Genomic DNA, 57,671 nt, shown 5'->3' with positions numbered 1-57,671 from the left:
GCAGCATGGAGACTGGATCATGAACAAGATGAAATTGGATTGATCCCTTGTGCCGACGGAGGTACAAGTCTTGATGACTGGGCTGTTGGCGGTTCACTCTTTGAAAATGCAGTATCACAAGCCAGACTTGCCCAGCGAACAAGTGAAATTAAAGGAATTTTATGGCATCAGGGCGAAAACGACTGTTCTCCTGAAAAGGCGGCGCAATATCAGGAAAAATTTGCTGTCATTATGGATACTTTGCGCCAGGAACTCAAGATTCCCGAGGTTCCTCTTATTATTGGAGGTTTGGGAGACTTTTTACCCAACGGAATATTTGGTCAGTATTTCACTCATTATTCTTTGGTCAACAGAGAGCTAGAAGACTTTGCCCAGTCTCATAAAAACTGTTATTTTGTTACAGCAAAAGGACTCACTGCCAATCCTGACAGCATTCACTTCAATGCGCAATCACAAAGAGTACTGGGAATAAGGTATTATCATGCTTATCGTGATCTTAAGGATATTTTCAACCCAATCGTTGATGAAGAAAATAGATTGGATTCAATCTATAACCGTACTTATACCAAGACAGAAAAAATTAAACGGTTGGAACATGATTTTGCGATCGGAAATATTGAAAGTAAAGATTATTTGAACAAACTAACTGCATTGAGTCAAGAGTAAAAGAAGGCTTCAAATTGACTTTTATTCAAAATACAATCATCAGCAAATTAAGAGTAAACGGTATTCACCGTCATTTTCTACAGGTGCTCTGTGAACACAAGGTAAAGCTTCCTGATCAGGATGATCTACTGCGATTCTCCAAAGATGACCAACCCCTAAATTGACAGGCTTTGCATTGGGTTTAGGCTGATAATGAAGATCAAAGAAATACTCTTTCAGGAAATCTTCAAATTCGCCTTCAGTGCCGCCATGTAATTTTCTGAGCTGTTCGCGGATTTCAGGAATTAAAATTTTTTGTTCCACCTGATCATTGGATATAATATCACTTGCCGTCCCATGGTAAGTGCATAAAAAAGTGTCCGTCCCGACAGGTGAGCGGTCTACATGATATGAGTATACATCTGTTGAAATGAAACCAAGCTCTTCATCCCGTTCATAGCATTTAAGTAAATTAAGAGAGGGTGATGCACCAAGATGTTCTAACAACCGCATATCATTCAAAATAATTTCCCTTGCCATATTGCCTTCTTCAGAAAGCTTCAATGCTAAAAGATCTTCAGGGAAAACTTCGGTAATATTGTCTTCCAGCTGAAGTTTCAAGACAATTTCCTTAAAATCTCCGGCCAGGTTTCTCTGCCAGCAAACTGCATTCATAGCTCCATGAAAATTGGTTTCTATTAACTCAGAAAAAGAAGAAACTACTTCAACTTGACTGTTGTCAGAAAATGTATTGTTCATATTTTGAAATAAAGAGTTTTAGCGGCTCAATTCTTTGCAAAAATACAGAATAGCTGATCAAAAAAACACTATTATAAAGATATCCGGATATAAAACTGTACAAAAAAAACAGTGCCCTCTATCAGAGAACACTATTTATATATAAGGTTATTAATTTTCAGTTTTGTTTTTACTTCTTCAGGAGTTTTTCTGTTACTGTAGAAGATTTTGTTTTTAGTTTAATATAATATACTCCTAGTTGAAGAGAAGATAATACTACTTGTTCCTGCATCATATTCAAAGCTCCCTGTTTTACGAGTTGTCCTGTAGCACCAAAAATTTCGTAAGAAACCAAAGCTTCTTTACTTCTGATCGTAAGCACGTCCTGAACAGGATTCGGGAATAATTGAATTCCTGCCTGAACGGCTGTTTCTTCTACTGACATCTGGCTGCATGCTGATTTAGAATATTTTGTAATGAAAGACTGGGATTTCCCTCCCGTTACATTCACCGTCATGGTATTGACATTATCATTGGAATCTGTAAACAGCTGGTCATGGAAAAGACCTCCTAACACATAATTTCCGTCTTTATCTACAGCAATGGCTGTAAATTCGTCCTGAACCTGAAAGTTACTGTGAATTTCTCCGGTACCAATTACTGCTCCTGTATCTTTATTGAAACGTACCAGCAAAGGATCTGATAAATCCGAATTGGGACGTGTCATTGAAAAACTTCCCCAAACTTCATTCCAGCTTCCTTTTGCGTATGCCAGTTCATTTCCGTTCAGTGCAATTTTTCCTTTCATGAAACGGTACGCAGAAAAGCTTGTAAGTGCGTCCGGAACTTTTGCCCATTGTACTACTCCATCAGCATTAAGCTTCATCACAAAAGGAGTCTGCCCCTGATAGTTTTGTACAGGAAAAGAATAGTTCCCGAAAGTGGTAGGAACCGTTCCAGAAAAATAACGTCCTGAAATATAAATATCCGATGAGCCTGAAGCTTTGATCACAGAATGAATTTCATCATCCATAAATCCTGGAAGGCTATTATCGAATTCTTTTCTCCATAACTCTGCACCGGTACTTCCATTAAATGCAAGTATATAAGCATCTTTTGTAAAAGGAATATTATTGTACGAGAAGTCTTCCAGGTTACTGGTGTAATTCCCAACCATTCTTTTTCCGGCCAGGTAGTATCTGTTTAAACTTTCATCGTACAGCAGGTTTACTTTACCATCTGTTCCTCCTGCGCTTATTCCACCCGTAATAGGAAGCAATAAAGGAGTTGCCGGGGTCATATTCCCATTATCATAGTTGAATTTAACCAGATAATACTGAAACGATGTAGTAAACGTGGATGGAACCGTAATTAAACCATTTAAATGAGTTCCTGCTCTGAAACCCATAACAGCATGAATATTTTTGGATGAATCCATATACATCATCTGTACATCACAACGTCTGCTAAGATAGCTGACATCTCCCTGCAAAGCTTTACTCCAGTCCAATGTTCCGTCAGAAGTTTTATATTTAAGCAGATAACCTGCTTTATGTGCCGGCTCTACGGTCTGATCATAATATGTATACAAAGGTATTGTGTGAGTACCGTCAAAATGCATAGGAACAGCAGTAGGATCTCCGCTATATGAGTTGTTGTAAAGAGTAGCCATTACATAAAGTCCTCCATTATTATCCACTTCTATATGCCAGGCATTTTCACCATCTTCTGATCCTCCGATAACGGTAGACCATAATGTATTACCCTGGCAGTCTGTAGCAAACAAAACAAGATCACGAAGTCCATAATTAGGGACAGATACACCATTCAGATTCTGACCTCCGTTCCATACACTTGCAAGGTAGTAAGTGTTGTTATTGTTATCTACAACAATATCCCTTATAGATTCATCAAATTGGTAATTAAACCCCGGATCGGCAGAACCAGATTGTCCACCGGCCTGTTTTGCCCATTGCCATTGGTAAGTCTGGCTGAAAGATAATACCGGCAGCACAAGAAGCAATCCCCACAGTTTGTTTTTTAATCGTATCATATAAATTCATTTAATTTTCACATACTATAAAAAAACAGTGCTCTCCGAAGAGAACACTGATTTATAAGTTACTAATTTTTAATTAGTTTTCCTTGTAATGATGTGTCTCCCGTTTGTACGATAACGATATAAACACCTTGCAGCCAGCTGGAAACTTCTACATCTTCCTCTCCGGAAGCTGCTTTCACTTCTTTACGGAATTTGACATTGCCCATGGCATCAAAAACTGTAATCTGTTTTGCAAGTAATTTTTCATCGCCCGTATTATACGAGATTCTCACTCTTTCCTTCGCAGGATTCGGTATCATTTTCAGAGAAGAAACTGCAGTAGCGGTAACGCTTCTTGATGCACTTCTCATACCCATCCAGTCAGGATCTACCGCTTTGGTACTAAACTTACAAGTTTCATTATAGAATAAAACTTCGTCTGTACTCTGGAAGTTTGGATTCGGATAGAACGCCAGTGGATTAGCATTCATATCATACATTCCTCCAGCCGGAATTGTAATAATAGATGGAATATAAACTCCGTATCCATTAACACTTGTAACATTAAGGCTTATCGGCTGACCTCCTGTGTTGTAAATCGCACCATAAACGGCGTAGTGATCTCCAACCCACTTCATTCCTTTAATCTCTCCTTTAATCTTACAATCTGTTTCGTATCCGCATTCTTTACCTGGATAGTAATTCATAGTTCCGGATGTATACTGGCATCCTAAATGATCAATCTGTAGTTGGTAGGTACCTGCATTTCCAATAGCTAATGGGAAGATGAAATCATTATTCCCACTCTGAATACTGTTTCCGAACAGCATCCAATCATGATGATCAAATATTCCTTTTGGTCCTATGATATAGTTCTTCTCTCTAAGACATTCGTCATAACATCCTGTAGGGAATACCCACATCAGACTTTCAAGACTTAATGGTACTTCTACAGAATTAGATACTTTACAACCGCTTGGCGCAGTATAAGTAACCTGGAATACTCCTCCTTCATTTACTGTAATGGTCTGACCAGACATTCCGTTACTCCAGTTATAATCTCCCGCAGATGGTCCTGATGCAGTTAACTGAATTCTATAAGGCTGGCAGCTCACCAAGCTATACGTAGCAGTAACAGCTGATGGCGGGTTGCTTACCGTAAGGGTAAAGTTTTTAGAGCTTGTACATCCTGATGTACCCGGAGTTCTTACTTCCAGTGTATAGACATAAGTACCTGCCGTTAATGCTCCTGTATTTAAAGTAATCGGATAAGGAGCAGAAGTCCATGGTACTACTACCGAACCAGCTTTTTTCCATTGATATTCCAATGTATTATCGGTTACAAGACCAGTCAATACTGTAGAAGATCCTGCACAGATATTAGCTTTACCTGAAATATTTACATATGGAGCATTTTTAACAGTCACCGTTGCAGCTTTAGTACTCATGATGCTTGTTTTACAACCATCAGGCGATACCAATACCGGCCAGTAAGATCCTGACTGAGTCGGTGTGAATGTTATTGAATTTGGTGCTCCCGGTACTGGCTGAGAACCATTCATCCAGATATACTGGCTGGCAGTTCCTACCGAACCATTAAACACAAGTGTAGGAACAGATCCTGCACAAGCAACCACATTAATAGGCGAAATATTACCATCAATGAAGGCTTCTTTCACGCTAATATTAGCAACTGGTGAAGTGTATACACATCCGTTAGGGGTAGTGATTTTCAGCTGTACTGTCTTTGCACCACTTGTATTATAGGTAACTGTTGCACCTGCTCCTGAAGCCACATATGCTGTGCCATCAAAAAGCCACGTGTATGTATTAGCAGAGTTGTATCCAGCCGCAGTAAATGTAATAGGCTCACGTACACAGATCCATGCCGGAACCAGGAAGTTGGTACTAGGAACTGGAGCTAATGTAACAGTTTGCGTAGTAGTACACGATGGTTTTCCTGGCGCAGACATTGTCATGGTGAAGGTATAAGTACCTGGCGCAAGATTGTTGTAAGTAGCTGTCTGTCCTGTTTGGGTTGGCTGACCCGGACTAGTGAATGTATAGGTAATAGATGACTGATTGATCTCAAAAATAGTAGAACTATTGAAAAGAGTCACATTATATCCGCCTCCGCTACATACTGTGCTTACACTGAATTTAGGCTCGTAGTTCTTTCTTACTTCAACAGCTTTGCTATACCAGCATGATCCATATCTTAAACGTACAAAAACAATATGTGCTCCTGCAAGAGTAGTTTGATATGTTGCCGTAGGCTGTCCCTGAGGGGAAGTTAAAGTAAGTACACTGTCTGATGACCATTCGATCTGATCAGGAGTTCCGTTATACGTTAACCCTGAAGTAGAAATCGTATTACAACCGGACCATGTAGCCGTAAAGTTGATCTGAGGATCTGTATTACAAGTTCCGCTGCTTGGGCAAAGCTGGCTCACATTAATGTTTTGCGAATAAACCACACAACCATTAATATCTACAGCACGTACTCTATAGGTACCAAAAGCACCTGCACCTCCTATCGTATAAGAGTTCGTGGTAGCACCTGATATTGGCGCATTGTTTTTAAGCCATTGCCACGAAGTAATATTGGTAAGTCCTGTAGAACTGTTAGCCGTAAGCGTATACGGTGTCATTGTTGTAGGATCACATACCAGGATATTATATACCGGAGAAACTGTAATAATGGTTTCAGGATATATAGTAAAGTTAGCGCTTGCAGTAGGCTTATAGTTACATCCGTTAGTTCCTGTATAAGTTACTGTTACCGTTTGAGAAATGTTACTTCCTGAACCGTTCTGGATATATCCGTTATTCGGAAAGCTATAATTTCCAGATGGATTATAAGTAGTGGTATAAGTAGTTCCGTTAGCAAAAGTGAAAGTTACACTCGTTGCTGAAGTAATGGAACCCTGATTTACAGTGAATGTCAGATTAGAACCTAAACAAAGTCCTCCAACATTTGTGAAGCTCACCACAGGAAGTGGCAATAGAGAAACCGGAATACTGATAATTTTTGTTACTCCACATTTTACAACTCTTAAGTTCAGCGTAGTGCTGCTTGTTGAAGAAATTTCGTTGAAGTTTACAGTGATATTATTAGTACCCTGTCCTCCTACAACACTTCCGAAGTTCGCACTTCCGAATGTCCATTCCATAAAGTCAGGAACAATACCGTTCAGATTAGCCGTAAACGTTTGAGTACTACTTGGGCAGAAAGGTCCCGGATTAGGATTGATCGTAATTGTATTAAGATCCAATGGCGCTACACTGAACGAAATTGGAGCCGAAAGACATCCTGCATTACTCATAGATTTATTCTGTGCAGATACTGAATATGACGAAGCACCAGCATTAAATATAACCGTTACAGAAGATCCTGCGTTACTACCCTGGATTGTTCCGTTGGTAACACTCCAAACGGGAACCATCCCTGCATCAACAGAGCTGATGGTATATACATAAGGTTTTCCAGAACATACTTTAGTCTCTCCTGAAATAGTTCCTGTAGGTGGCTGTGGAATTGGTAATACCTTAATAATTCTTGGATTACTTTCACAACCTCCTCCTTGCTTCACAGCAACAATAGTATAAGTACCTGCTGTTGTAAAAGGATAAGTAAATGGTCCGGATACCACTCCCGATGTTACGGTAGATCCTCCTGTAGTTACTTTCCAGATAACAGGCACATTAGGAGTAGCTGTAAATGTCTGGCTTGTTCCTGCGCAGATCTCATCTACACCACCGCTTATCGTTACCGGCTGCTCTACTTCGATATCAATAGTAGCAATTCCTTCGCATGATAATAAAGTATTGAAGTAAGCTGCTTCAAGGTGATAAATTCCTGGCTGACTGGCTGAGAAAACAATTTCATTTCTCTGTTGGGTATTGACCAACTGACCTCCTGCAGGGCCTGATACATTCCAGTTAACTTTGGTTGTAGGCCATTGAGGAATAGAATAGGTATACTGCTTACCAGCACATACTTTCTCCTGTCCTTTAACTTTTGCATTCTTTAAAATCACTGGGATTTTAACAGTAGTCCATTCAGGACAAGCACATTCAGACATGTACATTACATATCCAAATCCATCTGTAGGATCTACCTGATCCCAAATTACTTCAATTTCGTTACCGTTATTGCTTACAATGTTTCCACCAATAACTTTCCATTGTCCTTTGTTACATCCATCCTCTGCATTGTATTTCTCTGTACTTCCTTCGCAAACTACAGAAGCACAGTTGATCTGCACAGGGTAAGATTTCACTACTTTGATCTCCTTCTTATACTTACTCTGGCATCCGCACTTATTGGTTACCGTAAGCTGAATGGTATAATTACCAGGATTAGTATAAACATGAGACGGTTCAAAAGCAGTGGAAGTGGAAGTACTTCCATCTCCGAATTGCCAGAAATAATTGACAATATCTGAACCTCCGTTTTGTTCGGAAAGGTTATCAAAATACACCGTTGTATTGTTACATACGGTATAATCCAGATTCAGCAATTCAAATTTAGCAATTGGTCTGTTGATTTTTTCAATACAGATGGTCTGTGTTTCCACAGTTCCGTCGTTGTAAGTGATAACAGCCTGTAAAGAACCATTACCGGCGGCACCCCACGTAACATACGCTAAGGTATTTCCGGTTCCGGAAATTGTGGCTGTTCCTCCTGAGACTGACCATTGTACGTTAGAAACGTTCGATCCCTGCACCAGATATTTAACAGGATCTATTGATTTCTCGCAGACCCTGAGACACTGGGCAGAATTGATGTAGGAACTGGCGATTCCGTTGTCAGGAACCTGACCTTCTTTTTCGCCGCGGAATTCCTGGCATCCGACCTCTTCGGTCCATGTAATTCGAGCTTGTGCTTGTAGTACCCAAGGTACCAAAAGCCAACATAGCAGGAGCCATCTGAAGACGTGCTGCCTACCAAAATAGGTGTTGTTTTTCATAGTTATTAAAAAAGTGCTATTAATTTTTTGTCAAATTAACAAAAAAAACAATATAATAATCATTTAATAGTGAAAAAATAACACAATTTTACAACTGAACACCAACAATATAGACTAATCCCTACTTATATGTTATTTCACCTGCATATTAGTTATATAAAAAAATTTACTTTTTTAAAAAGATGGAGTACTAAACCTGTTTTAAATAAATAAAATACCAAATTTTAAACATTATTAAAAACCAAAACAAGTATTAAAAAACATCAATAATGAATTTTATTAATTAGAAAACAATAATAAATTAAAAATAATAACAATGAAATTCTGGTTAAAAAAGAAAAATTGTAAGCGAAATCTTTTTCTTTTTAAAATATTTTTCATCTACTGAATCCCCCTTCCCACTACGCCTTACGTAAATTATCTCATTTCATGTAGAAATACTCTATGAGGACTCATGAACGCCAAAAAAGAGAATTACAGACAATACTAAAAATATTTTATCTTTGCTTTCTCAGGCATATCATAAACATTTTATTTGAAGATTTTCCCTATGAAAAACAATAGCTTTTTATCCTCTGCAAAAGGAATCTGCGCTGCAGCTTTTTTTGTCTTAAACACAACTGTTTACGCTCAGAAAACTGTAGATATTTCAACTCTATCAGAGAAAACACTTAATACCATTCTGGAAAAAACAGAGCTTATTATACCCAAGGTAAAGTAGCAGACTACATTCCTGAACTGGGAAAAATGGATGCCAAAGCCATTGCTTTTTCAGTAGTAGACAAAAACGGTAAGGTATTTAACACAGGTGATGTGAATAAGAAATTCACCATGCAGAGCATTTCCAAAATCATATCATTAATGGTAGCCGTAAACGAAAAGGGAGAAGCTAACATATTTGACAAAATGGGATATTTCGGTTCCGATAAACCTTTCAACCACTTTTCAAATCTGGAAACAACTGGAAAACCGCTTAATCCAATGATGAATGCCGGAGCAATTCTTACGACCTCATTAATTTCAGGAGATGGAGAAAAGCCATTCCTTAAAATACTGGACATGGTAAGATATATCACCAAAAATCAGACAATCGATTATAACAAATCCGTTTACGAATCTGAAAAAGCTACAGGACACCGTAACCGTGGTATGTTTTATATCATGAAAAACAGCGGACTGATTTCCGGAAATGAAGACCAGCTGGACAATTATTTCAAACAATGTTCTATTGAACTTACAGCAGAGGATCTTGCAAAAATAGGATACTTCTTTGCCAATCAATGCGTAAGATTTGATGGAGATTCCACTTACAAAAATGCTGATATGGCAAAACTGGTAGAATCCCAAATGCTGACTGCCGGAATGTATGAGTTCAGTGGAGAATATTCCAGAATGGTAGGTTTACCAAGCAAATCTGGTGTAGGAGGCGGAATTACCGTAAGTGTTCCTGGAAAAATGGGAATTGGTGTATTTAGTCCTTCGTTAGATCAACACGGAAATTCATTAGCAGGGTATCACATGATTTTAGACCTTGCAAAACAATACGGATTAAGTATATTTTAAATTTTATGCACTATTAATTTATCTATCATCACACTACCCTATAATTGATGTGAAGCAGTCTTTTAAAGCGTATTCATTTAAAAAAAATCTTAACGGTTAACCTATTCAAAAACAGTAAGTAGATCAGACACTTACTGTTTTTTATGAATTCCTAAAAGATAATTTAATTATTTGTTAAAATTCATATCTGTTTATTTATCAAAAAGATAGATGAAATTCATAAATAACTCAGATTAAATCACAACATATTGATTAATTTTATGTAAATTAGCCTATCCGATTTATTAGATTGATAAAGGCTATTCTAACATTTTCCAACCTTACTCGTGGTATATTATCTTTTTGTAATATACCCAAAACAAATCTCTGTTTTTTGAAATATTTTATTTTTTATTCCTATATTTGCTTAACATTTTTTTAACTATAAATATTTATATTTAAAATTAATCAGATTGTATCGTCACGTTTCTAAGAATAACAAAACAATAAATATACTTTAATAGTATTTGAACAATTAATATTTTCCTATTAATAAATCATTATCAAATAACACTTATTATTGAAGATATATTACAGTTTAATTATTTTTATTTCCTCATAACACAAAATCATCATTAACACTGGTGATATTGATGTTTTGTTATGAGATATCATTAACTATTCCTATACCGTAAATGCTATGAAAAACTTGACTAAAATCAGGCTAATGCCTTTTGAAAAACCGGACATCACCCTTACATTAACCCTTCTATTGATAAATAATAGATTGTTGAATAATTACCACAAAACGATTAAAATCGTTAATGATTTAACAAAAACCAATTTTATTATATCATAACAAAAGCAGTCGCCTTATTACCGAAAGGCAAAGCATTTTGCTATGAATCTCTTGCTATCATTCAATAATTATCATGCCATGAAAAACTTACCCATTATTGGACTGACGCCTTTTGAAAAACCAGACGTTAACCTTATATCCAAACTGTATCAGGCGGGTGCATTTCCCGTTTTGAGTTTAGGAAATGAGATAACAGCTGCACAGGAAGCGTTACATCAACTTGACCAGATAGACGTACCATCATATGGTATTTATTTTTCTAATGACAATTTCGCCTCTCTTCAAACTTCTGAAAAAGTAAGATTTGCGATCCTTCCGTTTGGAATGTCTAAACCCTTACACTTACCTGCAATATATCAGGTGAATAGTTTGCAGGAAGCCATGCAAGCTGAACAGGCGGGAGCAGAGGGAATCATTATCAAAGGAAATGAAGCAGGCGGATTAGTAGGTTACGAATCTACGTTTGTATTATTTCAGCGTGTGATCAAAGAAATCCAAAGCATTCCGGTGTGGGTACAGGGAGGAATAGGTCTCCATACCGCAGCGGCATCAAAAGCTTTGGGAGCAACAGGAATTGTACTGGATAGTCAGTTGGCTTTATTCCCTGAAAGTTCAATTCCTCAGGATCTGAAAGAAGTATGCTCAAAATTGAATGGTACAGAAACTAAGGTGATTGCTAACCACCGTGTATTGGTGAGACCCAACTCGCCCACGTTACCCGAAAACCCAACCGCTGAAGATCTGAAACAATACTTTTCAGGCTTCGATCTTAGCACCTGTTATATCCCTATGGGACAAGACATTTCATTGGCAACAGATCTGTATGAAGACTTCAAAACACTGAAAAAGCTTGTTTTCGGATTTAAAGAAGCTATGTATGGACATCTAAAGCAGGCTAAAGCATTAAAAGTTATTGATAAAAACAACTCTTTGGCTCAGGAATTGGGATTACAATACCCTATTGCTCAGGGTCCGATGACTCGTGTGAGTGATGTTCCTTCATTTGCCAATGCTGTAGCAGATGCCGGAGCTTTACCTTTTGTTGCGTTATCCTTATTAAAAGGAGAGTCTGCAAAATCTTTGGTAATGGACACTAAAAAACTGGCAGGTGAAAAAACTTGGGGTGTAGGAATCCTGGGATTTGCTCCACAGGAATTAAGAGATGAACAGACCTCATATATATTAGAAGCGAAACCTCCAGTAGTTTTGATTGCAGGAGGAAGACCCGCTCAGGCCAAAGTATTTGAAAAAGCAGGAATAAAATCATTCTTACATGTTCCTTCCTCTGCCCTTCTTGATATTTTCCTGAAAGAAGGGGCTAAAAACTTCATTTTTGAAGGACGTGAGTGTGGAGGCCATGTAGGACCTCTTTCGAGTACAGTTCTTTGGGAAAAACAAATTGAACGTATTTTAAAAGAAGACCACCCTGAAAACATCAGTGTCTTTTTTGCAGGAGGAATTCATAATGCATTTTCAACCGCATTTGTCTCTATTATGGCTGCGCCATTGGCTGCAAGAGGAGTGAAAATTGGAGTATTGATGGGTACTGCCTATCTGTATACGCATGAAGCTGTAGAAACCGGAGCTATTCAGGAGGAATTCCAGGCTCAGGCAATGCAGGCTCAGGATACTGTTTTACTGGAAACAGCTCCGGGGCATGAAACCCGTTGTTTAAATACTGCTTTTGCTACCCATTTTAATACCGAAAAAGCAAAACTTCTTGCTGCCGGAATGGATAAAAAACAGGCATGGGAACAACTTGAAAAATTAAATGTAGGCCGTTTACGTATTGCGGCTAAAGGGATAGAACGTCAGGGTGATAAATTAGTTAATATTCCTAAAGATGATCAGTTAGACCTAGGAATGTACATGATCGGGCAGGTTGCTACGATGCATAACCATGTCATCTCATTGGCAACTCTTCACCAAAATGTGGTAGACAATTACGAACATATTCAGGATGCAGCGTTACCGGAAGAACCGGTTTCTACAGAAAAACCTCTGGACATCGCTATCGTAGGAATGGAATGTATTTTCCCGGGTGCCAAAAACCTTGATGAATACTGGAGAAATATCATTCTAGGAAAAGACAGCGTTACCGAAGTACCGGATGAAAGATGGAACAAAGACCTTTATTATAAACCGGATTCTAACGAATCTGATGTATCTCATTCCAAATGGGGAGGATTTATTCCTAAAATTGATTTCGATCCGTTGGCATTTGGTATTCCGCCACAATCGCTTGCCGCTATTGAACCTACACAGCTTTTAACCCTGTTGGTTGCAAAACGCGCGATGGAAGATGCAGGATATGGTGAAAAACATATTAACAGAGAAAACACTTCTGTGATTATAGGTGCTGAAGGAGGTAATGACCTTGCCAACAGCTATAGTTTCAGAGGATATTATAAGCAGGTTTTCGGAGAACTTCATGAAGAAGTAAAAGAAGCCTTCCCACATACTACAGAAGATTCATTCCCAGGTATTCTGGCGAATGTAATCGCAGGTAGAATTACAAACCGTCTGGACCTTGGCGGTAGAAACTTTACGGTAGATGCAGCATGTGCTTCTTCACTCGCGGCTATTGACCTGGCTTGCCAGGAACTTGTATTAGGAAAATCTGATATGGTTCTTGCAGGAGGTGCAGATTTGCACAACGGAATCAATGATTATCTGATGTTCTCCAGTACACACGCTTTATCAAGAAAAGGTAGATGTGCCACATTCGACGATGAGGCAGACGGTATCGCCCTTGGAGAAGGTATTGCCATCCTTGTTTTAAAAAGATATGAAGATGCAATACGTGACGGTGATCGTATTTATTCAGTAATCAAAGGAGTTGGAGGATCCAGTGACGGTAAAGCGTTAGGATTAACGGCTCCTAGAAAAATAGGTCAGGTAAGAGCATTAGAGCGTGCTTACTCCCAGGCAGGGATCAGTCCCGCTTCCGTAGGTCTTGTAGAAGCTCACGGTACAGGAACAGTAGTGGGTGATAAAACTGAACTTAGTGCACTGACGAATTTATTCAGCCGCTCAGGAGCTTTACCTGGACAGACTCATTTAGGTTCTGTAAAAACACAGATCGGACATACCAAGTGTGCAGCAGGATTAGCAGGATTAATCAAAGCTTCCCTTGCGGTATACCACGGGGTAAAGCCACCCACCCTACATCTTCAGCAACCTAATGCTTACTATAATGCAGTAACCAGCCCATTTGCTTTCCATGCAGAAAGTGGATTGTGGGGCGAAAAGAACCGTTATGCAGGGATCAGTGCCTTCGGGTTTGGAGGAACGAACTTCCACACCGTTATTGCGAACCATCCAAAGCAGGATAATTCAATTGCAATGCAGTCATGGCCTTCAGAATTGTTTGTTTTCCGTGGAGATACGTATGGAGAAGCCAAAGGAGAATCGAGCAAGGTTAAGGCTTTATTAGAAATTAACGATGGTATTCCATTAAAAGATATCGCTTATAGTTTAAGCATCAGCTCAGAAAAGCCAATCCAGTTCAGCATTGTAGCAGATACCGCAGAAGACCTGATGATGAAGCTTGAACTGGTACTGCTAGGGATTGAGACAAAAGACACCTTTACGGTTAACAAAAAAGAAGGTAAAGTAGCATTCACATTCCCTGGACAAGGTAGCCAGAGGATCAATATGGCTCGTGACTTATTTGTGGTTTTCCCTACTATGCGTAAAATTATTGATGAGTATCCTGAACTTGAAAAAGTAGTGTTCCCATCGAAAACCTTTAATGAAGCTGATTTAAAACAACAGAAAGAAACCATTAAAGATACCCGTTTAGCACAACCGCTTTTAGGAATTGTAGACCTTGCATTGGCTAAATTCCTGGAATCATTGGGTATTATCCCTGATATGCTTGCAGGCCACAGCTATGGTGAAATTCCGGCTTTATGCTTTGCAGGAGTATTTGGAGAAGATAAACTGGTTGGCTTAAGTGTTCAGAGAGCGCAGTCTATCTTAGATTCAGTAGAGGGCGGAGATCCAGGTTCCATGCTGGCAGCAAGCGCTACTGCGGAACGTTTACAGCCTATTATTGCTAAAGTAGAAGGATGTTATCCTGTAAACTTCAACGCTCCTACTCAATGTGTGATCGCTGGAAGTACAGAAGCTATTAATAAATTACTGGAAGTTCTTAAACAGGAAGGTATTTCTGCTAAAAAACTTGAGGTTGCATGCGCATTCCACAGTCCGTTATTGGCAAAATCCAAGGATTTATATGCAGAAGTTTTAAAAGACGTTCCTTTCCAGGAAATGCAGATCCCTGTGTGGTCCAATACGACAGCAGAAGTATATCCGGCGAATCCATCAGAAATAAAAGAAAGACTTACTGATCATTTGGTACAGCCCGTAAGATTTGTAGAACAGCTTCAGGCCATGTATAACGACGGAGCAAGAATCTTCATCGAAGTAGGACCAGGAAAAGTACTTACCGGATTGACCAAATCTTGTCTGGAAAAAGATCAGCTGACCTTATATGTTGAAGACAACAGCCGTAATAAATTCAGTCATCTGCTTTGTATGCTGGCACAATATTTAGGAACTGGCCGAAGCTTTAACATTGATAAACTTTTTGACGGCAGAAGCGTTACGATCATTGATCTTAACCAGCCTGAGCTTTACAAAAAAAGCCCTGCTATCTGGCGTGTTAACGGGCAGACTGCCCACCCAACTACTGGTAATCTACCATCTAATGGTGCATTGCCAATTATAAACCCAATTCCCATGAATAACTTTACGAATAACCCACAGGCACCCGCAACGGAAGCTCAGTCTACTGCTGAACGCATGTTGCAGGAATATTTGAACAGCATGAAATTAATGATACAGGCACAGCGCGATGTGATGCTTTCCTTTATGGGACAGAATCCTCAGGCATTCCCTGCTCCTGTATACCATTCACCAGCACCCGCTGCTGCACATCAGCCTATATCTACCATTCCGGTTCAGCCTGTTCAGCAGGAAAGACCTGTAGTTGTAGCTGCTATAAAACAAGCTCCTTCAAGAGATATCAAGTCTTTATTACTACAGGTGGTAAGTGACAAAACCGGATATCCTCAGGAAATGCTGGGTATGGAAATGGACCTGGAAGCAGATTTAAGTATTGATTCTATTAAAAGAGTTGAGATCATCGGAACACTTCGTAACGAACTGGGAACTCTTGGGAACGGAAATATCAGTGAAGATACCGTGATGGAACAGCTTGCAGGAATAAAAACATTAAGCGGATTGGTTTCATGGCTTACTGAATTTTCAGGATCTGAATCAAATGCTGCGCCTGAAAAAAACGGAACAGCAACTGAACCAATAGTTTCAAAATCACAAACTCAACCGGCATTCTCTCTTGAAGATCTTCAAAATGCCATCTTGAATATCGTAAGCGAAAAAACAGGTTATCCGAAAGAAATGTTAGGGCTTGACCTTGATTTGGAAGCGGATTTAAGTATAGACTCCATCAAACGTATGGAAATCATTGGTGATCTTAAAACTAAGATCGGGTTTGGTCAAAACCTTGAACAGGCTGATGATGTGATGGAAAAACTGGCTGCCATTAAAACCCTTCGTGGTCTGGCAAGCTGGATCAGCGAAATGAATGGTGAAACCAACGAAGCAGCTCAGGAAGTGAAAGAAGAAAATACTACAGAGCCAACTCAAAATGTATTGTCACGTCTCCGTTTTGACATCACTCCTACCGATGCTTCTAAAGTACAAAATACTGAAGTACTACAGGGAAAACGTTTTGCCATTACACAAGATGACAGCCAACAAACCTCAGCAATCAAAGATGCATTGGAAAAACATGGTGCCATTGTAGAATTAGTAGATACAGAAAAAGATCTTTCCAATATCGACGGATTAATTATGCTGGATTTATTCTCAGCAGCTGATAAACCAAGCATTATCGATCACGTAGACCTGATCAAAAAACTGGATTTTGATAAAGCAAAATGGGTATACCTGATCTCAGATATTCCAGCACACCTTCAGGAAATTACAGATGCAAGCATATTACGTCATCATCAGGGCTATCCGGGACTTTTCAAAAGTTTAGCAAGAGAATTTGATAATACAACGTGTAGATTAATCAGCCTGAGCACCCCTCAGGAAGTAGATCAGATTGCTGAAATTACATTGAAAGAGATTCTTACCAACGATAAACCTGCTGAAGTTATTTATAAAAATGATCAAAGACATAAAGTAGATATCATCCCCTCTCCATTATCAACAAGCTTACATGAAGCCCACATCCAATTAGATCAGAAATCTGTTGTTTTGGTATTGGGAGGCGCACAGGGAATCACTGCCGAGTTGGTAAAACACATGTCTCAGGCTTATCCTTGTACTTATATTCTGGTAGGAAGATCAGCTGACCCAAGAAATGAACTTTCGGCGAAAGACTTTGAAGGCATGAAAACCAAAGAAGAAATCAGAGGTTTCTTAATCAAGTCTGGTCAATTCACTTCTCCTTCAGAAATAGAAAAAGAAACGACGAAGATTTTCAAAAATAATCAGATCCTGCGCACCATCCGTGATATGGAAAACCTTGGAAATACCATCATTTACCAATCACTGGATCTTTGTGACGAAGAAGGTTTAAGCAATCTGATCAGCAGTATCTATGAAAAATACAACCGTCTGGATGGAGTGATTCATGGTGCAGGTCTTTTAGAAGATAAATTATTCAAACAAAAGACAACAAGCTCTTTCGGACGTGTATTTGACACCAAAGTTAAACCACTTCGTGTACTGGCAGAACAACTTCGTTCAGACTGTCAGTTTGTAGTATTATTCTCAAGTATCGCTTCCGTATACGGTAACAAAGGGCAGACAGATTATGCTGCGGCCAACAGCGTACTGGATGATTACGCGAATGCTTTAAACAAAAGATTAAAAGGAAAAGTAATCTCTATCAACTGGGGGCCATGGAAAGGTGCCGGAATGGTTTCTTCCACCCTTGAATCAGAATACGAACGCAGAGGTATTTCTATGATTCCATTGGATGAAGGAAAAGAAATCTTCCTTAACGAGATTAAATACGGAACGGAAAGCCAGGTGCTGATCATGTCAGGAAATAATTGGTAAAACACTGTATAAACTAAGTATGAAAAAAACAGATGTTGCTGTAATTGGTCTATCCTGTGTCTTTCCCGGGGCACAGGATGCCAACACTTTTTGGCAGAATATTGTCAATAAAGTTGATTCTACCGAGCTGGCTCCGGCGGATCGGATAGATCCGGTTCATTTCAGTGATGCCACAAGCCCCGTTGACCGTTTTTACTGTCAGCGCGGAGGATTCATCCCTGATTATACTTTCGATCCTACCGCATTTGGTATTCTGCCATTGGCTGTGGAAGGAACGGAACCTGACCATTTGCTTACCCTTGATCTGGTACAGAAAGCACTGGAAGATGCAGGCGTATTTCAGAAAAATATTTCCCTTGAAAAAACAGGCATCATTATTGGTAAAGGAAACTATACAGGTCCGGGCGCTACCCGTGCCATCGAGATCGTAAGAACCGGAGAACAGATTTCTTCGTTATTACAGGAATTGCTGCCTCAGGTTTCTTCTGCAGATATTGAAAAAGTAAAACATGCTTTTCAACAACGCAAAGGACGTTTTGCAGCCGATACTGCGATGGGATTAATTCCCAATCTTGTTGCCTCTCTTGTGGCCAACCGCTTCAATTTAGGAGGTGCTGCCTTCACTGTAGATGCCGCTTGTGCTTCTGCTTTAATTGCTGTAGATCATGCTGTACAGGAACTTCAGAGAGGCCGTTCTGATATCATGATCGCAGGAGGCGTACACACAGGACAAAATGCTGCTTTCTGGAGTATTTTCGCCCAGCTGGGAGCTATGTCCCGCCAACAACAGATCAAGCCGTTCAGTATGGATGCTGACGGTTTATTGATCGGTGAAGGTTGTGGCTTTGTAGTCTTAAAAAGACTGGAAGATGCCGTTCGTGATCAGGATAAAATCTATGCCGTGATCAAAGGGGTGGGTGTAAGCAGCGATGGTACAGGTACCAGCGTAATGAGCCCATCCGTAAAAGGTCAGTTAAAGGCTTTGGAACAAGCCTGGATCAATGCTGATTTAGATAAAAATAAAGTGGGATATCTTGAAGCTCATGGTACAGGAACACCCCTTGGAGATAAAACAGAACTTCAGACCTTAGCTCAGTTCTTCGGAAAAGAAGAAGCAACTCCGGCTGCGGGTATCGGATCTGTAAAGTCCAATATCGGACATGCTATGCCAGCTGCCGGAATTGCAGGATTAATTAAAACCTGTTTAGCATTACATCACGATACTTTACCACCAACCCTATATTGCGAAAATCCGACTTCGGAGATGCAGAATACAAGGTTTGAACCTGTACAGGAAGCCAAAAACTGGTCAAAAACAGGGCTGCCAAAAGTAGCGGCAGTGAATGCTTTCGGATTCGGAGGAATCAATGCCCACGTTGTTTTGGAAGGTTATGATATGCCGAAAAAAGATAAGGTATTGATCTTGGCAAGACCTACCCATGAAGAACTGCTTTCCGCATTACAAAATAATGAAACAGCGATTGGTGAAGGAAATTTTAGGGTTGCCCTATTCGATCCTACGCCCGCAAGATTAGAAAAAGCCATTAAAATTGTTTCCAAGAATATCACATGGAAAAACAAACAGGATATCTGGTACACTTCTACCCCATTATTAAAAGATGGCGGTAAAGTAGCCTTTGTATTCCCAGGACTAGACGGACTGGCAAAAGGTGAGGTAGAAACTGTAACCCGTTATTTCGGATTAACAGCTCCTATCGAAACGGAAGGTGAAGGACTTTTAACCGATGCTTTAAACGTTTTCAACAACTGCAGTATCCTTGATAATTCACTGAAAAAGTTGGGAATTATCCCGGATATGAATGCAGGACACAGTTTAGGAGAATGGCTGGCGGGTTACTCTTCTGAATTAGCAGAAGTAAACTCTGTAAAAGCTTTAATTGATGTGCTGAATCCTGAAACTTTTGAATTAAAAGATTCCAAGTTCATCGCCATAGGAGCCGGAATTGAGGTGATAAAACCTTTTATTGCTGAAATTTCAAACCTTTATGTTTCCAATGACAACTGCCCCAATCAGGTGATTCTTTGTGGGAGCAATGCCGCTCTGGATGAATTGGTTCATTTATTAAAAGCAAAACAGATTTTCCATCAGGTACTACCATTCCAATCCGGATTCCACTCTCCTTTTATCGCTGATAAACTGGATGTAATCCTTGCCGGAATGGAAAAAGCACAGTTCCAGCAGACGAAAATTCCATTGTGGTCTGCTACCACCTTAGAACCTTATCCTGCAGATCAGGCAGCGATCAGAAAACTGAGTGCAGAGCATTTGGTTGAACCTGTTCGTTTCCGTGAACTGACCGATAAATTATACGAAGAAGGCGCAAGAGTTTTCATTCAAGTCGGAACTGGTGGTCTGATTGGATTTATTGATGATACTTTGAAGGGAAAAGCTTTCAGTACCATCGCATCCAGCGTTCCAACCCGTTCTGCATTAGCTCAGTTACAGCGTGTAGTGGCTTCTTTATTTGTAGAAGGAAAAACGATTGCTCTTGACTTTCTGGAGATTCAGAATCATTCGAAAAGACCGTCAGGAAAAGGCATTAAACTGGAATTAGGTTCGCCTATCATCCGCAATTTTAAAGAAGTAAAAGCATTGGCTCAGTCCTTTGACAAGCCAAAACAATATACTGCCTCTTCCGTTGCGACTGCAAAAAGCGGACATCCGCTGGTACAGGCATTTCAGGATAACGTTGCGGATATGATCCGTATGCAGGAAGAAGTATTGACTTTATTCCAGAACCGTCCGGAAATCACCATCCAAAGACCCGCACCTGTAGCTCATCCTGTTCAAAAAGCACCAACAAGTACAACCTTCTCAAAAGATTTGTTTGTAACCCTGGAAAGTCATCCTTACCTGATCGACCATAGCTTATTGAGACAGCCAAAAGGCTGGGCTCATGTAGCAGATATGGAACCGGTTATTCCGATGACGATGATCTTTGAACAACTTGCAGAAATTGCAGAAGCCGAAATTCCTGGAACACTGGTTCATAAAATCATGAACGTAAGCGTATTCCAATGGATGAACGTAGCTAAACCTTTCGAAAAAACCGTAAAAGGAGAATGGCGTTCACAAAATCATGCTTATCTCGATATTGAAAACTTTGCCAACGCAGAAGTAGTTTTAAAATCGGGTCCTGTTCCGACACCTGATTTCAATCTTTCCATCGGTCATCTTTTACCTATCGAAAGAACCCCTGAAGAAATCTATGACATGCACATGTTCCATGGAGATAAATACCAGGGAATTACGGAAGTTTCAGCCGTTGGAGACAAGGGAATCATCGGAAAAATAAAAGGAAACGGTGGTAAAGGTTCTTTACTGGATAATGCAGGGCAGCTATTCGGGCTTTGGCTTCAGCTTACTTTGGTAAAAGACCGTATTGCATTTCCTGTGAAAATCAGAGATATTGAATTCTTCGGTGATATGCATGATCAGGAAGGTATTTTTGAATGTACCTGTATGCTGACTGAGCTTAATGATGAATTTGCCATCGCAGATATCATCCTGAAAAGAGACGGAAAAGTATGGTGTGCCATTACAGGCTGGCAAAACAGAAGACTGGAAATTGATGCCGCTTTATGGAATGTTTCCATGTCACCGCTGCACAACAGACTTTCGGAAGAGATTGCTCCTGAAGTTTTCTTCTTTCATCAGGCCTATACAAGAGTCGCTTCATGGGATTTTATCCTGAAAAGATATTTCAACCAGACAGAAAAACAGCACCATCAACAGTTATTACCCAACAAGAAGAAAAACTGGATGGTAAGCCGTGTAGCAGTGAAAGATGCTGTAAGAAACCTTCTCCGTCAGGAAAAAAATCATGCCTGCTTCCCGATCACCTTTGAAATCCGTTCCGATGAAGTGGGGAAACCTTACCTCATCAGTGATTTTACAGAAGACATTCATATTTCATTGGCCCACAAAGGAAAAGAAGCCGTTGGAATCGCGAGATATGGAAAATCTGTAGGAATTGATATGGAACTCATGGAAGAACGCAGTTCAGGATTCTACGACATGGTATTTACTGACAAAGAATTAGCCTTATTAAAAGACAGAGATCAGGCAGAATGGACCACCCGATTCTGGGTAGCCAAAGAAGCTTACGGAAAGTTCTTAGGAACCGGACTGAAAGGAAATCCTAAAGCCTTCGAAGTCGAAATGATAAAAGACGATCACCTGTGGATCAACAACATTGAAATCAAAACTATTAAACATAAAAATTATATTATCGGATGGACACTGTAAACGCAACATTAAAAATGAACCACGAAGAACTTTTTACTTTATTAAAAGGTTTTATTACTGAAGTGATAGGTGCTGAATTTGTAGAAGAGATGGATATTACTCCTGAAAGTTCATTCACCAAAGATCTTGAAATGGACAGCATCGAGATTGTCTCTTTCTCTGAAAAGATCAAGGCGCATTTTGGCGATCAGATCGACTTTACAGGTTGGTTATCATCTATGGATCTTGACCAGCTGATTAATCTTGACCTTAGTATGATCATCAATTATATCTACGAATGCCAATAATCACTGTCAATAACAGACAAGTTCATATACAGGAACTCAACAAAGGAGCCGAACAAACCGTGGTACTCATCCACGGTATGTTCAGTAACCTGTCCATTTATTATTTTAATATTGCCCCTGTGCTGGCCAGGCATTTCAATGTAGTGATGTACGATCTGAAAAGTCATGGAATGAGTGAACGCTTTTTGGATGGGTACGATCTTGACAACATGTCATCCGATTTAATAGGTTTAATAGATCACCTTCAACTGGAAAATGTACACCTTGTAGGCTATAGCTTTGGAGGGCTTATTGCGCTGAAGACAGCTTTGGAATATCCTGACCGTGTGAATCAGCTTGTTGTCATGGAAGCTCCGGATCCTCAGGACGAAAAAGCCCGTAACATCATTGATGAATACAGCAAAGAATTTCTTGAGCATTACGTAGCCAACTTTACAGACACCACCAAAGTGCAGATGGGCAAAAGACAAATGGAAAAGAACCACCGTATGTATGAATTTCTGTTTAACCAGACCAGCATTAAAGCAGATATGATTAAGGAAAAACATTTCCTGGGTGAAACCGACTTTAGTAAGTTGACGGCTTCTACTCTATTGCTTTATGGCGCTGATTCCAACTGCAGACCTACCGGTGAGTGGCTGCAATCTAAAATCAACCAGTCTGAACTTGAATTAATTCCGGGTGATCACAATATTCCTATTCAGGAACCTCAGCTCATTGCTGAAACGATTGCTCAATTTTTATCTAAAATTTTAACACAAAACCATGGCTAAATTTGCATTTATAGTTCCACCATTGACAGGACATGTCAACCCTACCTTAAGCATCGGTGCTACCCTGCTGGAAAGAGGACATGAAGTAGCCTGGATCAGCCTTGACCCGACTTTAGAGGCTAAGCTTCCCGAGGGAGGAAAATTATTACTGATCCAATATGATCAGACCAACGAAGAAAAGAAAGACAGTGAACAATATCTTGATATCATTTCAAAAAAAGTAGTGTACGGAATCGACAGTGTTAAGTTCCTCTATGAAGAGGTTCTTATCCCGCTGAACAGACATTGTTATAACGGAATTGTTTCATTATTAAAAATAGAGCAGCCTGATTTGATTATCGGGGATCATCAGTTATTTGCAGCTCCGGTTGCCGCAAAGGCATTAGGAATTCCTTGTGCGACTTCCGTTACCGCTCCGGCAGCCATTAAAATCATGAATGAGCTTCCAAAAGTACACGAATGGGAAGTGAATCAAATCATTGATTTGCAGAAAGAACTGGGTTTCCAGGAAGAACGCTCTTTGGCAACTTCAGATCTGTTGACCCTTGTTTTAACATCGAATTATTTCTTTGGGGAAATGGATGATCTGCCTTCTCAATACCAATTTACAGGTCCGGTTCTTGCGGAAAGACGTGTTTCATGTGAATTCGACTGGGAAAAATTAAAAAGCAAAGACAACAAAAAGATTTTAGTAAGTATCGGAACTACCTTCGATCATGATCATAAAAAAGCATTTTTCCAAAAGGTTGTTGATGCCTTTAAAGATGAAGATTTGACTGTGGTAGTCGTTTCCGATCCACAACTTTTCGAGCAGTGGCCGGATAACTTTATGGTATATCAGCAGGTTCCACAACTGGATCTGTTGTCTCATCTGGATGGTGTGGTTTGCCATGGCGGTCACAATACCGTATCCGAAACATTATCACATGGGATTCCTTTGGTAGTCATTCCGATTGCTTATGATCAATCACATGTTGCAGGACGTGTGGTGCGTACCGAAGCGGGTGAGCGTCTGAATTTTAACAGATTTAAAGCCAATCATCTGAGAGAAGCGGTACAACAGATTTTAAACAATCCAAGCTACCGTGAAGCGGCTCAAAAAGTAGGTCAGTCTTTTGTGGAAGCAGGAGGTTCCGCTACAGCTGCTAACCTATTGGAACAGGCTCTGTCAAAAGCTTCAAAACCTGAAAAACCATCTAAATTTTTATTCGTGGTTCCTCCGTTTTTCGGACATGTAAGTCCTACTTTGAGTGTGGGAGCAAGTTTAATTGCCCGCGGACACGAAGTAAAATGGTTCGGGATTACGCCTTTAGACAACAAACATATTCCTGAAGGAGGTTCTTATTTCTATCCGGAAGAAGATCTTATTCCGTATCAGGAGGAAATTGCCCGTATTTTAAAAAGACAGGATGACGGACCCGCATGCTCCGGACCTGAAGTAATGAAACTGGCACTCGAAGAAACCTATGTTCCTTTCGCTAAAATGATGATGCCGGGATTAACCAGATTGACAGAAAGCTGGATGCCGGATGTGATTGTGAATGACTGCATTACTTTCGGAGGGGCTCTTTTCGCTCATAAACATAATATTCCTTGTGTCACCACAACGCCTGTTCCACCGGATGTAATGGGTGATACGGAAAAAAGTGCTCCTAAAATCTGGGAATGGCAGCAAAACCTGATCAAAGACCTTCAAAAAGAAGTAGGCATTCATGAAGAAGGTATTTACATTCATTCTCACAAACTGAATATGGTGTTTACTTCACAGGCTTTCGCTGGTTTTGAAACTGTTCCGTCTCATATGAAATTTGTAGGTCCGGTAAAAGGCCGCCCTAACGATGCACCATTTGACTGGGATAAACTGAATGCTTCTACCACTCCCAAGATCTTTGTATCATTGGGAACCCTTTTGGTAGACATCAGAAAAGCTTTCTTTGAAAAAATCATCGCTGCATTTAAAGACCACCCCGTTACAGTGATTGCTGCTACTCCACCGGAAATTTTTGAAGAATGGCCGGACAATTTTATTGTGAACAGCTTTGTTCCTCAATCTGCAGTGATGCAGCACATGGATATGGTAATTTGCCATGGTGGTTTCAATACCGTTAACGATACTTTCCGTAATGGATTACCGATGTTGATTACTCCAATTGCTTATGACCACTTTCACATTGCAAAACTGATCGAACAGGCAGGCTGCGGAATCAGCATCCGATACAAAAGACTCCGTGTAGAAGCCCTTCGTGAAACGGTTTTTGAATTATTAGAAAACCCGAAATACAGATTGGCAGCTCAGGAAGTCCGCAATACATTTACCCTTGCAGGAGGAAACGACAAAGCAGTAGAACTGTTAGAAAATTTTGTACAAGAACATTCAACATTAGCTTCTGTATAAACCCATAAATAGCTGCATATGAAAAGAAGATTGCTATTTGGTGAACGCATGTTACTGGGGGACGGAACAGAACCTTTTAACGCGGTCATTTCGTTCAGACTGAGAGGTACCTTTGCATTAAAAGATATCCAGCATGCGCTGGCTCAAATTCAAAAGAAACATCCATGGCTTAGAGCATTGATCAGCCATGATGAAAAAAATATTCCATGGTTCAATGTTCCTGATAATCCAGTTTCTATTCCTGTAAGAATCATTGCCCGACAAAGCGAAGATCAATGGCAGGAAGAATCCAGGAGAGAATGGAATACTACCTTTAATTATGAAAAATTACCCCTGATCCGGTTTGTCTGGATCAAAGGGGAAAACGTTTCTGACATGCTGTTTGCGTTCCACCATTGTCTTTGCGATGGCGGTTCTGCAATGGCTTTTTTAAAAGAGTTTTTAGTAGTACTGGACAATCCAGCTGCTGATATCGGAATTGAAAACCCTATCTTAGGAATTCAGGATGTGGTTCCGGCTAAAATTCTGAACAGCCGCAGACAGAAACTGAAAGCTAAGTTTATCGGAAGGCTTGCTGCCACAGCAATCAAATGTATTCCGGTAGGTAAAAAAGCTGTGGAAAGACAGAATGATTATTTAATCCATTGGAAATTGGATGAAACGGTGAGCAAAGAATTAATTGCTTACTGCAAATCTCAGAAAGTAACCGTCAATACCTTCTTGAGTGCGGCAGTATTACAGGCCTTTAAAAAAGTAAGAGGTGAAAAATCCTTCAACAAAGTTTCCTGTCCGGTAGACATCAGGCGTTTTGCCAGTCAGATCAAGGAAGATCATATTTTCGCTTTCGGGCTGATGATTGTGGTTTCTTCTGATGAAAAGCTAAGCTTTGAGGACAATCTCCGAACAATGCAAAAATCTGTGGAACAAAAGACCTCAAAACTGAATCCTTACATCACGATGATGGTGATGGAATCCGGACATGATGCCCTGAAGAATTTCACCAAACTTTTAAAGAACAGAAAATCATCCAACGATTGCATGTTTTCCAATCTGGGACGAATTCAGATTCCTCATCAGTATAAAGAATTCTCGGTGGATACTATTTTCAGTCCATCCGTGATTGGTCCTTTGGGGAATACAACAACGATGGTAACCTCTACTTACCGTGGTGAAATGGATTTTTCATTCATGGGGAGCGAAGGATATTTACCTTATACAGATGCTCTGGCAGTCCGTGATGAGGTGATTCAGATTATACATTCACAACTGAAACAAATCGCAGTATTATGATCAGAAGACCCTTAATGATGGTGGAAAGGATCATGTATGTAGATCCTGAAACGCCTTTAAACTGTGTATATACCGCAAAAATCAAAGGAGAGATTCCGGAAGAGAATTTTAAAACAGCTTTAATCAAAATCCAGCAGAAACATCCGATGCTGAGAGCGGTCATTGATCGCAACAGCGGACGCTATCCTCTTTTTGTGGGACAAAAGGATATTCAGCCTATTCCTCTTCGTATTGTAGAACGAAAGACAGACGAAGATTGGTTCAAAGAATCTGAAAAAGGATGGTTCCAGCTCTTTGAACATCCTAAAAAACCGTTAGCCGAAGTGGTTTGGGTAAAAGGACAGGATGCTTCCGAAATCCTTTGGGTCATGCCTCATTGCATTTCAGACGGAACAACCGGAGTGACCCTAATGCGTGAGCTTTTGAGTTTGCTGGACAATCCTCATGCCCCGCTCATTCCTTATGTTGCTTTTGAATCTGTGAATGATTTCCTGCCTTCAGATTTTAATACAGGAATCAAAAAATACAAGGCCAGCCTTTATTTACTTTTCGCCAGAATATTCTTTTCTATCCAACGAAAAAGCAAAAAAAGAAACCTTGGAAAAAATTACGCCATTCACTGGAAAATGACCACAGAAGACACCAAACTGATCACTGAAAAATGTAAAGCCAACGGAATTTCCGTACATGCTTTGCTATGCTCTTCAGTGATGCAGGCCTTCCGTGATATTCAGGGAGACCGTGCCAAAGGAAAGGTGATCAGTCCTGTAGATGTGCGTCATTTTATTCCGGAAATTAAAGAAGATCATTTGTTTGCTTTTGCCCCAACAGTAGAACTTTCTGTGAAAAAAGACAGTAAGGATGTGATGAGTAATGTCAAACAGATCAAAAAGGATCTTATCGAGAAAATCAACAAGATGGAAGCCCGTGAACTCCTGTGGATGGGTGAACATATGCACCCCATTGTAGAACGTATGATCAGTATGCTGAAATCCAGCGAAGGCGGACATGATGTAACCCTATCCAATATGGGAAAGGTGAATATTCCGAATGATTATAAAAACTTCAAACTGGAAACCGTGATCAGTCCTACCGTGGCCTTTCCATGGCTGAACTCAAACACTTTGGTAACCAGTACATACAACCAGCAAATGGACTTCACTTTCATGTCCAATGAAAATTTTCTTCCCAAAGAGGAAGCCCATCTGATAAAAGATAAAGCCATTGAGCTATTGACCACCTCTCTATGAAATTTAAAATAAAGCCTCCAAAGCCAAAACCCATCAAGAAAACCACCCTCAGACGCTTTCTCATCAAGCGTACGATGTATTATGTCCTCCCGAATGTATTTTTTAATTTCATCATTGCGTATGCCAGCTTCAAAGAGTTAGGCTACACCCATTTTTTCTCAGGAACCCAAAACCTGGCCCGTCTTACCCTGCCCATGGCTATTTTCCTTCCGGTAGTCCTTACCATTGATATCATCAAAAGGGTAACCGATGCCGCCAGCCAGGAAGCCATAGAGTTTACCGTAGACGAACAACTGAATATTAAAAAGTTAATGACCAAACTAAGCATCTTACACGGCCTAATTACAGGTTCATTGGTATTATCCCTGCTCTTTATAGGACAGTATAATTTTTCAAAGGATTATAAGCTGGATGCTACGGCAATGGCTATGGTAGTGGGTTTGTTGGCAGGAATTTTATCTGTGATTTTTGTGTATTTGCCAGTGTGGAGATTGAGGAGGTGGATGTGTAGGAGGACGCAAGCTGTGGCTGTCGACCTAAATGCATAATTTATTTTAATAAATCTCTATATTTTTAATATAAATTTCTATCTTTGATAGTATCATATGATACTATCAAAGATATGAAACCTCCTTATACTATTACAGACACCATTTTATTTTTAGTAGCTTCTATTTCCGAAAAAATAGGAGAAATTAATGCTTCACATCTGTATAAACCTGTGACTGAATTAAGGAAAAAAAACAGGATTAAAACGATTCAGTCTTCATTGGAAATTGAAGGAAATACCATTACTGAAGAGCAGATAACCGCTTTACTGGAAAATAAAAGAGTCATTGCTCCCCAAAAAGATATTCTTGAAGTACAGAATGCAATACAGGTGTATGAAGAAATCAATAAGCTGAATCCTTATCACCTGAGAGACTTAGAAAAAGCACATTCTATTCTGATGAAAGGATTGGTTGCTCATCCTGGTAAGTTAAGAACTACTAATGTGGGTATCATTAAAGGTTCGAAAGTAGAACATATAGCACCAGGAGGCACTATGGTAAAAGGATTGATGAATGACCTCTTTGCTTATCTGAAAAAAGACAAAGATCTGGTTTTAATTAAAAGCTGTGTCTTCCACTATGAGTTTGAATTTATACATCCTTTTACAGACGGTAACGGAAGAATGGGCAGACTCTGGCAGACCTTGATTCTGATGCAGCAATATCCTGTATTTGAATATCTGCCCGTAGAAGCTCTCATCAAGCAAAAACAGGCCGAATACTATAATACCTTATCAGAATCTGATAAAAAGGAAATTCTACCCCATTTGTAGAATTTATGCTCGGTATTATTCTCGAATCTCTACAGGAACTTTTACAAACTCAAAATAAAACATTGTATACAGAAGACAGAATTTTCTTATTTAAAGAGAAAGTAAAACAAAATAAGTTCAGCAGGAAAGACTATATGCAGAACTTCAGGAATATTTCTGCCCCCACTGCAAGCAGAGACCTGAAATGGGCTGTTGAACAGGGTATTTTATTAAAATCCGGAGAACAGAGGTTGACAGAATATTGTTTTAAAGAATAATGTTATACTGCCTATGATTTTTGTGTATTTGCCGGTGTGGAGATTGAGGAGGTGGACGTGTAGAAGAAGATTTATAAATTTGGAGCTAAATCAATAAAAATTTATAATAGTATCAAAAGATATATCTTACTTTTATAATTTATTTTTTCTATCCCATTATTTTTATCAGAGACAATGATTTAAGTAAATTTATTTCATGGATATTTGGAATAAAAAGAAAAGATCAGAAGTAATGGCCAAAATACGGTCAACCAATACCAAACCAGAAATATTGGTTAGGAAATTTCTTTTTAGCAAAGGCTTAAGATATAGAATAAATTATAAAAAATTACCAGGAAAGCCAGACATTGTTTTCCCTAAATATAAAACAGCTATTTTTATTAATGGTTGCTTTTGGCATGGACATGAAAATTGTAACATATCCCACATACCCAAAACCAATTCCACATTTTGGAAAAATAAGATTGAAAAAAATAAAATTAGAGACTATAATAATATACAAGATAATCTCCTACTTGGTTGGAGTGTAATTATAATATGGGAATGTGAGATTAAACCACAAAATTTAGAAAAACTTTATAATAAAGTAAAAGAAGTATTAGACTCTAAAAATAACTCTTTTTTTAAAATAAAATTGTACGATGTTAGTGAAAACGTTTTAAAAATTAAAGAAGATATTATAGAATATAAAAAAATAAAACAATAATTCTTAAATAATAAATATAATATTTTACTAAAATCTTAAAACAATCTAAAGAAGAAAATATGATTTTATAAATTTTTTTTCTTCGTATTATTGCAATTGCTATAATATTTTATAAATGAAAAAACTTACGCATATAGAGTTATTTGCTGGTTGTGGTGGAATGAATTTAGGATTAGAATCAGCAGGATTTGAACTCTATTTTGCTAATGAGGTTTCACCAATGGCTAGTGAAACCTTTGCTTATAATTTTTTAAATGAAAATTTAACAGAATTATCAGAAACAATAATAATCCTGTTCATACATTATGGGTATGTAGTGACTATGCAAAGGATAATTTAAAAAATAGATTAAGAGAAAATTCTTTCTCAGGTAATAAAAAGATAACAGATCTTAATAAAGAAGCTAGCTTAGATGGAAAACTTTTAGTTGGTGATATTGATAAGCTTCTTTCGTTTTTACTAAAAAATAGAAAATATAAAGAACTACAGAAACTAGATATTGATTTAGTATCTGGCGGACCACCATGTCAAAGTTTCAGTTTAGCAGGGAAAAGAGAAAAAAACAATTCTAAAAATTTACTTCCATTATCATTTGCTAAATTTACAGGTTTAACAAAACCTAAGGTTGTATTACTTGAAAATGTAAAAGGAATAACATCGCCATTTAATGAAGACGATGAGCAATATTTTGCTTGGTTAGAAGTCTCCAAAGCATTTTCGCTAGAAGGGTTCGTTCCGTTATGTATGATGATTAATTCTAAGTTTTTTGGTATACCCCAAAATCGTCCAAGATTCATATTACTTGCATATAGAAAAGATATTTTTGATAAACTGCTTAATAATACCACAGATAAAACAAAAAAAGAAATTTTAAATCTATCAAGAACTTTTTATGAAAGGGTTAATAATAAGGAACTTAATATAAATGATATTAAAGTAAGTGATTTTAAATATTATGATATTGAGGAAGAACCCAATCTTTTTGATGGTGAGCTATTTCCGAAAATGAACAAAACTATAGAAACTTTTACCTCAGTCAAAGATGCTATTGGTGATTTATCCAATGATAATGGAAGTAATACTTATAAATTATTATTAGAAGATTTATTTGATCAAAAAAATCTCAACAATTATCCAATTTTGAGATGCGCCACCATAATTCTATAACTCGAGCAAGATTTAGATTATATCAAATTCTAGAAAAAATTCCCGTAGATTATAAAAAAAATATTATAAATTTATTACGTGGAAAAGAAATAATAATTAATGAAAATGATATTTTTAATGCTATCAATTCTTTTTTATTTCTTATTCCATCTGCTAAGAATGAAAAAGATGTCGAACGTAAACTCGAGAACTTTGAAGACTTAAAGATATTAATGAAAAAACTAAAAACTAAAAAGCATACTCAAAAAGCTTTAAATGAGAACTTACCTGCACCTGCACAATTGACTATTCCTGATGATGTATGTCACTATGATTTTAATAATCCTAGAGTATTAACAGTACGAGAAATGGCTAGAATACAATCATTCCCTGATTGGTTTGTTTTTAAATCAAAGACAACAACTGGAGGAGATGCTAGAAAATATGAAGTACCGCAATATACTCAAGTAGGAAATGCAGTTCCTCCTTTATTAGCTTATGAGCTTGGCAAACTTATTAAAAATACTTTAAATGGCCTTAATTGATGATTTTAAAAAAGATTGTACTACTAATAAGACAGATCTTATAGTTCAAAAATATTTAATAGAAGGAGATTCATTTTTTTTAAACAGGTCCTTAAACAGCCTGAATTTGAATTTAAAAAAGATATTTCTACTTTTTTGAATGCTCATATAAGAGAGGTTATTATAGTAGGTTCAGGAAAATTAGGATTTAGTATAAAGCCAGAGAGAGATACAGTTCTTTATATGTTTAAAGATTTTGATTTTAACTATAACCGTGATAATAAGAATGAAAAATCTGATTTAGATATTGCTATAATTTCGTCTGAATTGTTTGATCGAGAATTTAAAAATTTATATCACTATACCGAAGGTTATTCATCATCTATTTGGAAAGACCGGAATAATCTGGCTAAATATGTTCTAAAAGGAAGACTAGTTACTCGATTTTTTCCTGATGATTTTAAATTATCAAAAGAGTTGAAAGATGTACAAAGTAGATATGAAAAATTATATGGTAGAATTATAAATTTTGAAATATATAAATCCTGGTTTTATTTTGAAACCTATCATGAAACAAATATAAAAAATATTCAAGTTAATTTAATTAGTCATTAATCATGAAATTAAAAGAAAGCATACCCTCAAATACTTTAAAAATTATAGAGTTATATAATAAAATCGAATCTGGACTGTTAGATACTTCTCCAAAATTTCAAAGAAAATTGGTTTGGAAAAAACAACATAAATATTCTTTCATTGAAACAATATTAATGAATTTTCCATTTCCAGAAGTATATATCGCTAGTTCAGATATAGATGTTGTAAGTTTACAAAGTAAGGAAGAAGTTGTGGATGGACAACAGAGATTAAACGCAATAATTGACTATATCAAAGGAAGAAATGATTTCCAAAATCAAAAAAAAATCCCATCTTTTGACTCATTAGACATTGATGTTAAAAAGGAATTTTTAAATTACCCTGTTTCTGTTAAAGATCTAAAAGATATTGGACCTGAAAATGTTAAAGAAATTTTTAGAAGAATAAATAGTACAGAGTATTCATTAAATTCCAATGAGATTTTGAATGCCCAATATGGGGATGGGGAGTTTGCAATATTTTGTAAACAGTTAGCTGATAAAAATTTTAATGCTGAGGAGGAAATGACCGAAATTATAATTGATAAAGAAAAAAAAGATTTTGTTACTTCCTTTTTTTCGGAAAATAATATATTTTCGGAGAATGATGTGAAAAGAATGTTTGATTCACAATATTTGATGCTTATATCATCAACTATTCTAGAAGAAAAATACTTTGGAAGAAACTTAAAAATTGATTATTACTTAGAGTCTTATAATAGTCAATTCGAAAATTATTCTAATGTTTTAGATAAAATAATAAACTCATTGAAGATTATAAAAAATCTAAAATTCCCTAAAGGCAACTATTGGTATAATAAGCCTAATTTATTTACACTAATTATAGAACTTCAAAATATTAATTTTGATGATTTAGTATTTGATAAATTAGAAAGAGAACTATTGGATTTGGAAGAAAAGGTTGATATTTATTTTAATGGTGATGAAAAAGATCTTGAATTATTATCACCTGATGAAACTAAATTCTTTGAAGTTTCAAGACAAGGCAGCCATGAATTCAATTCAAGAGAGCATAGAGCAAAAGTTGTAAAAAATATTATAACCAAATCATTAAAAACACAAGAAAAAGAGGATCCTATTAATTTAAAAGATATTAAGCAAGCAATAATTATCCCTACATTAACAGGTCTTACTAAAAGTATTATGGATGCTACGTCTATGGTGCGTGATTTTTTGAAACAAAATAATATTCATGATTATGAGACTCAAGAATTTGGCCCTCAACATAAAGTAAAAATAAATGGTGTTTTTGTAAAACAAGATAAAACAGAGATACCTACTGTCATTTCTCTTTATAGATCTAATGGTAGGGGTGACTATAGAATGTGGTTCACAGATCTTAACAATTTTGCGAAAGCAGAAGATAGGCTAGCAATTACATTTGATGATGGACAAGTGAAAATATATAATATCACAACAGATTAATCATAAAAAAGGTTCAGCACACGCTGAACCTTTTTCTATATCTTAAGTTACCCCTTCTCAATCAACTTCTCCAACCTCCCCATCATCTCATCCTTCTCCTTCAGCATCCTCTCATAAAGAGCAATCTTCTCATCATGCAACTGCACTATTTTTTCAATAGGGTGAAAATTAATTGTACCGTAATTAAATGAATTACTGAAAGCATTCTCCCCAAACGTATTAGAAATAATGTTCACAGCCTGCTCCTCATCAAAATTCTGAAATGCTTCCACCGGAATTTTCAATACTTCAGAAATTCTTTTCAGTAAAGGGTCTTCAATAATTTCTTTCTGTTCCAGCAGAGAAACTTTCTTCTGGTTCCAGTCGTCCCCAAGGTCAAGAGCTAACGCCTCCTGCTTGATGCCCAGCATTTCTCTGAATCGTTTTACATTGCGTCCCTGATGTATTGTATGTTCCATGATAAATCAACATTTATGAAGTTTTAAATATAGAAAAATATTTATAAAAATTACCCTTTAGAAACAGTATAATTACAATGGATGTTCATTCTGTTTTTCTTTAGGAACAGAGAATCTATCGTCTTTCACAATTTTCTTTTTTTCACCCTCTTTTTTTCATCAAAAAGTGATAAATACAAAACGTCTTTATATTGTTTTAATTATCTAATGAACGCCTGTCAAAAAATTCACTTCTTGTTGATTTTTTATACCCCATACTCATTATATTTGAAGTAACAACAAAACACAATAGTATGGCACTAGACAATTTAATCAGCATCAGCTTTTCAGCAAATGATTTAGAAACCATTGACAAAGCTATTCAGGACATCCAGACTGTCCTTACAGGAAAAACCATCAATCTTACTCCGGATCAGAGACAGCAATACGGGAGAATTGCAGAACAAAACAAACTCTTTGTGAATAAAGCCAAAAACTACATGGAACAATATGTTCAACATGTTCCCGGGTTTATTGATAAAGCAGAATTCGATAGAGATTATGAAGCCAGAGAACAGATAGAGCAAAGGCTGCAACTGTTGGATTCCTTAGTAGAACAACTGGCTGATACCAAAGTTTTGCTGGATCACGACAATTATCATAACGCCATCAGTTTCTACCGAAATATCAGATTTCTTTCTGAAGAAAACGTTCCCGGTACCAATGTAATTTATGAAGGAATGAAACAGTTTTTCTCATCAGGAACCACTCCGGGACAACCAGAAGTTCCTCCATCCTCTTCCACCGACAATCAGTAAGGATTAATGTAGAAAGCCAATATACTTTTTCTTAGAGCACGTGAAAGCGTGCTTTTTTTGTGGTTACAAGTCTGCTTGCTTTAGTTGGAAATCGCAAAGACGCAAGATCTTATCATAAACACGTTTTTTAAGGCGCAAGGATTTTATCTCCGATAAAATGGTATACTGCATTAATCCTTGCTGAAAATCCCACATTGAGCGAAGTCGAAATGTTCTTGCTCCTTAAAAAACATATAAAGATGAAAAACCTTTGCGCCATTGCATTCAAAACAAATACAGAAACAATTTCTCCTGCAAGTTAGAGCGAAATAAAAACACAAAGATTTTATAGATTGGAATGTATAATCAAAGGGTGCAAAAAATGGAGGCTGCATCTCTGATGAAGCGATGTGATGATGAGAATACTTCTTAGAATAGCATTTTAGTCCTTCTATCCCCTTCATTAACCCTCTCGAGGTACTTCATCAACGGTATTCAGCCCCTTTTCTACCCCTCTCTACCCCCTTGACTAAAGGTCTATCCCCCCTTACATAACCTTCTATCCCCCCTTAGACAACCCTCTCTCCCCCCTTGTGTAAGGGGGTAGAGACCCTTCATAAAGTGGGTCCAGGCCGTTCGGAAGTCCCTCCAGAGGCTTTGGAAGGGGGTAAAACTGTTTTTACTCACGATTGATGATGACTTTTAGAGAAAATTTACGTTTTCCCGTAAACAGAAGCTAAAGTTTTTTCATATCATTGTAACAAATAAAACTACAAATCCATGAAAATAGTACACTTAATGACATGATCTATTTATACTTAAAATATAAATTCAAAATCTCCGTAATTTTTTAACACCAATATTATTTTTATTCATTAGGTTTTATACTTAAAACCTAATTTAGAAATACTATAATAAGCTCTATATTATGACTACCAAAGAGTATTTAAATTCTTTTAATAAAAGTTTTGAAGAAATAACCACTCAATACGAAGAAGCTTTTAATGAAGTTGTAGAAAATGAAAAAATCGTTAGCTGGTTTGCTCCACTTGAAGAAAAGCTACATCGATTACAAAATTCCACCACTGAAAATATCATTAGAGATGTAATCCGAAAAATACAATCTGATGAGCTATTTGATATAACTGACACAGACAATTTATCCCTATATATTGCTAAGATCAATTCAATTGTAAAAGTTGCAGATCGTATTAATAATTTTAAAGAAGGAACTATACTTCCTGAGAATAAAACTTTACGATTATTTGAATTATTCAATACCATTAAGAATTGTAATACGATAGAGGATTTTAATTTAGAATTGAATACCAATCTAAAATCTTTTATTCCTCATCTTTTTTCTATAATTAAGCATTGCCAAGCACCTGATCAATATCCTATACATTACAAATTTTGGAAAAATATTTGTCAAGAGGTACTGAATATTGATAATGATTATACTTCTATATGTTCATTTTATCGAAGCTTTCCTCTCGAAGATAGAAGTCTACTTGTTACTTCATATTTTGGAACCATTGCCAAAATTATCATATTAGATCTACCAGGTAATACAGAAATAAATGCGAAAGAAGTTTCCAGTTATCTTCGGAAAAATGTAATAAATCTAGAAGGATACATCTTAATGCTAGATGAGGCAGACCGTATTATCAATTCTAATAGTCCTATTAAATACTGGCTATATGCTCCGGGAGAAAATGCATACAAATGGAGTGAGTTTTATAAGGATGGGATAATGGCCTTGGGATGGGATGATCTTGGAAATTTAGCGCAGTACCGAACCAAAAAAGATATTAACAATAAACTTGTAGAAGTATATGGTGGAAAAGCTAATAAGCCTCATGATTCTTCTGCCAATTTTGATTTTAAAAACACCATCAATATAGGAGATTGTATTATTGTCAAAAGAGGACGTAGCGTACTGCTTGGCTATGGAGAAGTACAAAGCGAATATACCTTTGATGATGAAAAGGATGATTATAAACATTGCCGCAAAATTGATTGGAAAGGAAGAGGAGAATGGAGCATTGATCAAACTTTAGCATTAAAAACATTAACACAAATAAGTAAGTCTACTTATCAATCACTATTAAAAAAAATGGATAAAAACATGACAATCAATTATAAAGAACAATATAGAGTTTGGTTGAAAAGTGGTCGAGAAAAAGAAACAGGAACATCTGGTTCTTATGTAAGAGCTATAGAGCTTGTATCACAAAAGATCAATCAGGATCTTTTTGAGAGTGACGATATAGAAAATTTATCATTTCTCTATAATGACACAAAAGCGGAACAGAAAAATCCGGAAAGCAAATATTATCATGCAGAAGCTCCTTCATATGCAATAGATGGTTATTATTCGGCTGCTATTGGGGAATATAAAAGATTTCATCAATCTTTACAAACAAAAAAAGAAGAGAACCAGCACCTAAAGCTATTAGAATACAAGAAACAAATCATCCTGCAAGGCCCTCCAGGAACTGGAAAAACCAGACAGGCAAAAGAACTGGCTGCACAGCTATTAAAAATTAAGAATGCAAAGCATTTAAAAGACCATCCTCAGTTTAAGCTGATTCAATTTCATCCTAGTTATACTTATGAAGATTTTGTAAGGGGAATTGTCGCGAAGCCAGATGAGGAAGGAAATGGTATTATCTATGAAGCTGAGAATAAAGTATTAGGAGACTTTATCAAAAAAGCATGTGATCATACTCAGCGTACAGGGGCAATTTCCAATTCGGCTTGGATGGAAGAAATGTTTGAAGATTTTAAAAACTCTATAGAAGAAGAATTGATTGCCAATGATTATAAAATACAACTTACCAATAAGCTTTATCTTACTCATGTGGGAGAAAGTTCTTTTCACATTTCAAGTGATGGATGGAAAGGCGATCGTTTAAAATTCAGTGAAATAAAAAAACTTTATAATTATCAGATCACCAGCAGAGAACAAACCAAACAGTATGATGATCTTGCGAAATCAGTTTATCATAGAACCGCTTATTATTTCCCAGTTGTAGAGAAATTAAGAACATTTTTAAAGGATAAGCCTGCCCCTGTACCAGTTAATGACGACTTATCATCTAATTCAACAGAAAATTATGTATTGGTTATTGACGAAATAAACCGAGCCAACCTATCATCTGTTCTTGGAGAACTTATCTACGCCCTTGAGTATAGAGGTAAGACTGTAGAAAGTGTGTATGAAGTAGATGGAAAAAGAGACTTAGTTCTTCCTTCCAATCTTTATATTATTGGAACTATGAATACGGCTGATCGTAGTGTGGGGCATATTGACTATGCCATAAGAAGACGTTTTGCATTCGTGAATATTCTCCCTAAAAATTTGAATGAAGATAATAGCATTCATTTTAATAGTAATGATTTTGAAAAAGTATCACAATTATTCACAACAAAAAATGTAAGCAGTGAATTTGAAATTAACGATGTTAAGTTGGGGCATAGTTACTTCATTGCTGAAAAAGAAGATCCGGAAGACCATCAGAAGAGGGATGAAACCTTTAAGATGAAGATGAACTATGAAGTGGTTCCTATCTTATTGGAGTATGTAAAAGATGGTATTTTGGTGGGAACTCATGAAAATCAAAACATTAAAGACTACATCAACGATCTGAAACTGAATAATTAATGGGAATATTAATTTCAGAACACAAAAGCTTTTTAATTAAAAGAATAGATGCCGGAGAGTCTTTCACCGATATAAAAGGGAAATTGCTCCATCTTTACGATGATTCCTTTCAATCTTTTACAACATTAGAAAGCAAAAAATTCAATCATCAATCTTTTTCTTTTTCAGTAATGAAAGAGCAAAATCTGTGTAAGATTAAAGCAGATTATTATGTAGGGGTAGATTGGCTGGGAAATACAGGAAGAACAATTTATGTAGAGCCTAAATTGAATTCATGTTTGTCTGAGTACTTTAATACCTGCTTAAATTGTGATGAAGAATCAACTGAAATTCCTGAACAGTTTGAGAATAAGGAAAAGGCAAAAACTCATGAAGTAAATTATCTAAGTATTCTTTTGGAGGTGATGGCATTGCCACAAACAGCCAGCTACTCAAAAGATGTCATTCAAATAGATTGGAATGCAAAATATATTGAAATAGATCAAAAAGATGATCGTTTAAGTCCTTTTCTTATCATACAATTTTTGCAACATTTAAGAACTATTGTACGAAAGGGTTTGAAAAAATCTTATTATAAAAAACAAGAAAACCTCAACAGTAAAATTAAGGGTAAAGTATTGGTAGGCCAGCATATTAAAAATAATGTTTTAAAAAACAGGCTTACCTCCACTTTTTGTGAATTTCAGGTGTTTGGTGAAGATCATTTAGAAAATAGATTCTTAAAAAAAGTATTGCAGTTTGCCACCAGCTATATTGAAAATAATCCATTATTATTCTATTCCAATCTAGAATCTATCAAACATATTTTAAGTTATTGCAGACCTGCATTTGAACATATCAGTTCTGATGTTGATGAGTATTATTTAAAACATATTAAAAAGAATCCTTTTTTCAACGAATATGGAGAAGCACTAAGAATTGGACAGTTTATTCTGAAACGTTTTTCGTACACCATTACAAAAACAATGCAGAAAAAAATAGAAACACCTCCTTTCTGGATTGATATGCCTAGACTGTTTGAGCTTTATTTTTATTATCAACTAATAAAAGCAAACCCTGGAGATGAGAAATATATTCACTATCAATTCAAAACCTACGGAAATCACCTGGATTTTCTGATCAGTAAACCCGGTTATGAAATGGTGATTGATACAAAATATAAGTTAAAATACACGAAAAGTTATATTCATCTGGATATTCGCCAGGTTTCAGGGTACTCCCGCTTAAAGAAGGTTATCACCGAAATGAAAAGTAAGAATAAGGATTGGAAAGAAGATAGCATTTTAGATTGTCTGATTATTTATCCTCATCTTCACCAGGCTGATGAAGATCATTGCAATAATCCTCCGTCGTTATTACATAATTTTCAATTGAAAATATAAAAAAGCAATTTGATAATAAGGAGAATCAGATTGCAGCTTATCACAAAGTATTTAAATTAGGAATAAATTTGCCTGTAAGCTAGTAAAAAAGCTTAATGATAATGAAGGTTTAAAATAATGTGAATATAATATTTAGATTCCTACGGAATGAAAAGGTTCATGCTGATAAAACATATATGGATATTTATTACTCCACACTGTAATACAAACTATCCGCTTAGACTATCCACACAGTTTGTCATTCCGCAGGAATCTCAATAAACACGCTTAATTTAGGCTAAAGCCAAAAGAAGGAATGTTTTCTTATTTAAATGAGCTAAAGCCCATTTCTATTGAATTTATGCAATTGGCTAAGATAAAAGAGAACTATCAAATCTGAACTCCTACGCCCTTCATAATACTTTAACACGCATTATACCCATTCCCCAGATAAATTTTCGTTCTTTTGCAAAAAGTTTTAATTTTAAATAATCGCATGTCGAAGTTTGATGAAATCCGGTATTTCTATGATCATGAAGTGAATGAAAGATTAGCGGATGTTGCCCGTGATCCTATGATGAAAGCATTCATGAGCTTTACTTTTCCTGATACGGATGAGCAGGTATGGCTGGAACAGTTTAAGAATGTTCATTCCATCAGTGATTTTCAGCATCAGTTTGTGGCTTATGCTGTACGTCAGATTCTTGCAAAAAGTTCCGAAGGATTAACGACTTCAGGCTTCGATAAATTGGATAAAAAGACCTCTTACCTTTTCATATCGAACCACAGGGATATTGTTTTAGATACCTCCCTGCTTAATCTTGTATTGCTGGAAAGTGGTCTTATCATGACGGCTTCTGCCATTGGTGACAACCTTGTACGCAAAAAATTTCTAAATGTTCTGGCTAAACTAAACCGCAATTTTTTGGTACAAAGAGGTTTGTCCCTGCGTGATCAGCTTACCAGTTCACAGAACATGTCTGAATATATTAAAATGCAAATTTTAGAGGAAAACCGTTCTGTATGGATTGCCCAGCGTGAAGGCCGTACCAAAAACGGAAATGATGCCACCCAGCAAGGTGTTTTGAAAATGCTTGCTATGGCAGCAGGAGATCAGTCTCTAACGGGTTATTTCAAAACATTAAAGATTGTTCCTATCTCTATTTCCTACGAATACGATCCTACTGATTCTTTAAAAATGCCTCAACTGTTGGCTCAGCATAGAGACGAGGAGTACGTAAAAGGAAAAAATGAGGATTTTACCACCATGCTCAGCGGAATATTAGGACAAAAGAAACGCATTCACCTGCATGCCGGTGATGTTATTAATACTGAACTGGAGGAAATTGCAGCTTCCATTGATAATAAAAACAAACAGCTGCAGGCCATTGCTCAGGTAATTGACCGATCCATTATAAGCAATTATAAGCTTTGGCCTACCAAGTATATCGCTTACGACTTACTTCACAATACTGATACTTACGCAGCCGAATATACGGAACAGGAAAAACAGCTATTTATCCGCAGACTTGAAATGCGTATTGACCCGTCTGATCCGGTTTCTAAAGAGTATTTCTTAGCCATGTATGCCAATCCTTTGGTGAATAAGCTGAAACTGGAGGAAGGCTTATAAGAAGAATTTACCATTGATAAAAATAACAAAGCCCACTGCTGTTGAGTAGTGGGTTTGTTGTATTATTTGGTTTGTGACATAGAATCTACCTCTATAATCGCATCTGCAAATGCTTTGGGAGCTTCTTGTGGCAAATTGTGTCCAATTCCACCTGTAATCGTATGATGTACATATTTGCCTGTATATTTGAACGCATAATTTTCAGGGGCAGGAAATGCTGCTCCGTTGGCATCTCCTTCCAGGGTAATTGTAGGGACTGTAATAGCCGGAGATTTTGCCAGTTTGGCTTCAAACACATCATATTGTTTTTCTCCTTTTACCAATCCTAAACGCCAACGGTAGTTGTGAATCACAATATCAACATGATCAGGATTATCAAATGATTGGGCAGAGCGTTCGTAGGTCTGGTCATCAAAAGCCCATTTTGGTGAAGCATTTTTCCAGATTAATTTGTTAAATGCTACAGTGTTGGCTTGATATCCTTTATACCCTCTTTCCGTTGAAAAATAATACTGATACCACCATAGAAACTCAACATTAGGCGACAGCGGTTTTTCATTAGCCTTTGGACTTCCTATTAAATATCCGCTTACCGCAACCAATCCTGAGCAGCGTTCAGGCCATAGTGCTGCCATAATATCTGCTGTTCTTGCACCCCAGTCGAAACCTCCAATAATAGCTTTATCAATTTTCAGGGCATCCATAAAAGCAATGATATCCAACGCCACAGCACTCTGTTGGCCGTTACGTTTTGTATTGGTTGACACAAAAGTAGTGGTTCCATACCCTCTTAAATAAGGCACCAAAACTCGGTAGCCTTTTTCAGCGAGTATTGCAGAGGACTGTTCAAAGCTATGGATATCATAAGGCCATCCGTGAAGAAGAATGACAGGTTTTCCGTTTTCAGGTCCTATTTCTGCATAACCGACCTCCAACAGTCCGGCTTTGATTTTCTTTGTATTCTGAAAAGCCGATCTGACAGCTGCGTTTTCCAGTTCTTTTTCGCCAGTGGTAGTATTCTGTCCTTTTAGAGACCATAATCCTATTCCCATAAAAACAAACAGGGATAAAATAGATTGTATTTTTTTACTGAAATTCAATGTGGTATTCATAATAGTGATGTTTTGTGATGGTAAAATTATGGTGAATCAGAGATAGAAATAAGGGTAAACACTTTGAACAGGTCATATTGAAGGGGGAATCCTGATTTTCCGGCGTTAAAGCAGACAGCATTTCTTCGTTAGCATTTACTATTAAAAGAGAGCATTTATGATGGATAAAAAATACCACATCTGGTAAAAAACAAGATGATAATCATTCTATTAAAAGTAAAATTGCTTATATTTAATTAGATAAAAGCAAAGAATTTTCATGCTGTAAAAGGCAGGATCATTGCAATAATCTACAAAACCACACAAATTAAGTTTTATGAATGTACAGTTAGACCCCCACTCTAAGAGTGAAAAGAATGCTGTTGACCATTTCCGTTCAGATGTTTTGAACGGACTAAAGAATACACCTAAAAAATTATCTTCAAAATATTTCTACGATAAGATCGGCGATCATCTTTTTCAGAAAATCATGGCCATGCCTACTTATTATCTGACCCGTTGTGAACTGGATATTTTCAAAAATAAAACAGATGAATTGATTGATCTGCTTATTCCCGGAGACGAATCTTTTGACCTGATTGAATTAGGTGCGGGAGACGCCATGAAATCAACCTATTTACTGGAACAGCTGATCAGGAAAGGGATTAACTTTACTTATATGCCGATTGATATCTCAGGAAATATCCTTTCCATCCTCCACAAAAAACTAAATACCCAGTTTCCGGAAATGAAAATTACCTGTCTGGAAGGGGATTATTTTGAAATGCTTCAAAAGGCAGCTTCATTATCAGACCGGAGAAAAGTGGTTTTATTTTTAGGAAGCAATATCGGGAATATGACGCCGGAAGAAGCTGAAGATTTCTGTCTGCATCTGAATAGCAATCTATCACAGAACGATCGTGTATTGGTAGGATTTGACCTTAAGAAAAATCCGCACATTATTCTGGATGCATATAATGATAAAGAAGGAATTACCGCTTCTTTTAATCTTAATCTTCTGACCCGTATCAACAATGAACTGGGTGGTAATTTTGATGTGAAACAATTTCAACATTACCAGACTTATGATCCTGTTACGGGAGCATGCAGAAGCTTTCTGATAAGCCTTATCATTCAGGATGTGACCATTGGCAATACCAAGATTTATTTTGAAGAAAATGAACTTATCGACATGGAAATTTCACAGAAATTCTCTCCTGAAAGGATCAGAGAATTGGGTGAAAAATCAGGTTTTACCATCACAGGAGAGATCAAAGATTCTAAAAAATGGTTTGTAGATTCAATTTGGCAGGTAAAATAAAAAGAGGCTATACAGCATATCTGCAAAAGTGAAAAAATACAATCATGCTTCTTTCATTGAACATCAATCCTTAAAAACTAAAAGACATGACACCAGAGATCACCACAAAAAATATGACTAAAAAGTATAAGGACATCCGCAGACGTTCTGAAGAAATCTGTGCTCCGCTGGAAATAGAAGATTATGTGGTACAGCCCATTGTAGATGTAAGTCCTCCGAAATGGCATCTTGGTCATACAACCTGGTTTTTTGAGGCTTTCATTCTTTCTCCACATTTTCCGGATTATAAGGTTTTTGATCCTCAGTATAATTTTGTTTTCAACAGTTACTATGAGACGATCGGGGCACGGGTCATCCGGACAGACCGTGGAAATCTCAGCCGCCCTTCTGTTTCGGATGTATATCAATATCGAAAATATGTAGATGAGCATATGGAAGCATTTCTTCAAAGCTCATTCCTGACCGAAGATCTTGAACCTCTTTTGGAACTGGGGCTTAATCATGAACAGCAGCACCAGGAATTATTAATCACTGACATTAAATATATTTTAGGACATAATCCGCTTTTCCCGGCTTATACAAAAGAAAAGTCAATCCAAAACAATTCCGGAAATCCAGAAATGCTTAGGTTTTCTGAAGGGGTCTATGAAATTGGATTTAAAGGAGAAGGATTTTGCTTTGATAATGAATTAGGAAGGCATAAAGTATATCTCCCTGACTTTGAGATTGCCAGTCAGCTTGTCACAAATAATGAATATTTGGAATTTATGAAAGCAGGCGGCTATGAAGATTTCAGACACTGGCATGCTGAAGGATGGGACTGGGTGAAACAGAATTCCGCAAAATCTCCATTGTACTGGCATTATATTGAAGACCAATGGATGCATTACACACTCAAAGGATTACAGGAAATAGACCCGAATGCTCCATTGTGCCACATCAATTTCTATGAAGCCTCTGCTTTTGCCTCCTGGAAAGGAATGCGTCTGCCCACTGAAGAAGAATGGGAAACGGCTTCAGATTATTTTGACTGGGGAACACGCTGGGAATGGACGAATTCTGCTTATCTGCCTTATCCTCATTTTAAGAAAGAAGCAGGCGCTGTAGGGGAATACAACGGAAAGTTTATGATCAATCAGATGGTTTTAAGAGGTGCTTCGGAAGCTACTCCTCCGGGACACAGCAGAAATACCTACCGTAATTTTTTTCAGCCCAGTTTAAAATGGCAGTTCACAGGAATCAGACTTGCTCAGTAATTTTTTACCGATGATCGCAGTAGAATCAATCTCAAAGAGTTTTAACGGAAAAAAAGCGGTAGATCAAATTTCTTTTCAGGCACTTGATCAGGAAATCCTTGTTCTTTTAGGAACCAGCGGGTGTGGGAAAACCACTACGCTTAAGATGATCAACCGTCTCATAGAAGCAGACTCCGGAAATATCTTCATAGATGGTAAAAACATCCGTGATGGGAAACCCGAGGAACTGAGGATGGGAATTGGCTTTGTCATGCAGCATTCCGGATTATTTCCCCACTATACAATTCAGCAGAATATTGCGGTAGTTCCTGAACTATTGAAATGGGACAAAAAGAAAACTGAAAGAAAAACGCATGAGCTTTTGGCTAAACTTCACCTTTCTGAAGAAGTTCTTTCCCGATTTCCCCACGAGTTAAGCGGCGGACAGCAGCAGCGTGTGGGTATTGCAAGGGCATTGATTGCAGATAATCCCGTTTTGCTAATGGATGAACCTTTCGGAGCGCTTGATACGATTACCAAGGCTGATATTCATTCGGAATTTAAATCGCTGGAAGAGCTTAAAAGTAAAACCATCATATTGGTTACCCACGATGTACAGGAAGCTTTTGAACTGGGCCATCGGATTTGTCTGATGGATCAGGGAAAAATTGTACAGAATGGTACCCCAAAAGAAATACTTTACCATCCTGCAACCGATTTTGTCCGTGATTTTTTTGCTGAAAACCGACTTTTATTGGAATATAAAGTAACAGCTCTCCATCATATCAGTCCTTTTCTCACTTCGGAAAACTCCTACTCCACCCCAGACGGCAAAGACAATACAAGTGTGTGGGATATTTTACAACAATTGAGTTCTGACCATCAAAATGCTGAAGTTTATGAGGAAGTGGTGAGAGCATTTAACCATTATAGAAAATCACAGATGGTATGACGCAGCAACAGAGTCTCTGGCAATTTATTGCTGAACAGCACGAAAAACTGACCACCCAGATCATTCAGCATCTTGGGCTTACCTTTTTGTCTCTGCTTCTGGCAATTATTGTTGGAGTACCTTTAGGAATACTGATTTCCAGAAAAAAGAAGCTTTCCAGTCCGGTGCTGGGCATCGCAGGTATTTTACAGACCATTCCGAGTATTGCATTGCTGGGATTTATGATTCCTGTTTTCGGCATTGGCCCGAAGCCAGCCATTGCAGCTTTATTGATCTACGCTCTTCTTCCTATTATCCGAAATACCTATACCGGAATTACTGGGGTAGATCCGGCAGTCATTGAGGCAGCCAAAGCCATGGGAATGAACAGAAGCCAGCTTCTTTTTAAGGTGAAACTTCCTTTGGCCATGCCGGTGATCATTGCCGGTATCAGAACCGCTGCGGTTATTAATGTAGGAGTGGCTACGCTGGCCTCTTTTGTGGCAGCGGGTGGTTTGGGAGAGTTTATCTTCGGAGGAATTTCGCTTAACAATACGAATATGATTCTGACTGGAGCTATTCCGGCAGCATTATTGGCTGTTTTTCTTGATCAGGTTATTGCCATCATCCAGAAATCGGGTTATCAATTCTTTCAAAAACTAAAATATATTCTTCCCGTTATTCTTATTATTCTGGGCATTGGATATCTTCTGACTTTTGTGTCACACCAAAAGATTAAAGCTGGTTTCACACCGGAATTTATGGGACGACAGGATGGGGATATCGGCCTTCGTTCGGTATATGGACTTAATGTAAATCCTCTTGTGGTAAGTGATGCGATTATGTATAAGGCTGCTTATGAGAAGGAGCTGGATCTGATCAGCGGATATTCTACAGACGGCAGAATAAAAGCGTATGATTTGTATGTACTGGATGATGATAAAAAAATATTTCCACCTTATTATGCAGCTCCCATTATCAAGACCAAAACGTTGAAAAAATTTCCGGAACTGGAGAAAACCTTAAACCTATTGGCCGGAAAGTTCACAGATTCTATTATGACAGACTTGAATTACAGAGCTGATCATCTTCATCAGACTCCTGAAAAGATTGCAAAGGATTTTCTCATCAGAAATAATCTGTATAAAAGTTCCAGAAAAGGAAATTCAGGAACTGTCAGAATTGGTTCAAAAATCTTTGGTGAACAATATATTCTTGCAGAAATGTATACGATGCTTATTGAGGGATATACAGATTATAAAGTGGAAACGAAAACAGGGTTAGGAGGAACAAAAATATGTTTTGATGCCTTAACAAATGATGCCATCGATTTTTATCCTGAATATACGGGAACCGGACTTCTGGTACTTTTAAAGCCTACTGAAGAGACCATAAGAAATGTTTCCAAAAGTCCTGCTACAACCTATCAGTATGTGAATTCAGAGTTTAAAAAACACTATGGCATTCAATGGCTGAAACCGTTGGGGTTTAACAATGCCTATGCCCTGATGATGCGGAAAAAGCAGGCTGAAGAACTTCATATCAAAAGTATCTCTGATCTTACCCATTATTTTGATAAATAGTTCTGTGAAACCAATCAGTTTTTTCAAAAATAGTATCTTCGTACCTTAAAAAATTTGACAAAATGAAGAAAATGCTATTTCTGGCCTCGGCTCTCCTTGTTCTCAATTCATGTGTGGTAAGAACGGCTACCAAAGTAGTATCGGGAGCTGTAAGCTTAAGCTATAAAGCAGTAAAAGGAACGGTAAACGGAATCAGCTGGGCGGTAAGCAAAGCAAAAGGAAAGATAGATGAAGACCGTGTGGATGGCACCTGGAAAGTAGTGGGAGTATACCGTGGTTCTTTTGAAGATTTTTCTAAAGATCAGAATCCGGATGGTTCTTTTACTTCAGAATGTACGGAAGGTTTTGATCAGATCGTTTTCAAGGCGAAAAAGTCCAAATTCAAGCCTGTACACTGCAGTACACAGGATGAAGACTGGGTAAAATATTCTATGGAGTTCGGGAAAAATCCATCAACAAAAGAAAAGGAAAATTATATAGAATACAATTCCAACAATTATATTTCTGTGATTGATGTGAATAATAAGACGATGGTTCTGGAAGGAAACCTGATACCTAAACTGGCATTTTCGGGAGCTAAATTATATCTCCTTGAAAAAGTAAAATAAAAATACAGAGGGGCAGGTTATTTTAAAAACTGGTTGGCAATAAAATAACCTCCTCCTACTACCAATAATGGCAGTGCTATTGAAGTCAGTATCAAAGGCCAAACAAAGATTCTGAAATAGGTATACAGACTTACGGAAGACGGATCATCAGGATTATAAATCACAGTTTCTGTCTCTCCTACTGACCAGGCTGAAGGATTGGTACCTTCCGGCAGTTCATAAGTATATTCAATATTATTCCGGGTCTGGAAGGTAAAGAGAGGACTAAATACGGTTCCGTCTGAGTCCTTGTATTCCCTCAATGAAGTAACGGTTGCCGTTGCCTTTTCTGCAGTTTTTAAGAATGTGAGGGTATTTCTGAGGCTCAGCAATGCTGCTGCAAACAGAATGACTCCTGCTCCAAGGATGAGATAATATTGCCACATAGCTTTCTTTTTATTTCGGTTCATAATAGGGTATCCTGGAAACAAACACATCTATTGTATTTATTTCCAGATCAATAACCCGAATATACAAAGATTTTCATTGCATAAGCAGTTATCTGGTTTCTATCTCTACAATCTTTTTTCCTTCTTCACCCAGATAATGAAGTACGAGCTTTTCATAAACTTTATATCCGTCATCCACATTGGTAAAGATTACAATTCCCTTTCCTGAATTAGGCAGTACGATCGTAATACATCTTGTTCCCTGATCTGCTCCACCATGAGATAATGCATATTCACCATTTCCAAGATCATAAAATTCAAAGCCTAACCCGAAATATTTATTTTCTTTAACCTTTATCTGCTTTTTGATCATTTCTTTAAAAATTTCAGGCTTCAGATTTTTTCCTTTCATCACATTGACCATAAAATTTCCATACTCTTCTACCGTGGTATGCAGATCATCGGCAGCATTAGCCGTTTTGATTTTTTCTACAGGGTAAGCCTCTCCTTTTTCGTTATATCCTGTTACAAATCTTGCCTCATCAGTAGTTTGATCCCAAATATAGTTTGTATCCCTCATCTTGAGAGGTTTAAAAATCAATTCTTTAGCGAGTTGATCCAACGATTTTCCAAACTTCTTTTCGAGCGCTTTCCGAAGGTATTCAAATCCTTCTCCGGAATATTGATATTTTGTACCGGGATCAAATTGAAAGTTCAGTTTTTTGTCAGTACTCATCCATCTCCAGTTGGGAAAACCGGTCTGATGGCTCAGAATAATCCTTGTTGTCAGTTTCTGATGTCTTGGATCGTTGATGATATCAGGATCTGTCCAGTAAGCATCTAATGGTTCATCCAGTTTCCATTTTCCTAAGCTTATCAGACGTAAGGCTACCATTGCTGTAATTGGTTTAGTGAGAGATGCCACATTAAATAAGGCATCAGGAGGTGCTGAAGTTCCTTTTTTTATTTCACCAAAAACTTTTATCTGCTTCAGCTTTCCTCCTTCAATAATTCCTAATCCCAGAGCAGGAATTTTATTTTCTTTCAGCCAGCTTTCCATCGACTGATCATTATCAAACATAGTTTCACTATCAGTAGTCTGCTTTGGATGATGATTAAAACTTAATGAATTTTTAAGCTTCCACTCAGCGTCTTCTAACATCCAAAGGTGAGTGAACTTTGCTTCCCCGACTAATTTTTCAGCCTGATTTACTGCTTTTTCATAAAACAGGTGATCTCCATTCTGAATAGCAGCATAGATCTTTCCATCTTTATACATGGGATAAATTTCCGTGCTTTTCCCCACCAGAACTCTCTTCAGCTGATAGGTTTCCGGAGATTTGCACAATCCGGTTTTAAAATCATTTATAAATTGCTTTCTGTCTTCATAGCCGCCTTTATCATGATAAATTCAAAAGTATCGCTTAGCATACTTTCCATCTGACTGATGTTGCAGGTATTGTAACCTTTGGAAAAAAACAGACTGTCTTTGGACATCACTGTTTTGTAAAGAGGATCTGTATCTTTTATTTGTGCCTGTGCTATGCTAAAGAATAAAGTACAGAGAGGAAGAATAATCTGAATCAACTTTGCCATTGTTATTTTTTTGACAAAGATTATCTTTTCAATCGTTTTTTGATTAAAAATGAACCCGACAAAAACCCGACAAAGTCCTGACATACTTTATATCATGCTGAATTTCAGATAGAAATACAATTTCTTATTCCTGTCTATTTCGGCAGCATTCCGGATAATAATAAACACATTGGAGAGAACAATCAGGGCCATAAGGATCAGTGTAAACGGTCTTCCGAGCTTTAAAAAGATCCCGATGATGAAGATAATAGGAGCCATTACTGTCCAGATCATCTGAACCGAGATTATTTGTCTTACGAGATCATTTTTCTGTTTCATGGTAAACATCAGCAACAATGGAACGAGAATATTCAATGGAGGTAAAAGGATAAATAATAATGATGAAAGGTTAATGATTTTAATGTAAGAATAATTGACCGGAATGGAAATTGGCTCTTCTTCTACTTTTGTTTCAACTTCATCTGGCTCATTAATGATCGGCAACGGGGTCTGTGTTAATTCAAATTCTTCGATTTCCAAAGCCTGCGCCAGTGTTCTTAACGTATGTCCCTTAGGTTCTGTTCCGGACTCTATACGTTGGATGGTTCTCACAGAAATTTTTGATTTCTCTGATAGTTCTTCCTGAGTCAGATTTTTTTGTTCTCTTATGGCTTTTAATTTGGACATCGTATGCCTTCCCATTAATTATCTTGGCTAATTTACAGTTTTTAATAGGAATATCAATAGAACAGCATTCTGTACAGTTGCAGAATGCTGTTCTATTGAATTTCTAGCCTATTTCCGAGCTCTCTAATAATCTTTCATAGCTTTTATTTCGTTGCCCGATAATACGTTGATATCCTGTTTCTCTTTCTACCCAGTCTGAGGGTTGTAAATAACGGAGAATAATCTTCATATCAAGTTCGCTGAAACCTTCTGAAAACCTTTCTTTGTCTTTTTTAAGTATCGGGGTTGGTGGAATTTGATCTTTACGAAAGGGAGCCATTTCGGGACCTGCAAATATTTTTTTTCTGGCTTCACCCTCATTATCTATTATTTTTATCTCTTTCTTCAGATCATTGATATCTGGGCTATCCGCAGCTTGACCGCTATTTTCCAAATCTTTAATTCTTTGTTCTAAGGGGGCTTTTCTTTCCTTAGTTTCTCTGTTGATTTCCTGGATCCGATACTGAATAAATTTACCGGATCTTGTAGGAGGTTCTGTTAATACAAGCCGTTCATATCCGGTTGCTCTCCCTCCTAGTGCTGTTTCACCATTTCCGTTATCGAACCATGTGGTCATTCTGCCTCCACTTTCACTTCCTTCTTCTTCCATATACCGAACCTGATATCCCAGCATAGCCATTACTTCCAGATTACCACTTCTGAAGCCAAGATGTTTTACATTCTGAAAGTGTCTCTGAAAATAATCATAAAGCTTGAACTGCCCCAAACGGGTGTTTCCTCCCCAGGCATCCAGTGCAGGAGAGTTTCCTTTCCAGAATTCTGTAATATTGAATACCTTTCTGGATTGATAGTGTACATTAATCTCATTGGCTGTTTCATCATATTTCTTTGCTCTTTCTTTCACATATCCTTTATCTCCGGTAATGATAACGGCATCATACATATCCGCCACTCTGTGTACAATCTGCTTAATTCCCCAATAACTGGTATCATGTTCTATATGAATATCTCCGCCTTTTCCGCTGAAACGGGACCATAAAATCAGTAAATTATTTCCGCTTGTAGGTATTCCCTGTGTTTCCAACCATATTTTGATTGCATCATCCTGACTTCCGTTGATTTCCCAAGCAACTTTTAATTGGTTCCTCATTTCCTCAGAAAAATTTTTGGCGATATACTGAGTTCCCTCTCCTACAGGCTTGTAGTATTTATTTTCAAATGCTCTTTTTGATAAATCATTTTTATATTGCTCTCTTATGATATTGAATGCTTCCATTTTCAGCTGACTTGCCAATCCGGGAGCTCTCACTTCATTCACATTATGAGTATGTATCCTGTATTCTTCTATTCCTGAGCTTCTGTAGAACTCTCTAATTGATTTACTCTTGTCATACGGATCTCTCACATTTTCATGTTCATCCATCGTTGTAGATATTAATACATGGTATTGTTGATTGTTGATCAAGGTTGCCGCAATAGCAAACATATCTCCTGTGGCGTATCCCGGCTGCACTATTATAAAGGGAATTACCACTTCCGAATTTGTGTTGTTCTGATTATTCATATTATGATTTTAAATGTTAGAATAGATGATCAGACAAATTTCAAGGTAAAGCGATGGCTGATATAGAGGGGATGCACCCATTTTCGGAAACTCAGGGTTTACCCGTATTTACGGATGATGTATTCGGGTTTCGAGCGTTCGAGCGTTTGAGTGTTTGAGTGTTTGAGTGTTTGAGTGTTTGAGTGTTTATCAAATTAAACTTATAGAATTGTTTTTGGGGTTATTATTTTTAAAATACGATTCATTCTTTCAAAATTTCACTCATGAGAGAATTCCCTTATTTTTTAAAATTCAGTTTTTTCCCTTAATCAAAATATATTTTGTTTGATGAAATTTGTATCAGACAAAAGAGATCAACAATCTCCCAGTAAAGACTTAATCAAAAAATAATATAAAGGTTGAGTTGAAAGAAAAGTCTTTGAAAAAAGATGTTTGAAAATAAAAACAATAGTAACCCATTAAAACAAGAATATGGCAGATACAGTAAACACCCAGACTACAGATGCAGTAACGCAAACCAACGTTACCGTACTTGGTGAGTCTCCCGCACAGGCTATGAGTATGCTTTACCAGATGGCCACCCATGCCAGTGGTATTTCCATTCAGAATTCTGTGACAAACCAGCAGAACTTGAACCAGCTCAACCCTGCGATTGTTGCAGATGCCATTAAAATTTTAAAAGGATAACCTAAAATCTTACCATCATGAGTGAACACAACAGTGAAAGCCAACAATCCCAGGCGGCCAATGCTACCACTCCGGCGGAGAAAGCTGTAGTATTTGTGAACAGTGAGGTATTGGCTCCCCCTAAGGCTTCTCCAATGACCGGAGTAACGAAAGTAATGATAGAACAGTCTACAGGAATGATGGTTCAGGATTTACAGTCTTTTTTAAAAGGATTCGAGCAGGTAGGTCTTATTGCATTAAGCAGGTTAGCCAATAATTTACTGACCTATGGAACGACTTTCGGGCCAGCTCCGGGAAGTAAAGAAACCTCTGTTCAGATGTCAGAGAATCTTCAGGGTCAGGATGCAGGAAAAGGAAATGAAATGATGAAAGACTTATTCAAAATGGTAAGTGAATATGCTGAAGTAAAGGCTAAAATTTCCAATACTATTTATAATGTCAACACGCTTCCTGTCTCAGAAGCACCTCCTTCTCCCCCATCTTATACGGAAGTAATTCCTGAGACTGAAGATCCTGAAAAAAAAACGAGTAGATCCGGTTCCGGAAAAAGTCTCATCAGAAAACGAAGGCATGAGAAAAAGCTTTATCACGGCTGATCATGGGGGAAAATTAGTATTAAAGTCAGTTAAACTGGCACAGCCACTCGTAAAACCAGAGATTAAAGAAGCAGTAATTCATTCAGATGATTCTGAAGAAAGCCCAAAGAAAAAAACAATAATCGCCCAACTCATTGAAAAAATTAAAATAAATAAGAGATGAATTATTCCTCAGTAACCAAACCCGCCAAAATTTTAAACCTGGAAAGTTTAAATGATTTAAATGAAAGACTGTATCTGATCAAAAACAGTGAAATCAATTATCTGGACACCAAAAGTGCAGAACCTAAAAAGACGGAACACAATTCGGAGCGTTTTGTATTTAATCTTCAGACTTCTGATATTAATATTCAGCCTTCAATAAGACTGGTGAACTGCCTCAACAGAGGAGGCAAAAGGTACAATCATTTTCAGTCTTTTGTGGTAGAACCTAAAGATAAATCGACAGGAATTGCCGTGATCATGGTCAAACTGGATGATCCAAAGGTCTTTTACTGCAATGTAAGAATCTTACCGCTTACCACCCTGAACGAAATTGCTGTTCCGGATTATGATTCAAAGCTTCTCACTATTAATCTTGAAAAATCAAAATGGACGCTCAAAACTGATATTACCATCACGCCATCAAATACAGGTGAAGCGCAATATTCTGTACATGATGTGGATGTAAGTGCCATTTCAGAACTGGTGACTCAGGATGAAGTGGTTGCATTAAAAAGGGAACTGGAGTTTCAGGCTTCCAAGCTGATTGCCCATTACTTTCAGGAAATCTTAAGTATTGTGGTGAATGAAACACCTTCATCCGGTACCAAGCCGCTTATCATTCCGGATGATTATATTCTAACCCTTCCTCCGCATCAGTTGAAAGAAATGTTGTCTGCCAGTGCGATCTCAGCATGTATCGTTTTAGAGATAACGGGATATAACGTGGTTAAAGATCTCAACCGCGACTGGAAATCTGCTTCTGCATTTATCAATTATCTGCTGTAGTAAGTTGTATAATTTTTCAAAACAATAGGTATGCGCAGAAGAATCCGCAAGAAAGCTCCCGTTCCCAAAACTCCGGTACCCGTGACAGAACCAGAAATGATAGAAAAAGAAATCATGCCTTTTGTCTTGAAGCATGAAGATGAAATCGTGAACTATATCAAAGACAAAGCTGTCAAAGAGACCATGAAATCGCTTGCTCCTCTCCTGGAAAAGCTGGAAGAAGCTGTAAAACAGCAGGAATCTGCACAGATTCAGATTGCCACACCAGCTCCTCCTGATACTCCTGTCATGAACTATGAAGAACAGTTGAAAAAGCTTCAGGAAGCGTCATCGGCAAAGGTAAAAGAGAAGGAACTCAAAATCATGGACCGAATGAATAAACTGAATGCCAGATTCGGCAATATCAGACCTTAAAACCATCAAAATTAAATTAATATGGACGAAATTAATGTAATCATTACAGGAATGTCTACTGCCGTGCCTCAGGCTATTTCAACACAGGTAAGTGCTCATTCTACCGGACAGATGCAGATCAATTCTGCATTAAATCAACAACGGAACAACATGACCGGGATCAGCAATTATGTCATGGGCTTAAAAAAGATGAGTCCAAAAAATATGAAAATCAGAGAACTGGATGCCTTAAGAAAAGGACGTTTCTGATTCAATTTCCCAAAAACTACGGATGCGGTTTATTTCCCTGCAAAGATGAAAGCTGGTGCCCTCAACATAATACAATCAGGTCAACATTTATTTTGCACTTTCTTTCAGATGCTGTCTATGCCCAAAAGCAGTCATTCAGAATCCATATTTGCCCAAAGGAATCCGGCATTATCAGCATACCTGCAGGGATTTATTTTTAAGACAGATATTAAAATTAAAAATAGAAGCCGCATCCTTTTACCATACAATATGCTTTAAACTCGCGCAGATTTTACAGATAGGGTTTCAACCATTGTATTCAGAGCCACCCTTCAAGTCTAATTTATTCATAACCTGTCAATACCAATGCCTTTGAAATCTTTTCATCTGGAGGATCTGTGGTGAGTTTAAAAATACAACATAAAACTAGTTTACCTTAAATAATTATTAACCGAGATTCAATCTCAAAAAAACAATTACAATTATGCCAGTTAATGAACAAATCACAGACGCAGTAACGCAATCTAACGTGAAAGTAGTAGGAGAATCTCCTGCAATGGCTCTAGCCAACGTGTACCAATCTGCTGCACATTCTACAGGAATTATGTTTGAAAATGCAGTGAATGCACAAAACCAACAGAACATTTTGGGTCAGGCAGCAACCACTCAGGGTATTCTGCAGATCTACAGCCTGGATACGGTAGCAGATGCAGTTTCAATTGCTAAGATCCTTAAGCCTTAATTTTTTAACCTTTTTTGAGAAAAAGTCATTCTCTAAGCCGGAAAATCCGGTCGTTTTTTAACCTTAATAAACCAAAATCATTATGCCAGTTAACGAACAAATCACAGATGCAGTAACCCAATCCAATGTAAAAGTAGTAGCAGAATCTCCTGCAATGGCGATCGCTAACGTGTACCAATCTGCCGCCCATTCAACAGGAATCATGTTTGAAAATGCGATGAACAATCAAAATCAGCACAACATCGTGACACAAGCAGCCACTACGCAGGGTATCACTCAAATTTACAGTAAAGATACCATTGCTGATGCTATTTCAATTGCTAAAATTCTTAAACCTTAACCCATTTTGCATACCGCAGAATACAATCATTTCAGAGCCGGAACACCCGGTTATTTTAACCCAAATAAACAATAATCATTATGCCAGTAAACGAAAAAATCACAGACGCAGTAACACAATCCAACGTAAAAGTAGTAGCAGAATCTCCTGCAATGGCTTTAGCTAACGTGTATCAATCTGCTGCACATTCTACAGGAATCATGTTTGAAAATGCAGTGAATACGCAAAACCAACAGAACATTGTCTCTCAGGCAGCCACTACACAGGGTATCACTCAGATCTACAGTCTGGATACCATTGCTGATGCTGTTTCTATGGCGAAAATCCTTAATCCGTAATTCATTTTTGCGAACAGCTTAAATTCCTTATCCGAACAACCGGATCTTCCGGTTGTTTTTTAACCCCAAATAAACAATAATCATTATGCCAGTAAACGAACAAATCACAGACGCAGTAACACAGTCGAACGTAAAGGTAGTTGCAGAATCTCCTGCAATGGCTATAGCCAACGTATATCAGACAGCAGCACATTCTACAGGAATCATGTTTGA

General features: G+C 37.5%; 44 protein-coding genes and 2 pseudogenes (2 of these 46 only partly in view). 36 read left to right on the top strand and 10 right to left on the bottom strand.

Features of this window, described 5'->3' with window-relative positions:
• Window positions 1-666, top strand: the 3' portion of a protein-coding gene (locus BOQ62_RS11455; protein WP_129039587.1) for a sialate O-acetylesterase. 183 nt of this gene lie to the left of the window's left edge; 666 of the gene's 849 nt are visible here — the last part of the coding sequence; its start codon lies off the left edge, out of view; it ends in the stop codon at window positions 664-666.
• Window positions 667-705: 39 nt separating this feature from the next.
• Here BOQ62_RS11455 and BOQ62_RS11450 read toward each other — a convergent pair whose 3' ends face one another.
• The 3 genes from BOQ62_RS11450 to BOQ62_RS11440 all read right to left on the bottom strand — a co-directional run bounded on the left by BOQ62_RS11450 (window position 706) and on the right by BOQ62_RS11440 (window position 8,397).
• Window positions 706-1,404 carry a DUF1826 domain-containing protein gene (locus BOQ62_RS11450; protein WP_129039585.1) on the bottom strand — a complete coding sequence of 233 codons (699 nt, stop codon included), beginning with the start codon at window positions 1,402-1,404 and terminating at the stop codon, window positions 706-708.
• A 169-nt stretch (window positions 1,405-1,573) separates the two neighbouring features.
• Window positions 1,574-3,436: a T9SS type A sorting domain-containing protein gene (locus tag BOQ62_RS11445; RefSeq protein ID WP_129039583.1), complete on the bottom strand. Its 1,863-nt coding sequence runs from the start codon at window positions 3,434-3,436 to the stop codon at window positions 1,574-1,576.
• Between the two features lie 71 nt (window positions 3,437-3,507).
• Window positions 3,508-8,397 (bottom strand): PKD domain-containing protein, encoded by a 4,890-nt coding sequence (locus BOQ62_RS11440; protein WP_129039581.1) that lies wholly within the window; start codon window positions 8,395-8,397, stop codon window positions 3,508-3,510.
• A gap of 550 nt (window positions 8,398-8,947) precedes the next feature.
• Here BOQ62_RS11440 and glsA point away from each other — a divergent pair.
• From glsA to BOQ62_RS11360, 16 genes and pseudogenes are all read left to right on the top strand, one after another.
• A pseudogene (glsA, locus tag BOQ62_RS11435) lies at window positions 8,948-9,960 on the top strand (glutaminase A).
• Window positions 9,961-10,840: 880 nt separating this feature from the next.
• Window positions 10,841-17,902, top strand: a complete 7,062-nt coding sequence (locus tag BOQ62_RS11430) for a type I polyketide synthase (RefSeq protein WP_228413979.1) — start codon at window positions 10,841-10,843, stop codon at window positions 17,900-17,902.
• A gap of 19 nt (window positions 17,903-17,921) precedes the next feature.
• Window positions 17,922-22,172: a type I polyketide synthase gene (locus tag BOQ62_RS11425; RefSeq protein ID WP_129039579.1), complete on the top strand. Its 4,251-nt coding sequence runs from the start codon at window positions 17,922-17,924 to the stop codon at window positions 22,170-22,172.
• On the top strand, window positions 22,160-22,459 hold the full coding sequence (locus tag BOQ62_RS11420) for an acyl carrier protein (protein WP_002977699.1): 300 nt from the start codon (window positions 22,160-22,162) through the stop codon (window positions 22,457-22,459). Before BOQ62_RS11425 ends, BOQ62_RS11420 begins: the two co-directional genes overlap by 13 nt.
• A complete protein-coding gene (locus BOQ62_RS11415) occupies window positions 22,450-23,232 on the top strand; it encodes an alpha/beta fold hydrolase (RefSeq protein ID WP_129039577.1) in 783 nt (260 codons plus the stop codon). Before BOQ62_RS11420 ends, BOQ62_RS11415 begins: the two co-directional genes overlap by 10 nt.
• Window positions 23,225-25,627, top strand: a complete 2,403-nt coding sequence (locus BOQ62_RS11410) for a glycosyltransferase (RefSeq protein ID WP_129039575.1) — start codon at window positions 23,225-23,227, stop codon at window positions 25,625-25,627. Before BOQ62_RS11415 ends, BOQ62_RS11410 begins: the two co-directional genes overlap by 8 nt.
• A gap of 18 nt (window positions 25,628-25,645) precedes the next feature.
• Window positions 25,646-26,917 carry a condensation domain-containing protein gene (locus tag BOQ62_RS11405; protein ID WP_164976729.1) on the top strand — a complete coding sequence of 424 codons (1,272 nt, stop codon included), beginning with the start codon at window positions 25,646-25,648 and terminating at the stop codon, window positions 26,915-26,917.
• On the top strand, window positions 26,914-28,167 hold the full coding sequence (locus tag BOQ62_RS11400) for a condensation domain-containing protein (RefSeq protein WP_129039572.1): 1,254 nt from the start codon (window positions 26,914-26,916) through the stop codon (window positions 28,165-28,167). Before BOQ62_RS11405 ends, BOQ62_RS11400 begins: the two co-directional genes overlap by 4 nt.
• Before the next feature lie 74 nt (window positions 28,168-28,241).
• Entirely contained in the window at window positions 28,242-28,715 is a 474-nt protein-coding gene (locus tag BOQ62_RS11395) for a hypothetical protein (RefSeq protein WP_228413977.1), read from the top strand.
• A 74-nt stretch (window positions 28,716-28,789) separates the two neighbouring features.
• Window positions 28,790-29,748, top strand: a pseudogene (locus tag BOQ62_RS11390) (Fic family protein).
• 196 nt (window positions 29,749-29,944) lie between these two features.
• Window positions 29,945-30,454: a very short patch repair endonuclease gene (locus tag BOQ62_RS11385; protein ID WP_129039568.1), complete on the top strand. Its 510-nt coding sequence runs from the start codon at window positions 29,945-29,947 to the stop codon at window positions 30,452-30,454.
• Window positions 30,455-30,569: 115 nt separating this feature from the next.
• Complete coding sequence (locus tag BOQ62_RS11380; RefSeq protein WP_129039566.1) at window positions 30,570-30,794, top strand: DNA cytosine methyltransferase; 225 nt, start codon at window positions 30,570-30,572, stop codon at window positions 30,792-30,794.
• Window positions 30,725-31,621: a DNA cytosine methyltransferase gene (locus BOQ62_RS11375; RefSeq protein WP_129039564.1), complete on the top strand. Its 897-nt coding sequence runs from the start codon at window positions 30,725-30,727 to the stop codon at window positions 31,619-31,621. Before BOQ62_RS11380 ends, BOQ62_RS11375 begins: the two co-directional genes overlap by 70 nt.
• Window positions 31,600-32,145, top strand: a complete 546-nt coding sequence (locus BOQ62_RS11370; protein WP_129039562.1) for a DNA cytosine methyltransferase — start codon at window positions 31,600-31,602, stop codon at window positions 32,143-32,145. Before BOQ62_RS11375 ends, BOQ62_RS11370 begins: the two co-directional genes overlap by 22 nt.
• Before the next feature lie 135 nt (window positions 32,146-32,280).
• Window positions 32,281-32,739: a hypothetical protein gene (locus tag BOQ62_RS11365; protein ID WP_129039560.1), complete on the top strand. Its 459-nt coding sequence runs from the start codon at window positions 32,281-32,283 to the stop codon at window positions 32,737-32,739.
• A 2-nt stretch (window positions 32,740-32,741) separates the two neighbouring features.
• Window positions 32,742-34,205, top strand: coding sequence for a DUF262 domain-containing protein (locus BOQ62_RS11360; protein ID WP_129039558.1), 1,464 nt, complete (start codon window positions 32,742-32,744; stop codon window positions 34,203-34,205).
• 47 nt (window positions 34,206-34,252) lie between these two features.
• Here the strand turns inward: BOQ62_RS11360 and BOQ62_RS11355 are convergent, their stop codons facing one another.
• The gene (locus BOQ62_RS11355) at window positions 34,253-34,663 is read right to left on the bottom strand and encodes a helix-turn-helix domain-containing protein (protein ID WP_129039556.1); all 411 of its coding nucleotides are present in this window, start codon (window positions 34,661-34,663) and stop codon (window positions 34,253-34,255) included.
• Between the two features lie 293 nt (window positions 34,664-34,956).
• On the opposite strand from BOQ62_RS11355, the gene BOQ62_RS11350 reads away from it, so the two are divergent.
• The 4 genes from BOQ62_RS11350 (at window position 34,957) to BOQ62_RS11335 (ending at window position 42,100) form a co-directional block, all read left to right on the top strand.
• Window positions 34,957-35,460, top strand: coding sequence for a hypothetical protein (locus BOQ62_RS11350; RefSeq protein WP_129039554.1), 504 nt, complete (start codon window positions 34,957-34,959; stop codon window positions 35,458-35,460).
• Window positions 35,461-36,367: 907 nt separating this feature from the next.
• Complete coding sequence (locus BOQ62_RS11345; RefSeq protein ID WP_129039552.1) at window positions 36,368-39,106, top strand: AAA family ATPase; 2,739 nt, start codon at window positions 36,368-36,370, stop codon at window positions 39,104-39,106.
• Window positions 39,106-40,488, top strand: a complete 1,383-nt coding sequence (locus BOQ62_RS11340) for a 5-methylcytosine restriction system specificity protein McrC (RefSeq protein WP_129039550.1) — start codon at window positions 39,106-39,108, stop codon at window positions 40,486-40,488. Before BOQ62_RS11345 ends, BOQ62_RS11340 begins: the two co-directional genes overlap by 1 nt.
• Before the next feature lie 475 nt (window positions 40,489-40,963).
• The gene (locus BOQ62_RS11335) at window positions 40,964-42,100 is read left to right on the top strand and encodes a 1-acyl-sn-glycerol-3-phosphate acyltransferase (protein ID WP_129039549.1); all 1,137 of its coding nucleotides are present in this window, start codon (window positions 40,964-40,966) and stop codon (window positions 42,098-42,100) included.
• A 62-nt stretch (window positions 42,101-42,162) separates the two neighbouring features.
• Here BOQ62_RS11335 and BOQ62_RS11330 read toward each other — a convergent pair whose 3' ends face one another.
• Window positions 42,163-43,212, bottom strand: coding sequence for an alpha/beta fold hydrolase (locus BOQ62_RS11330; RefSeq protein WP_129039547.1), 1,050 nt, complete (start codon window positions 43,210-43,212; stop codon window positions 42,163-42,165).
• 316 nt (window positions 43,213-43,528) lie between these two features.
• On the opposite strand from BOQ62_RS11330, the gene BOQ62_RS11325 reads away from it, so the two are divergent.
• The 5 genes from BOQ62_RS11325 (at window position 43,529) to BOQ62_RS11305 (ending at window position 48,869) form a co-directional block, all read left to right on the top strand.
• The gene (locus tag BOQ62_RS11325) at window positions 43,529-44,512 is read left to right on the top strand and encodes an L-histidine N(alpha)-methyltransferase (RefSeq protein ID WP_129039545.1); all 984 of its coding nucleotides are present in this window, start codon (window positions 43,529-43,531) and stop codon (window positions 44,510-44,512) included.
• Window positions 44,513-44,598: 86 nt separating this feature from the next.
• Entirely contained in the window at window positions 44,599-45,768 is a 1,170-nt protein-coding gene (gene egtB, locus BOQ62_RS11320) for an ergothioneine biosynthesis protein EgtB (RefSeq protein ID WP_129039543.1), read from the top strand.
• A gap of 10 nt (window positions 45,769-45,778) precedes the next feature.
• Window positions 45,779-46,699, top strand: coding sequence for an ABC transporter ATP-binding protein (locus BOQ62_RS11315; protein WP_129039541.1), 921 nt, complete (start codon window positions 45,779-45,781; stop codon window positions 46,697-46,699).
• On the top strand, window positions 46,696-48,261 hold the full coding sequence (locus BOQ62_RS11310; RefSeq protein ID WP_129039540.1) for an ABC transporter permease/substrate-binding protein: 1,566 nt from the start codon (window positions 46,696-46,698) through the stop codon (window positions 48,259-48,261). The genes BOQ62_RS11315 and BOQ62_RS11310 overlap by 4 nt, the downstream gene beginning before the upstream one ends.
• Window positions 48,262-48,323: 62 nt before the next feature.
• Window positions 48,324-48,869, top strand: coding sequence for a hypothetical protein (locus tag BOQ62_RS11305; RefSeq protein WP_129039538.1), 546 nt, complete (start codon window positions 48,324-48,326; stop codon window positions 48,867-48,869).
• Window positions 48,870-48,886: 17 nt separating this feature from the next.
• On the opposite strand, the gene BOQ62_RS11300 is transcribed toward BOQ62_RS11305, so the two are convergent.
• The 5 genes from BOQ62_RS11300 to BOQ62_RS11285 form a co-directional block, all read right to left on the bottom strand.
• Entirely contained in the window at window positions 48,887-49,318 is a 432-nt protein-coding gene (locus tag BOQ62_RS11300; protein WP_129039536.1) for a DUF3592 domain-containing protein, read from the bottom strand.
• Window positions 49,319-49,406: 88 nt separating this feature from the next.
• Complete coding sequence (locus BOQ62_RS11295; RefSeq protein ID WP_228413971.1) at window positions 49,407-50,645, bottom strand: serine hydrolase domain-containing protein; 1,239 nt, start codon at window positions 50,643-50,645, stop codon at window positions 49,407-49,409.
• A gap of 17 nt (window positions 50,646-50,662) precedes the next feature.
• Window positions 50,663-50,893: a hypothetical protein gene (locus BOQ62_RS23185; protein WP_228413969.1), complete on the bottom strand. Its 231-nt coding sequence runs from the start codon at window positions 50,891-50,893 to the stop codon at window positions 50,663-50,665.
• An 87-nt stretch (window positions 50,894-50,980) separates the two neighbouring features.
• On the bottom strand, window positions 50,981-51,559 hold the full coding sequence (locus BOQ62_RS11290) for a helix-turn-helix domain-containing protein (protein WP_129039534.1): 579 nt from the start codon (window positions 51,557-51,559) through the stop codon (window positions 50,981-50,983).
• Between the two features lie 103 nt (window positions 51,560-51,662).
• Complete coding sequence (locus tag BOQ62_RS11285; protein ID WP_129039532.1) at window positions 51,663-53,123, bottom strand: hypothetical protein; 1,461 nt, start codon at window positions 53,121-53,123, stop codon at window positions 51,663-51,665.
• A gap of 471 nt (window positions 53,124-53,594) precedes the next feature.
• Between BOQ62_RS11285 and BOQ62_RS11280 the strand changes: the two genes are divergently transcribed.
• The 10 genes from BOQ62_RS11280 to BOQ62_RS11235 form a co-directional block, all read left to right on the top strand.
• Window positions 53,595-53,810: a RebB family R body protein gene (locus BOQ62_RS11280; protein WP_047433885.1), complete on the top strand. Its 216-nt coding sequence runs from the start codon at window positions 53,595-53,597 to the stop codon at window positions 53,808-53,810.
• A gap of 17 nt (window positions 53,811-53,827) precedes the next feature.
• Window positions 53,828-54,406, top strand: coding sequence for a hypothetical protein (locus tag BOQ62_RS11275; RefSeq protein WP_129039530.1), 579 nt, complete (start codon window positions 53,828-53,830; stop codon window positions 54,404-54,406).
• Complete coding sequence (locus tag BOQ62_RS11270; RefSeq protein WP_129039528.1) at window positions 54,381-54,569, top strand: hypothetical protein; 189 nt, start codon at window positions 54,381-54,383, stop codon at window positions 54,567-54,569. The genes BOQ62_RS11275 and BOQ62_RS11270 overlap by 26 nt, the downstream gene beginning before the upstream one ends.
• A complete protein-coding gene (locus BOQ62_RS11265; RefSeq protein ID WP_129039526.1) occupies window positions 54,566-55,396 on the top strand; it encodes a hypothetical protein in 831 nt (276 codons plus the stop codon). The genes BOQ62_RS11270 and BOQ62_RS11265 overlap by 4 nt, the downstream gene beginning before the upstream one ends.
• A 30-nt stretch (window positions 55,397-55,426) precedes the next feature.
• Window positions 55,427-55,810 carry a hypothetical protein gene (locus BOQ62_RS11260; protein ID WP_129039524.1) on the top strand — a complete coding sequence of 128 codons (384 nt, stop codon included), beginning with the start codon at window positions 55,427-55,429 and terminating at the stop codon, window positions 55,808-55,810.
• A 21-nt stretch (window positions 55,811-55,831) separates the two neighbouring features.
• Window positions 55,832-56,059 (top strand): RebB family R body protein, encoded by a 228-nt coding sequence (locus BOQ62_RS11255; RefSeq protein ID WP_129039523.1) that lies wholly within the window; start codon window positions 55,832-55,834, stop codon window positions 56,057-56,059.
• Between the two features lie 463 nt (window positions 56,060-56,522).
• Complete coding sequence (locus BOQ62_RS11250; protein ID WP_047378383.1) at window positions 56,523-56,780, top strand: RebB family R body protein; 258 nt, start codon at window positions 56,523-56,525, stop codon at window positions 56,778-56,780.
• 82 nt (window positions 56,781-56,862) lie between these two features.
• Window positions 56,863-57,120: a RebB family R body protein gene (locus BOQ62_RS11245; RefSeq protein WP_164976728.1), complete on the top strand. Its 258-nt coding sequence runs from the start codon at window positions 56,863-56,865 to the stop codon at window positions 57,118-57,120.
• Between the two features lie 80 nt (window positions 57,121-57,200).
• Complete coding sequence (locus BOQ62_RS11240; RefSeq protein WP_047378385.1) at window positions 57,201-57,458, top strand: RebB family R body protein; 258 nt, start codon at window positions 57,201-57,203, stop codon at window positions 57,456-57,458.
• Window positions 57,459-57,543: 85 nt separating this feature from the next.
• Window positions 57,544-57,671 carry the beginning of a RebB family R body protein gene (locus tag BOQ62_RS11235; RefSeq protein ID WP_129039519.1) on the top strand. Its footprint extends 130 nt past the window's final position, so only the first 128 of its 258 coding nucleotides appear in the window; its start codon is at window positions 57,544-57,546; its stop codon lies beyond the right edge, outside the window.

Source organism: Chryseobacterium sp. CH21 (assembly GCF_004119445.1).
Lineage (GTDB): Bacteria > Bacteroidota > Bacteroidia > Flavobacteriales > Weeksellaceae > Chryseobacterium.
This window is presented reverse-complemented; position numbering and strand designations above follow the sequence as displayed.

Bases quoted from the DNA above. Each gene is read 5' to 3' on its own strand.
- BOQ62_RS11450 (WP_129039585.1), bottom strand. From the start codon at position 1,404: ATGAACAATACATTTTCTGACAACAGTCAAGTTGAAGTAGTTTCTTCT.
- BOQ62_RS11445 (WP_129039583.1), bottom strand. From the start codon at position 3,436: ATGATACGATTAAAAAACAAACTGTGGGGATTGCTTCTTGTGCTGCCG.
- BOQ62_RS11440 (WP_129039581.1), bottom strand. From the start codon at position 8,397: ATGAAAAACAACACCTATTTTGGTAGGCAGCACGTCTTCAGATGGCTC.
- BOQ62_RS11430 (WP_228413979.1), top strand. From the start codon at position 10,841: ATGAATCTCTTGCTATCATTCAATAATTATCATGCCATGAAAAACTTA.
- BOQ62_RS11425 (WP_129039579.1), top strand. From the start codon at position 17,922: ATGAAAAAAACAGATGTTGCTGTAATTGGTCTATCCTGTGTCTTTCCC.
- BOQ62_RS11420 (WP_002977699.1), top strand. From the start codon at position 22,160: ATGGACACTGTAAACGCAACATTAAAAATGAACCACGAAGAACTTTTT.
- BOQ62_RS11415 (WP_129039577.1), top strand. From the start codon at position 22,450: ATGCCAATAATCACTGTCAATAACAGACAAGTTCATATACAGGAACTC.
- BOQ62_RS11410 (WP_129039575.1), top strand. From the start codon at position 23,225: ATGGCTAAATTTGCATTTATAGTTCCACCATTGACAGGACATGTCAAC.
- BOQ62_RS11405 (WP_164976729.1), top strand. From the start codon at position 25,646: ATGAAAAGAAGATTGCTATTTGGTGAACGCATGTTACTGGGGGACGGA.
- BOQ62_RS11400 (WP_129039572.1), top strand. From the start codon at position 26,914: ATGATCAGAAGACCCTTAATGATGGTGGAAAGGATCATGTATGTAGAT.
- BOQ62_RS11395 (WP_228413977.1), top strand. From the start codon at position 28,242: ATGTATTATGTCCTCCCGAATGTATTTTTTAATTTCATCATTGCGTAT.
- BOQ62_RS11385 (WP_129039568.1), top strand. From the start codon at position 29,945: ATGGATATTTGGAATAAAAAGAAAAGATCAGAAGTAATGGCCAAAATA.
- BOQ62_RS11380 (WP_129039566.1), top strand. From the start codon at position 30,570: ATGAAAAAACTTACGCATATAGAGTTATTTGCTGGTTGTGGTGGAATG.
- BOQ62_RS11370 (WP_129039562.1), top strand. From the start codon at position 31,600: ATGCGCCACCATAATTCTATAACTCGAGCAAGATTTAGATTATATCAA.
- BOQ62_RS11360 (WP_129039558.1), top strand. From the start codon at position 32,742: ATGAAATTAAAAGAAAGCATACCCTCAAATACTTTAAAAATTATAGAG.
- BOQ62_RS11355 (WP_129039556.1), bottom strand. From the start codon at position 34,663: ATGGAACATACAATACATCAGGGACGCAATGTAAAACGATTCAGAGAA.
- BOQ62_RS11350 (WP_129039554.1), top strand. From the start codon at position 34,957: ATGGCACTAGACAATTTAATCAGCATCAGCTTTTCAGCAAATGATTTA.
- BOQ62_RS11345 (WP_129039552.1), top strand. From the start codon at position 36,368: ATGACTACCAAAGAGTATTTAAATTCTTTTAATAAAAGTTTTGAAGAA.
- BOQ62_RS11340 (WP_129039550.1), top strand. From the start codon at position 39,106: ATGGGAATATTAATTTCAGAACACAAAAGCTTTTTAATTAAAAGAATA.
- BOQ62_RS11335 (WP_129039549.1), top strand. From the start codon at position 40,964: ATGTCGAAGTTTGATGAAATCCGGTATTTCTATGATCATGAAGTGAAT.
- BOQ62_RS11330 (WP_129039547.1), bottom strand. From the start codon at position 43,212: ATGAATACCACATTGAATTTCAGTAAAAAAATACAATCTATTTTATCC.
- BOQ62_RS11325 (WP_129039545.1), top strand. From the start codon at position 43,529: ATGAATGTACAGTTAGACCCCCACTCTAAGAGTGAAAAGAATGCTGTT.
- egtB (WP_129039543.1), top strand. From the start codon at position 44,599: ATGACACCAGAGATCACCACAAAAAATATGACTAAAAAGTATAAGGAC.
- BOQ62_RS11315 (WP_129039541.1), top strand. From the start codon at position 45,779: ATGATCGCAGTAGAATCAATCTCAAAGAGTTTTAACGGAAAAAAAGCG.
- BOQ62_RS11310 (WP_129039540.1), top strand. From the start codon at position 46,696: ATGACGCAGCAACAGAGTCTCTGGCAATTTATTGCTGAACAGCACGAA.
- BOQ62_RS11305 (WP_129039538.1), top strand. From the start codon at position 48,324: ATGAAGAAAATGCTATTTCTGGCCTCGGCTCTCCTTGTTCTCAATTCA.
- BOQ62_RS11300 (WP_129039536.1), bottom strand. From the start codon at position 49,318: ATGAACCGAAATAAAAAGAAAGCTATGTGGCAATATTATCTCATCCTT.
- BOQ62_RS23185 (WP_228413969.1), bottom strand. From the start codon at position 50,893: ATGGCAAAGTTGATTCAGATTATTCTTCCTCTCTGTACTTTATTCTTT.
- BOQ62_RS11290 (WP_129039534.1), bottom strand. From the start codon at position 51,559: ATGTCCAAATTAAAAGCCATAAGAGAACAAAAAAATCTGACTCAGGAA.
- BOQ62_RS11285 (WP_129039532.1), bottom strand. From the start codon at position 53,123: ATGAATAATCAGAACAACACAAATTCGGAAGTGGTAATTCCCTTTATA.
- BOQ62_RS11280 (WP_047433885.1), top strand. From the start codon at position 53,595: ATGGCAGATACAGTAAACACCCAGACTACAGATGCAGTAACGCAAACC.
- BOQ62_RS11275 (WP_129039530.1), top strand. From the start codon at position 53,828: ATGAGTGAACACAACAGTGAAAGCCAACAATCCCAGGCGGCCAATGCT.
- BOQ62_RS11270 (WP_129039528.1), top strand. From the start codon at position 54,381: ATGAGAAAAAGCTTTATCACGGCTGATCATGGGGGAAAATTAGTATTA.
- BOQ62_RS11265 (WP_129039526.1), top strand. From the start codon at position 54,566: ATGAATTATTCCTCAGTAACCAAACCCGCCAAAATTTTAAACCTGGAA.
- BOQ62_RS11260 (WP_129039524.1), top strand. From the start codon at position 55,427: ATGCGCAGAAGAATCCGCAAGAAAGCTCCCGTTCCCAAAACTCCGGTA.
- BOQ62_RS11255 (WP_129039523.1), top strand. From the start codon at position 55,832: ATGGACGAAATTAATGTAATCATTACAGGAATGTCTACTGCCGTGCCT.
- BOQ62_RS11250 (WP_047378383.1), top strand. From the start codon at position 56,523: ATGCCAGTTAATGAACAAATCACAGACGCAGTAACGCAATCTAACGTG.
- BOQ62_RS11245 (WP_164976728.1), top strand. From the start codon at position 56,863: ATGCCAGTTAACGAACAAATCACAGATGCAGTAACCCAATCCAATGTA.
- BOQ62_RS11240 (WP_047378385.1), top strand. From the start codon at position 57,201: ATGCCAGTAAACGAAAAAATCACAGACGCAGTAACACAATCCAACGTA.